Source organism: Terriglobus albidus, from assembly GCF_025685425.1.
GTDB classification, from domain to species: domain Bacteria; phylum Acidobacteriota; class Terriglobia; order Terriglobales; family Acidobacteriaceae; genus Terriglobus; species Terriglobus albidus.
The window spans coordinates 115,344-173,014 of the sequence record NZ_JAGTAS010000032.1; the positions used below are offsets into that span (position 1 = coordinate 115,344).

40 protein-coding genes (2 of these 40 cut by a window edge) are annotated in these 57,671 nt (G+C 57.5%); 7 read left to right on the top strand and 33 right to left on the bottom strand.

The features are described from left to right. Positions 1-4,087: the 5' portion of an NHL domain-containing protein gene (locus tag OHL21_RS06565; RefSeq protein ID WP_263416453.1), read on the bottom strand. The gene continues 749 nt to the left of window position 1, outside the view; only the first 4,087 of its 4,836 coding nucleotides appear in the window; its start codon is at positions 4,085-4,087; its stop codon lies beyond the left edge, outside the window. A gap of 482 nt (positions 4,088-4,569) precedes the next feature. Between OHL21_RS06565 and OHL21_RS06570 the strand changes: the two genes are divergently transcribed. Continuing rightward, entirely contained in the window at positions 4,570-7,227 is a 2,658-nt protein-coding gene (locus OHL21_RS06570) for a CHAT domain-containing tetratricopeptide repeat protein (RefSeq protein WP_263416454.1), read from the top strand. Positions 7,228-7,259: 32 nt separating this feature from the next. Here OHL21_RS06570 and OHL21_RS06575 read toward each other — a convergent pair whose 3' ends face one another. From OHL21_RS06575 to OHL21_RS06585, 3 genes are read right to left on the bottom strand one after another with little or no spacing between them, the layout of a single operon-like run. Continuing rightward, complete coding sequence (locus OHL21_RS06575; protein WP_263416455.1) at positions 7,260-7,700, bottom strand: VOC family protein; 441 nt, start codon at positions 7,698-7,700, stop codon at positions 7,260-7,262. Positions 7,701-7,719: 19 nt separating this feature from the next. Continuing rightward, positions 7,720-9,903, bottom strand: coding sequence for a glycoside hydrolase family 31 protein (locus OHL21_RS06580; protein WP_263416456.1), 2,184 nt, complete (start codon positions 9,901-9,903; stop codon positions 7,720-7,722). 58 nt (positions 9,904-9,961) lie between these two features. After that, the gene (locus tag OHL21_RS06585) at positions 9,962-13,351 is read right to left on the bottom strand and encodes a carboxypeptidase regulatory-like domain-containing protein (RefSeq protein WP_263416457.1); all 3,390 of its coding nucleotides are present in this window, start codon (positions 13,349-13,351) and stop codon (positions 9,962-9,964) included. Between the two features lie 262 nt (positions 13,352-13,613). Here OHL21_RS06585 and OHL21_RS06590 point away from each other — a divergent pair, with 262 nt between their 5' ends. From OHL21_RS06590 to OHL21_RS06600, 3 genes are all read left to right on the top strand, one after another. Then, complete coding sequence (locus OHL21_RS06590; RefSeq protein WP_263416458.1) at positions 13,614-14,303, top strand: GDSL-type esterase/lipase family protein; 690 nt, start codon at positions 13,614-13,616, stop codon at positions 14,301-14,303. Between the two features lie 201 nt (positions 14,304-14,504). Then, positions 14,505-16,733 carry an FAD-dependent oxidoreductase gene (locus OHL21_RS06595; RefSeq protein WP_263416459.1) on the top strand — a complete coding sequence of 743 codons (2,229 nt, stop codon included), beginning with the start codon at positions 14,505-14,507 and terminating at the stop codon, positions 16,731-16,733. Between the two features lie 7 nt (positions 16,734-16,740). Next, positions 16,741-17,985: an MFS transporter gene (locus OHL21_RS06600; RefSeq protein ID WP_263416460.1), complete on the top strand. Its 1,245-nt coding sequence runs from the start codon at positions 16,741-16,743 to the stop codon at positions 17,983-17,985. A gap of 701 nt (positions 17,986-18,686) precedes the next feature. Here OHL21_RS06600 and OHL21_RS06605 read toward each other — a convergent pair. The 5 genes from OHL21_RS06605 to OHL21_RS06625 all read right to left on the bottom strand — a co-directional run bounded on the left by OHL21_RS06605 (position 18,687) and on the right by OHL21_RS06625 (position 26,441). Further along, positions 18,687-20,399, bottom strand: a complete 1,713-nt coding sequence (locus OHL21_RS06605; RefSeq protein ID WP_263416461.1) for a glycoside hydrolase family 2 protein — start codon at positions 20,397-20,399, stop codon at positions 18,687-18,689. Positions 20,400-20,584: 185 nt separating this feature from the next. Further along, complete coding sequence (locus tag OHL21_RS06610; protein ID WP_263416462.1) at positions 20,585-21,619, bottom strand: LacI family DNA-binding transcriptional regulator; 1,035 nt, start codon at positions 21,617-21,619, stop codon at positions 20,585-20,587. 211 nt (positions 21,620-21,830) lie between these two features. Further along, positions 21,831-22,529, bottom strand: a complete 699-nt coding sequence (qhpE, locus tag OHL21_RS06615; RefSeq protein WP_263416463.1) for a subtilisin-like serine protease QhpE — start codon at positions 22,527-22,529, stop codon at positions 21,831-21,833. Between the two features lie 362 nt (positions 22,530-22,891). After that, on the bottom strand, positions 22,892-24,265 hold the full coding sequence (locus OHL21_RS06620) for a glycoside hydrolase family 27 protein (protein WP_263416464.1): 1,374 nt from the start codon (positions 24,263-24,265) through the stop codon (positions 22,892-22,894). A gap of 43 nt (positions 24,266-24,308) precedes the next feature. Further along, positions 24,309-26,441, bottom strand: coding sequence for an outer membrane protein assembly factor BamB family protein (locus tag OHL21_RS06625; protein WP_263416465.1), 2,133 nt, complete (start codon positions 26,439-26,441; stop codon positions 24,309-24,311). 372 nt (positions 26,442-26,813) lie between these two features. Between OHL21_RS06625 and OHL21_RS06630 the strand changes: the two genes are divergently transcribed. Further along, positions 26,814-28,319, top strand: a complete 1,506-nt coding sequence (locus tag OHL21_RS06630; protein WP_263416466.1) for a sialate O-acetylesterase — start codon at positions 26,814-26,816, stop codon at positions 28,317-28,319. Positions 28,320-28,639: 320 nt separating this feature from the next. On the opposite strand, the gene OHL21_RS06635 is transcribed toward OHL21_RS06630, so the two are convergent. From OHL21_RS06635 to nagA, 22 genes are all read right to left on the bottom strand, one after another. Further along, entirely contained in the window at positions 28,640-29,554 is a 915-nt protein-coding gene (locus tag OHL21_RS06635) for a dihydrodipicolinate synthase family protein (RefSeq protein ID WP_263416467.1), read from the bottom strand. Between the two features lie 324 nt (positions 29,555-29,878). Beyond that, the gene (locus OHL21_RS06640) at positions 29,879-30,595 is read right to left on the bottom strand and encodes a GntR family transcriptional regulator (RefSeq protein ID WP_263416468.1); all 717 of its coding nucleotides are present in this window, start codon (positions 30,593-30,595) and stop codon (positions 29,879-29,881) included. Beyond that, a complete protein-coding gene (locus OHL21_RS06645; protein WP_263416469.1) occupies positions 30,592-31,767 on the bottom strand; it encodes a sialidase family protein in 1,176 nt (391 codons plus the stop codon). Before OHL21_RS06645 ends, OHL21_RS06640 begins: the two co-directional genes overlap by 4 nt. Positions 31,768-31,932: 165 nt before the next feature. Then, positions 31,933-33,168: an MFS transporter gene (locus tag OHL21_RS06650; RefSeq protein ID WP_263416470.1), complete on the bottom strand. Its 1,236-nt coding sequence runs from the start codon at positions 33,166-33,168 to the stop codon at positions 31,933-31,935. A gap of 111 nt (positions 33,169-33,279) precedes the next feature. Further along, entirely contained in the window at positions 33,280-33,678 is a 399-nt protein-coding gene (locus OHL21_RS06655) for a (R)-mandelonitrile lyase (protein ID WP_263416471.1), read from the bottom strand. 53 nt (positions 33,679-33,731) lie between these two features. Further along, positions 33,732-34,103, bottom strand: coding sequence for a DUF2255 family protein (locus OHL21_RS06660; protein WP_263416472.1), 372 nt, complete (start codon positions 34,101-34,103; stop codon positions 33,732-33,734). 12 nt (positions 34,104-34,115) lie between these two features. Further along, positions 34,116-34,346 carry a tautomerase family protein gene (locus tag OHL21_RS06665; RefSeq protein WP_263416473.1) on the bottom strand — a complete coding sequence of 77 codons (231 nt, stop codon included), beginning with the start codon at positions 34,344-34,346 and terminating at the stop codon, positions 34,116-34,118. A gap of 357 nt (positions 34,347-34,703) precedes the next feature. Continuing rightward, positions 34,704-35,465, bottom strand: a complete 762-nt coding sequence (locus OHL21_RS06670; RefSeq protein WP_263416474.1) for an SDR family oxidoreductase — start codon at positions 35,463-35,465, stop codon at positions 34,704-34,706. Then, positions 35,462-36,481: an L-idonate 5-dehydrogenase gene (locus OHL21_RS06675; RefSeq protein WP_263416475.1), complete on the bottom strand. Its 1,020-nt coding sequence runs from the start codon at positions 36,479-36,481 to the stop codon at positions 35,462-35,464. Before OHL21_RS06675 ends, OHL21_RS06670 begins: the two co-directional genes overlap by 4 nt. Continuing rightward, positions 36,438-37,748, bottom strand: a complete 1,311-nt coding sequence (locus OHL21_RS06680) for an MFS transporter (RefSeq protein WP_263416476.1) — start codon at positions 37,746-37,748, stop codon at positions 36,438-36,440. Before OHL21_RS06680 ends, OHL21_RS06675 begins: the two co-directional genes overlap by 44 nt. A 69-nt stretch (positions 37,749-37,817) precedes the next feature. Further along, the gene (locus OHL21_RS06685; protein ID WP_263416477.1) at positions 37,818-38,498 is read right to left on the bottom strand and encodes a FadR/GntR family transcriptional regulator; all 681 of its coding nucleotides are present in this window, start codon (positions 38,496-38,498) and stop codon (positions 37,818-37,820) included. Between the two features lie 105 nt (positions 38,499-38,603). Beyond that, positions 38,604-39,227, bottom strand: a complete 624-nt coding sequence (locus OHL21_RS06690; RefSeq protein ID WP_263416478.1) for a response regulator — start codon at positions 39,225-39,227, stop codon at positions 38,604-38,606. A 116-nt stretch (positions 39,228-39,343) separates the two neighbouring features. Continuing rightward, complete coding sequence (locus tag OHL21_RS06695) at positions 39,344-40,720, bottom strand: FAD-containing oxidoreductase (RefSeq protein ID WP_263416479.1); 1,377 nt, start codon at positions 40,718-40,720, stop codon at positions 39,344-39,346. Next, on the bottom strand, positions 40,717-41,181 hold the full coding sequence (locus tag OHL21_RS06700) for a DUF4126 family protein (RefSeq protein ID WP_263416480.1): 465 nt from the start codon (positions 41,179-41,181) through the stop codon (positions 40,717-40,719). The genes OHL21_RS06695 and OHL21_RS06700 overlap by 4 nt, the downstream gene beginning before the upstream one ends. 355 nt (positions 41,182-41,536) lie before the next feature. Then, complete coding sequence (locus OHL21_RS06705; protein WP_263416481.1) at positions 41,537-42,064, bottom strand: hypothetical protein; 528 nt, start codon at positions 42,062-42,064, stop codon at positions 41,537-41,539. Between the two features lie 20 nt (positions 42,065-42,084). Beyond that, complete coding sequence (locus tag OHL21_RS06710) at positions 42,085-44,136, bottom strand: hypothetical protein (protein WP_263416482.1); 2,052 nt, start codon at positions 44,134-44,136, stop codon at positions 42,085-42,087. 182 nt (positions 44,137-44,318) lie between these two features. Continuing rightward, positions 44,319-44,918 (bottom strand): hypothetical protein, encoded by a 600-nt coding sequence (locus OHL21_RS06715; RefSeq protein WP_263416483.1) that lies wholly within the window; start codon positions 44,916-44,918, stop codon positions 44,319-44,321. Between the two features lie 64 nt (positions 44,919-44,982). Next, positions 44,983-45,651, bottom strand: coding sequence for an IPT/TIG domain-containing protein (locus OHL21_RS06720; RefSeq protein ID WP_263416484.1), 669 nt, complete (start codon positions 45,649-45,651; stop codon positions 44,983-44,985). A 26-nt stretch (positions 45,652-45,677) separates the two neighbouring features. Continuing rightward, entirely contained in the window at positions 45,678-47,303 is a 1,626-nt protein-coding gene (locus OHL21_RS06725; protein ID WP_263416485.1) for a hypothetical protein, read from the bottom strand. Between the two features lie 1,080 nt (positions 47,304-48,383). Continuing rightward, entirely contained in the window at positions 48,384-48,629 is a 246-nt protein-coding gene (locus tag OHL21_RS06730) for a hypothetical protein (RefSeq protein WP_263416486.1), read from the bottom strand. A gap of 152 nt (positions 48,630-48,781) precedes the next feature. Beyond that, positions 48,782-49,576, bottom strand: a complete 795-nt coding sequence (locus OHL21_RS06735) for a helix-turn-helix domain-containing protein (RefSeq protein WP_317889965.1) — start codon at positions 49,574-49,576, stop codon at positions 48,782-48,784. 169 nt (positions 49,577-49,745) lie between these two features. Continuing rightward, positions 49,746-50,918, bottom strand: coding sequence for an N-acetylglucosamine-6-phosphate deacetylase (gene nagA, locus OHL21_RS06740; RefSeq protein ID WP_263416488.1), 1,173 nt, complete (start codon positions 50,916-50,918; stop codon positions 49,746-49,748). Positions 50,919-51,105: 187 nt separating this feature from the next. Here nagA and OHL21_RS06745 point away from each other — a divergent pair, with 187 nt between their 5' ends. Continuing rightward, a complete protein-coding gene (locus OHL21_RS06745; RefSeq protein ID WP_263416489.1) occupies positions 51,106-51,570 on the top strand; it encodes a PepSY domain-containing protein in 465 nt (154 codons plus the stop codon). 67 nt (positions 51,571-51,637) lie between these two features. Here OHL21_RS06745 and OHL21_RS06750 read toward each other — a convergent pair whose 3' ends face one another. Further along, a complete protein-coding gene (locus tag OHL21_RS06750; protein WP_263416490.1) occupies positions 51,638-53,113 on the bottom strand; it encodes a M28 family metallopeptidase in 1,476 nt (491 codons plus the stop codon). An 87-nt stretch (positions 53,114-53,200) separates the two neighbouring features. After that, complete coding sequence (locus OHL21_RS06755) at positions 53,201-56,254, bottom strand: TonB-dependent receptor (protein ID WP_263416491.1); 3,054 nt, start codon at positions 56,252-56,254, stop codon at positions 53,201-53,203. 200 nt (positions 56,255-56,454) lie between these two features. Between OHL21_RS06755 and OHL21_RS06760 the strand changes: the two genes are divergently transcribed. After that, on the top strand, positions 56,455-57,671 hold the 5' portion of the coding sequence (locus tag OHL21_RS06760; protein ID WP_263416492.1) for a M20/M25/M40 family metallo-hydrolase. It continues 985 nt past the right edge of the window; 1,217 of the gene's 2,202 nt are visible here — the first part of the coding sequence; the start codon lies at positions 56,455-56,457; its stop codon lies off the right edge, out of view.

The following is a 57,671-nucleotide window of genomic DNA, read 5'->3' on the forward strand; positions in this document are numbered from 1 at the left end:
CATTGACCTGCGAGGTTGAGCTGGTAAGCGCTGTTGCCGTGTCCGCCTTCGTGACAGCGAGCACGCCTGGAGTGATCTGCAGTGTGTAGTTGGCGGCGGCAGCGCCACCCACCGTGGCGGTGATGGGATACGTTCCTATGGGCGAGGACGGTGTCGCAGTGGTGGTGTAGGTGACAGTGACCTGATCGCCGTTGCGAAGGCCGCTGACCTCTCCTGTAAAGGTTGGATTGGCCGCTCCATACGGACGCTGCGCACCTGTGACCCGCACCGACAAGGTCGCCGATGTGATGGTCAGAGATCCATTCACAAAGGTGAAGACATAATTCGAGGCAGCGAGTGTTCCCTGTGCAGGGATGATGGGATACGTGCCCGGTCCGCTTGAAGTTATAGCGGTTGTACTGATGGCGGGCGTACCGGACACCACGGTTGCGGTGTCGCTATAGACATATCCGCTAATCGTTGCGGTGAAGCTGGGGAGGGCTTGTCCGTAACTGCTGCTTGCGTTTTGCGCTGTGACCGTCAACGTTGCCGGAGCAACATTGAACGATTGGGAGACGGGAGAAGCGGCGCTGTAACTACCATTACCGGCCTGCGTGGCCTGGACGACAACCGTTCCCACACCTGTCAGCGAGACCGTGTTTCCATTGAGCGTCGCGGGACCCGAGAGGATTGAGAAGCTTACCGGCAGATTGGAGCTCGCAGTCGCACTCAACGCGAACGATGCATCGCCGTAGGTCCGATCGGGCAGGGGTTGGAAGTTGATAGTCTGACGCGCTTGGCCGATGACGTACGAGCCATTTACGAAATTGAAGCTGTAGTTCGTCGCCACCAGCGTGCCTGCCAAGATGGTGATGGGATAGGTGCCCGACGGCGACGAAGATGTCGCTGTCGTAGAGATCGCTGCTGATCCTGAAACAACACTCTGCGTATCGCTATAGACAAAGCCGGAGATGGAATACGTGAGCGGGACAATCGCCTGTCCGGCATTGCCCGACTGATTGTCCGCCTTCACCGTGAGCGTTGCCGGAGCGATGGTAAAGCTTTGCGTTACCTGCGAAGCAGCCGGCCATGTCGAGTCGCCTGCCTGGTTCGCTGCAATCGTGACCGGTCCAACGCCTGTAATCGTCACCATCGATCCGTTGACGATCGCATTGCCTGATACAACACTGAAGGTTACCGGAAGCCCCGACGTAGCTGTAGCCGTCAAGCCGAAGGTTGCATCACCGTAGGTGTGGTTAGCGATCGGCGAGAAGGTGATGGTCTGCGACGTCGGAGCGGTTCCGGTACCGGAGAGCGCCACATACTGCGGCGCGGTTACGCCGTCATTGAAGAAACCGAAGATGCCGGTACGAGGACCGGACGCAGTCGGCGTAAACGTGAGATTGACGGAGCAGCTCGCACCGACGGCCAGCGGGGCGCTGAAGTTGCAGTTGCCACCCGTGGTGACAGCGAAATCACCGGTAATGCCCGTGGGAAACTGGCTATCGAAGTTCAAGGGCATATTCCCGACGTTCTGCATCGTCACGGTTCTGGCGGTGCTGGTGGTGTTGACCTGCACTCCACCAAAGTCGAGCATGCCGTTCGGTGTAAGCTCGCGCACGACCTGATTGCTTTGGTCATTGATAAAGAGATACCCGGACGGGCTGACCGCGACGCCAGCCGGGAATGCAAGAGCAGTTGCTGTCGCTGGGAGATCGTCACCGTTGTATCCGTCGTAGATGAAGTTGTTGCCAGCGACGGTAGTGATGATGCCCGACGGATCGATCTTGCGGATAACCATGTTGTAGTAGTCGGCGACGAAGACATTCCCGGCCGCATCCACCGCAATGCCTTCCGGGTAGTTGAGCTTGGCGCTTGTGGCCAGTCCGCCATCTCCACCATAACCGGTAATACCAGGCTGTCCCGCAACCGTCGTAATAATGTTTGTGGTGTGGTCGATCTTGCGAATGACGTGATTATTGTGATCGGAGATAAAGATATCGCCGGCCGTATTGACCGCCACGCCCATGGGCGTATTGAAGTGGGCAGAGAGCGCAGGGCCGCCGTCGCCACTGTAGCTGCCCCCTCCCTGAACACCGGCAATGGTAGTAATGATGCCGGCGGTATCGATCTTGCGGATGACGTTATTGCCGCCGTCCGCGAAGTACATGTTGCCCAACGTGTCGAAAGCAATGCCGGAGGGCCCACAGATCGCGGCCTGCGTCGCCGGATGGCCATCACCGCTGTAACCGCACGAGGTATTCGCTCCGAGAGAGATCCCGACGCCGGCGACCGTGTTGATCGTGCCATCGGTCAATGAGATCTTGCGAATGCGGGAGTCAAAGCCATCGGAGATATAGAGATTGTTATGTGCATCGATGGCCATCGGCCCTGGACTCTGCAGAATTGCGCTCGTCGCCGGCCCCCCGTCACCGGAGATGCCGTAGTTGTCGCACTGTGCGGGGTTTGCGCCCGCAATGGTTGTAATGATGCCGGTGTTGCCATCCACCTTGCGAACCTGGCAGTAGGGATACTCCGCGAGATAGAGGTTCCCGGAGCTGTCTACGGCGATTCCGTTTACGCCGTTAAGCGATGCCTGCAATGCCGGCCCATTGTCTCCGCGATTCCCCGGGGTTCCGCCATGTTTGCCGGCGACGATGAACATCTGGCCCGACGAGAGCGCCAGCGCAGAACCAAGACCTGTACTGGTCAGCGTCTTTGAGATCGTCGAGGGCGTATCGCTGGTGTGAAGCGTCACGTCGAAGCTGCGGATACCCTCTGCCGTCGGCGTAAAGACAATATCCATCGTGCAGAAGCCGTTGAAGCCGCTATACACCGGCATCGTGGTGCGGCATGGGTATGCCTGCGCGCTGTAGGTCGGCGCCAGCGCAAAGTCGCCGGTGAAGCTGATCGAGGTGAGATTGATGTCGGTGTTGCCGTAGTTCTCCAGGATCAGGCGCTGGGGTTGTGATGTATTCCCCACACGGGTCATTGGGAATTTCTCGGGATGCAGCACCACCTGGTAGGCGAAGTTCCATGAGGAGACCGTGAAGTAGAGATAGTTGCCGGCCGGGTCGACCGCGAGACCACGGGGGGAGTCGATCATTGCTGCATCGGCCGGCAAGCCATCCAGTGGGTAGGGCGAGGCCACGCCAGTACCCACAACCGTAGAGATAATTCCGCTGGAGTTCACCATGCGGATCCTTCGTCCGCCGGCGTCTGCAATGTAGACATTTCCGGCGTTATCCGCAGCCAGACCTGCGGGAGAGATCAGTTGTGCCGATGTTGCCGGCCCGTTATCGCCCGAGCTGCCATAGACTCCTGTCCCCGCAAACGAGGAGATGGTGCCCTGCGGCGTGACCATGCGAACGTTATGGGCGGTTGAGTCGGAGATGTAGAGGTTCCCCAGCTTGTCCAGGGCAATGGCGGTGGGCGTGAACTTCGCTGAGGTGGCGGGGCCTCCATCGCCGTTGCCGCTGGCCGGGTTTCCGCCACCGGCATAGAGACTAATGATGTTGGTCGTCGTGTTCACCACGCGCACCGTGTTGGAGGAGGTGTCGGCGATGTAGACGTTGCCGGAGTTATCGACGGCAACATAGGCCGGAATCATCTTCGCCGCTGTCGCCGCTCCTCCGTTGCCGCTGGAGCCTGTACCATTGCCGCCGGCAAAGGTTGATATATTACCCGACGTGTCCACCTTGCGGACCACGAAGTTCGAGGTGTCGGCGATGTAAACATTCCCCGCCAGATCCACGGCAACGGCGTTCGGCGAGGTCATCTTCGCCGCGATCGCCGCACCGCCGTCACCGGTATTTCCCGATTGTCCGCTGGTTCCGGCAAAGATCGTCGCAGTCTCTGTCGGATCTACCTTACGAACGATACGATTGCCGCTATCCGCGATATAGAGATTGCCGGCGAAATCGACAGCAATTCCCTGCGGATTGGATAGAACCGTGTTCGCAACCGCATTTGTATTCACGGCTCCTACCCCGTACATCGGGGCGGCGAATCGAAGGTTCTGTCCATCCATCGGGGTGATTCCACCCAGAGAGAACAGCGTAAGCATGAGAACAACAAGGCGAGTAAGGACAAAACGCAAATACGACATGGCTGCTCCGGGGGAGGGCGATGGAGCATTCTCCTAAAGGAGTAGAGCGGAGTGTCGCGGTCCCGGGCGAACGAAGTTCGCTGGGGTGCCGTTCTGGCAGTTTGCGCCGTTTTCCTTCGAAGAAAACGGCATTCACAGATTTATCCAACGCTACAGTATTAGGAGAATTGCTCTAATGCCTCAATTGAGTGGAACTATCTTGCTCGTGGGCAGCCGAACGCAGATTATTACCACCCGTCACAAAAATTTCTTCACCTCCGGACAGCGGGCACTTGCCGATTGACAAAGCCTTTTTCCTGTAAGTGTCGCGTAGGGTTTCCGCATGGATGGGCGTTTTCCGCAATGAAAACGCCGCGGCACTCCTCTTCCGGGATACCCAGCAACAGGAAAAATGCTCTAGGATGGAACCGTTCCATACTTAGTCGAAACCGGGCGGGCCAATGCACAGCAGACTTCTGCGAACGATGTGTGTACTCGGATGTATGTTTCCGTGCGCTGAAGCAATGTATGCCCAGGGCGTCGTTCCTTCAGTCGAAGAGAAGTCGCTTGCCGAAGCCCTTGCAGCTCTGCCGCTGGATCAGGCGCTTCGTCAGATCCATGAGGCTCCGGTGTCGCAGATGACTCCAGGGGCGGCCATCGCTCTTCGAGATCTTGGCAACACCTATATCGATACGAAGCCGCCTCTTTCCCTGCCTCTCTATGTGGAAGCGCAGGCCATCGCAGTGCGCTCGGGAGACGATGCTGTCCGCGCGCCGATCGACTACAACGTGGGCACCGCGAATCGGCTTGCCGGAAACCTCGATGCAGCCAGAGCAGCCTTCGACGAGGCGCTGGAACTCTATACCAAGCTGCATCCGAAGCTTCCGGATGTCGCCAAGATCCACAGCGCCCGCTCGGTGGTACGCATGTATCTGGGCGATACCGAGGGAGCCATCGCCGACGGCGAGACCGCTTACAAGGAGAATCAGCAGGCAGGCGACGAGGTCGGCATGGCGCGCGCCCTGAACAGCCTGGGCAACACCGAGATGGTGTTGGGACGCTTCGGGCGGGCCCGCCAGCGCTTTGAAGAAGGCCTCATTCTTGCGCGCAAACACAATCAACGCCAAGGCGAAGCGTATCTGCTGAACAACATCGCCGACAGCTATCTGCAGGAAGATAACGCCGAGCTTGCGCTTCCCTATGCTCTGCAGGCGATCAAGATCAAAGAAGAGCTCGGCAATCGCGAGGACCTCTACAGCTCTTTGGTCAACCTCGCCCGCGTCTATGATTCCAGCGGCCGCAACAAGGAAGCGATTGAGACCATCACCCGCGCCTACGCTGTCGCCAAAGAGGTAAACAAGCCGGACGCCATGGCCCGATCGCTCGCTGAGTGGGGCGCGATCGAGGAGCACAACGGCCATTATGATGCTGCGCTGAAGTTATTGCAGGAGGGCATAGCATTCACGCTCCCGATCAGCGATCACCTTCATGAAAACGAGATGCTGGTGCAGATCGCGGAGGCGGAGTTCGATCTCGGCCGGTACGATGACGCTGCTCGCGATGGGCAGCAGGTTCTCGATTTTGCACGGCGCGCCAGCCTTCCGAAGATGATCGAGGCAGCGGCGCTGGTCATCGCCCGTGCACAGATGAATGCCGGCAACTACGACGGCGCCCACACCTCTCTGCAAACCGCGATCGCCGCCGTCGAACAGATGCGCGACGACACCGCCGGCGGCACATTGGCTGCATCAGAGTTCTTCTCTCATCACGCCGAGGACTACCAGGCGATGGTCGAAGTCGATGTCAAACAACAGCGCTGGCAGGAGGCTTTTCTTACCTCGGAACAGGAAAAAGGCCGTGCCCTGCTCGACCTGCTCTCTCAGGGACGTATCTCCTTCGGCAGCGTTCTTACTGCGGAGGAGCGCAAGGAAGAGGCTGCACTTCGCAGAAAACTGACGCAGCTTGGGGGCCAACGTACCAGCGCCGCCCTCGCCGCCAAACCGGACGCCCACAGGATTGCGGAGCTGGACACACAGCTGCAGGCGACGCGCACTGCCATGACAAGCTTCCGTGAACGCATGTTTGCCGCGCATCCTCAACTGGAGCGCAGGCAGGGCCGCGCCTCTCTTATCTCCATGGAACAGGCTGCGGAGCTGATGCCATCCGCTTCGACCGCGGTGATCGAGTTTGAGATGACGCCGCATGCGACGTATCTCTTCACGCTGACTCGCGGCAAATCGGGAGCGGAGCTGCACACCTACGTCATCGACATCACGTTGTCGGCACTGACCGCGCGCATCCGTCGGTTCGCAACCTCGCTGCAGACACGCGATCCTGGCTTTGCTGCCTCTTCCCGTTCGCTGTATCAGTTGCTGCTGGCTCCTGCGGCACATGATCTCGCTGGCAAGAGCAGCCTTGTCATTGTTCCCAGCGGCGATCTCTGGCGACTTCCCTTCCAGGCATTGCAGCGGAACGATGGAAAGTTTCTGGTCGAGACAGCATCCGTCTCCTACGCGCCTTCGCTCTCGGTCCTGCGCGCTTACGGAAAAACAAGCCGACGGCTCTCGTCGCTGGTTGCCTTCGGTGATCCTGCGGAAGATCTTCCCGAAGCCGCCCAGGAAGTGAAGGCGGTAAGCCGCATCTATGGCAAGACACATGCTTCATCCTTCCTGCGCAAAGAGGCTTCGCTGGAGAACTTCCGTACCGCGGCTTTGACTGAAGACGATCACGAGGTGTTGCTCGCCACCCACGGCGTCTACGACGATCGCACTCCGATGAGTTCGTACCTGCTGCTCGCCTCTGGAGATACGTCTGCACGAACTGTTCCACTTGAAGCCTCGCAGATTGCGGACATGCAGTTGAAGTCGCCGCTGGTGGTGCTCTCAGCGTGTGAGACAGCGAAGGGAAAATATCAGGCAGGTGAGGGATTGATCGGTCTGGGGTGGTCATTCCTCGCCGCCGGCAGTCAGTCAGCGGTCGCAAGTCTGTGGCGGGTTGATTCTGCCAGCACTACGGAGCTGATGATTGCGTTTCACCGCGCACTCAGGCAGGGCTCGTCTCCTGCAGTTGCGTTGCAGCATGCGGGGCGCATGTTGGTACGGGACCCGAAGTATCACCATCCGTTTTACTGGGCGGGGTTTGTGGTGCTGGGGAATAACTGAGACGAGTGCCCGGTAGGAATTTCCTTTGTTTGTCATTTCGTAGCGAATGAAAAGCGGCGAAGAATCTGCTCTAACCCTGCCTGTTCTGCAACTCCCAGGAGAAGTCGTAGAACACGCGCAGTTGAATTGCCATCGAGATCCGCAACTCTGAACTCGCGTAGATTCCACGGCTTGTCTTCCGGTTCGGCCAGGATCTTCGCTTCGGCATCCCTCCAGCGATGATAGAGCTCGTCGACCTCCTGCCGGCTTTCCAGGTTCAGCCAGACAACGACCTTCTCTCCATTGCCATAATGTTCTCGGAATGGCGCGTTCGTCAGGAACATGCGGCAGGCCCCCTGAGAAATGCCGCCGATGCCACCGTGATCGTTTCCCCAATCAAACTGGAACCCCAGCACGTTGACGTAGTACGCAGCAGCCGCGTCGACATTACTGACCGGGATCTCAGGAACCGCCATCGGAAAGTGCGTGAGCATAGTGCCAACCAGCTTACGCCTACTCGCCTCCGGTTAGGACATAGCTTGCGCCGGCGCGCGGAACGAAGGTGATGGCATGACCATCCGTTCGCGTCGCGACAGCAGTGCCGGAGTTCGTCACCTTCACCGTCGCGATCGAGCGGATTGCGGGCACCTTAACCGTGATGACCTGCGCGCTCTCGGGTAACGTGAGCTGTACCGTCGAAGCTTTCCCGATAGGGTAGACACAGATGCGCGTCTCGCCGTTGACCTTTTCCAGGGTGACTCCCGATCCTCCGATAAAGACCGGCGTCTTGCTTACCGGCATGGCAAAGTCCTTAAGAATCTGCTTCCCTTCATAGATTTTTCCGGTGTCGTAGTCCATCCAGCGGCCTTCCGGCAGATAGACGTCGCGGGTTGTAGCCGAGAGATAGTCATCGCCATAGAGAGGGACGGCCAGCATCGCGTCACCGATCAGCCACTCATACCCTCTCGTTGTGGAGTTCTCACGACCATGCACATTGGCGTCATCCGGGAAGGCGATGGGCAGCGGTGTCATTGTCCATGGGTAGCCATCCGCATTTGCCTTACGGGCGTTGCTGTAGAGATAAGGCGCGATTCTGGCGTGGAACTGTGCCGAGGCCAGCATCACATCCGACACTTCCTTGCGGAAGCTCCATGGCGGCTCGCCCATCCCCATGGAGGCGTGCAGCGAGGCCCAGCGCGCATTGCGCATCATGTAGGTCTCCATCTTCGGTGTGCGATTGGTACTGAAGTGGTTTTCGCCAAAGGTGCCGCCAACGATATCGGGATAGACATACGGGAAGCCGCTATACGCGAAGGCCAGCGCGTTGACAGGTCCACGGTCCTGTTGCTGGTTATAGTTGAAGTCGTTGATGCGGTGCAGGTCGCCATTGGATGAGAGATACCCATTGCGCTCGATGATTAACTGCTTCTGCGCGAACAGACGGTCATTGGTCGGATCGACCTTGTCGTCGCGTAGCTCGTAACCACCGTAACCGTAGAAATCCTCTTTCCATCCGTTGATACCGTAGTCCTGCCACTTCTTCACCAGGCTGATGTACCAATCCAGCGCTGCCGGGTTATGCGCGTCGAGCAGATAGTACGGCAGCTTCGGCCAGCCGCCCTTGTAGACCTTTGCTTGTCCATTCTCGGTAAGGAAGTAGCCATGCTTGACTCCTTCGTCGGAGTAAGGTCCACCAACGATGAAGGTGATACGCAGACCGAGCATGACGGCCAGCCCCTCATCACGAAAGTGCTGGATCAGCGACTTCGGATCGGGATACTTTGTCTTGTCCCAGTAGCCGAAGCTCGTGGTCTCGTGCATGGTATCTGGCTCAGCAGGCCAGAAGCCTGAACCGATCACCATCCAGGTCAGCGGGTAGCCGTCCTTCAGATAACGATCTACGCTGTCGCGGACAGTGTTCGTGTTGGTCTCCCAACCCAGAGCGCCAAAGGCTTCCCAGCCTACGCCGAAGGCCTGGTACTTCGGCATTTCTACCTTGTATCCGGCTGCTCTGCGGATGCGCAGGTACTCCGCATAGATGGCATGGGGATCGCCGAAGAAGTAGTAGAGGTGCACCTTCGCCGGTGCGTGCTTTACCCCCTGAACGATCTGCTGTGCCGAGGTATGGACAATCTTTGTCGTTGGATCGATCAGCAGCTCGGCGAATTGCTGCTTCGGATAGATCACAAAATTACTGACCAGCCGCGAGATTCCCTGTCCGGAGAGAAATGCGTCGTCCGAGAATCCAGTCACGTCTGTGGTGAACGACTGGCCACCGGCGTTCTCATACTTCGCTCGATACACGGCATGGTCCGCCAATCCATAGGCTGGACTGGCGCCGGCGGTTTGGAAGCGCAGCTCGGCGCCCGGCTCTGCCACATTGGCTTCAAGATCTGCACAGTGAGTGGAGAGCGTCACCTTCAGGGACATGCGCATCCCTGATGCAGTGCTTCCCTCGAGCGATACGGCGCTGGACGTAGCGCTGACCCGCTTGAACCGAACGGGCTCTCCGCCAAGCAGGACACCGGCGCTGGTGTCCGGAGTTACGATATCGCCGGCGCCCGAGGCAAAGCCGTAGCGGCCTGACGCCTCGTCGAGATGAAAGGTCAGGCCCTGATGCTGCAGACGGGTCTCCGCATAAAGGCACGACGCACACGAGATCGCGGAGACACAAAGAAGACCGGCCAGGCGTTGCATAACTCTCCCTGAAGCAAGACATTGCAGAGGCCCGGTCGAGCGGCCGGGTCTCTGCGGATTAGAAGTGGAACTTCGCACCCAACTGTAGCGTACGGGCCGCCAGCGATGTGGTGATGACACCCATATTGTTATTCGTGTTTACGCTGGTACCGGAGTAGGAGGTGTTCGGCGCGCCGAGGTTGACATGATTGAGGGCGTTATAAGCCTCAAGACGCAGCTCCAGCGAGGTTCCCTCGGTGATGCGGGTCGTCTTGAAGACCGACATATCGAAGTTCACGACGCCAGGCGCACGTAACTTCGAGTAGAAACGAGGCGCGTTGCCGTAGGTGTAGGCCGCCGGATTGGTGAAGGCAAGATAGTTGAAGCGACGATATTTGCCCAGCGTATAGCCGGTGGGATTCTGCATCAGCAGCGACTCATTCAGGTCCGGGCGCGTCGCCGCGGAGTTATTTGCGCCGCTGAAGTTCAACGGACGTCCTGATTCCAGCGTCATGGTCGTATTGAATTGCAGACCGCCTACCAGGCGATCCATCCATCCGCCTTTATTCAGATAACGGCGGTTGCGGCCAAAGGGAAGATCGTAGAGCACGGCCACGATACCGCGGTGGGTGACGTCGATGGCATCGACGCTGTAGTCGCCGTCCAGGTTCCGTGGATTCTGAATACCGTTACCGGTCTGGGTGATACCGGAGGTGGTTGCGATGTCCGTATAGATTGGCAAGCTCATCAGCTTGCCATATGTGTATGATCCCTGGAACTGTAGCCCCTCAGCCGCACGCCGTTGCAGGGTGACGTACATGAAGTTGCCGTCAAAGTGCGCCGCGCGCGGAAAGCTTTGCAGCACGGATGACATATACGGATACGGGCGCAGAAGGTTTGCACGAGAGATGGTGGCGCCGTTTAGAGCGGAGTTCTCAGGAATCTTCCCGGCGTAGGGATTTGGCACAAGGGCATTGAGGTACGCCGCACCTTGCGAGGCATAGCTGGGATCGAGCGTATTGATGTTCAGGGTTCCCAGGTTGAAGTAACGGCCATGGTTGCCCAGGTACGAGACATCCATCACCATCTTGAACGGCAACTGGCGCGACAAGGTCAGGGTGTACTGCATGCTCTGCGGTGTCCGTGCACGGGGCACGATGTAATAACCGGTCTGGCCGCGGAAGGAGATCTGTCCAAGGGATGCCCCCAGCGGTTGTAGTGGGGGCGAAGGGATACCGTTGTGGAACATGAAGGCCGTTCCGTAGGTCGTAGCAGCACTGTAGCTGGTAGTAATGCGGCCGAAACCATTCGAGCTGCCGGCAGCTTCGTCATACGATGCCTGAGCCGTGGTCGGATAGTACATTGCATAACCGCCACGCAGGACTGTCTTGTTGTCGTTTGTCAGTACAAGAGCAAAACCGAGACGCGGCCCCCAATCGTTCCAGTTCTGGTGCACGAAGTTGCGGCCTTCGCCGTTCAGTCCGGCGAACCGGACTGCGCCAAGATATCCCGTCACAGGATTAACCTGGGTGATGTCGAAGTCACCCATGCCGTTCTTCTTCTCGTATGGTTGCTGCTGGAAGTCCCAGCGAAGTCCGAGATTGAGCGTGAGGCGCTGGTTAGCGTGCCAATCGTCCTGCACATATCCGGCGATCTGGAACTGACGGAAGGCGATGCCGCGCGCCAATTGCGTGCTGGCCGAAGACACGTTGCCGGCAAGAAAGGTGGCGAAGCTGCTGCCCACGTTGCCATTGGTTGTGACCAGAACCGAATCGGATCCCTCTGCCGTATTGTTCGCGCTGAAGCCGTAGGAACCGGATGCATTGCCGGACTGAAGATTGAAGCCTTCAACCCAACGGCCGTCAAAGCCGAAGTGCATGGTGTGAGCGCCGAGGGTCTTTGTCAGATCGTCCAGCACTTCAAAGGTTGTGGAGGCGCGAAAACCGATGGTTCCATTCAGGGATGGAACACCGGAGACGCTCAGGATCGGCGCAACATCGGGACCGACACCAGGGAGGCCGATCTTCTGGGCGTAGTTCTGGTTCGCAGTTGCCGCCTGAAACGGGAAATCAGAACGCAGACCGGAGATACGGAGATCGTTCACCAGTGTCGGCGAGAAGATGTGAGTCTCCGCCAGCATCGCCGTATAGTTCGAGAGCGTGTCATTACGGTAGTACAGCGGACCGAAGCCCTGTGAACCATTGTTCGTGTAGTTCTGGTAGTACGCATACCGGGCGATGAGGCTATCTCTGTCGCTGAGCCGGTAATCCGCGCGCCCGAGGATGGTACGCTCCGTCGAGACCAGCTTCGGATTTGCCAGATAGTTGTTCGCATTGGTGCAGCTATCGTAGGACCCTATCGAGTTGTTTGGCGCGGGAATAAACAGATTCATCGCCGCGATGGAAACCTGGTCCTGACGCGACGCCGGAATCTGGTTATTCGCAAAGGCTTGGCGCTGCGTCGTCGCGGAACCAGTGTTGGGGTCGAAGATCTTGAAAGCTGTGCAGTTGCCACTCACAACACGCCGCAGATCGCTGAAATCTCCTCCACGCTCCCGTACTGTCGGGACCGAATAGTAGATCGCCGAACCGGTGACATACCGGTACTCTTCGTAGTTGCCGAAGAAGAAGGCCTTATCCCTGATGATGGGGCCACCAAAAGTGCCGCCATAGTTGTTGAAACGAAGCTCCGGCTTGGTGGTCTTGGGCAGCGCGAGAGTGGCGTCGAGATAGTCGTTCCGGAAGAACTCATAGATGGAACCGTGAAACTGATTCGCACCCGAACGGGTGACGACATTGATCACACCGCCCGAGGTGTATCCAAACTGAGCAGGGATAACACCCGTCATGATGCGGAACTCCTGCACTGAGTCAGCCTTGATGTTGATGGCTACCTCGCCCAGGTAGTTCTGCAGATTGCTTGTGCCGTCGAGCAGATTGTTATTGCCGCCCGGAACACCGCCCGAGATGCGGATCGCCGAAGCCTGTGTGCCGCGGTTGGTGAAGCCCTGGTTGGTCGCGCCTGCCGCCGACACCACACCGGGGCTCAGTGAGGCCAGAGCGAGCACACTGCGTCCGTTCACCGGAAGCTCCTGTACGGCGCGGGTATCAATCGTGTTGCTGATCTGGGCATCGACCGTGTTCAGCGCCGGCGGTGTTGACTCCACCACGATGCTGCTATCAACGGTGCCGACCTGGAGCTGCGCATTGGTCGTAACGTGCGCCGCAGCATCCACCACAACATTGCGTGTCGTCGTGGTGGAGAATCCGGCCAGGACAATGGTGACACTATATGTTCCCGGCGGCAGCGGCTGCGACTGGTAGAAGCCGTTCTCGTTGGTGGTGGCCTCGTACTTCAAGCCGGTGGCGTCGTTGGTGAGGGTGACTTTTGCATTCGGAACAACGCTTCCGGTCGGGTCGACCACCGTTCCTCCGATGGTTCCAACGTCCTGCTGTGCGCGGCTTGTCATGGGCAGCGCCATGAGGAGCAGGAAGGTTATCGCAATCCAGAAGCGCCTTGTAATTGTTCTCTGGCGGCGCGGGGAGAGTCGTATTTGTCTGGTCATATTGGTCAGGCCTCGTCACATCAAACGTTTAACTTCAAAGGTTCAGCGAATACCTGGGGAAGAGCTTTCGTCGGAACGCCAGAATCCTAAGTTCGTCAGAGAAATCTTGTCAACCGTTTAATCTTCAGGCAAGATTCATTTTGTTCGATTGAGAGGAGTCCCGTTCGTGCACCGTCTTTCCCTGCTTTGCCTGTTTCTGGGCATAACGTGCATCGCGCAAACCACCCCAGCCCCGGCGCCGTCGAACTCGGCCGAAGCAGACTTTGCGCAGGCAGCCCGCTATCGCCGGGCCAATGAGAACCTGTCGGCCGAGGTGGTCTTTCTTGGCGATTCCATCCTGGACTACTGGGGATCTCGCGAAGGAACCTGGTTCACCTATCCCGGCTGGATTAATCGTGGCATTGGTGGCCAGACAACCCAACAGATGCTGCTGCGCGAGCGGCACGATGCGCTGGACCTGCATCCCAAGGCAATCGTGCTCGAAGGCGGCGGGAACGATATGCGCCTTGGTTTTTCTCCGGTTGAGATCCGGGATAACTTCCTGACGATGGGGGAGTTAGCAGCGTCGCACGGCATCCGCGTCTACGTTGCGGAGATGACGCCTGTCTGCGACTGCGTACGCCCGCTGACCGGACCGCGGACGGTCGCACGGATCCGGGAGTTGAACGATCTGCTGGCCGCCATGTGCAAGGAAAAGCATTGGGAGCTGCTTCGTTTCAACGCGCCGCTGGCTGATGCCAATGGCCTGATGCGGGCGGAGCTGACAGTAGATGGCGTACATCCGAAGTCCGCCGGCTATGCGCTGCTGGCGCCCATTGTGGAACGGGCCCTGGCCGGCTACCGCAAGAGCCGCTAGAGCATTTTCCCTGTGGGCGTAGTGTGGGCTTCTGCATCTATGGGCGTTTTCCGCAATGAAAACGCCGCTCCACTCCTCTTTCGGGATACCCAGCAACAGGGAAAATGCGACTAGACAACTTAAACGATTAACCTATAGTGTTTCTCAGGCAAAGATTCATTCCGATGAGGGCAGGGTGAAGTGGTGAGAAGTCTTACGCACGTGGAAGAACGTGGCGATCTGGTCGTTGTTGGCGGCGGCCTCTCCGGCGTCTGCTGCGCTGTTACCGCGGCGCGCAAAGGAATCAATGTCCTGCTGGTGCAGGATCGCCCTGTTCTGGGCGGCAATGCCTCAAGCGAAGTGCGGCTGTGGGTGCTGGGCGCGACCTCACACATGGGCAACAACAATCGCTGGGCTCGCGAGGGCGGCGTCATTGACGAACTGCTCGTAGAGAACATGTGGCGCAACCCAGAGGGAAACCCGATCCTCTTCGACTCCATCCTGCTGGAGACGGTGCGGCGCGAACCGAAGATCACCCTGCTTTTGAACACGGCTATCCATGAGCTCGATATGGATGGCGGGTCCATTGCACGGGTGCGCGGTTATAACAGCCAGAACCAAACGGCGTACACGCTGGAGGCGCCACTCTTCGTCGATGCTTCCGGCGATGGCATTCTGGGCTTTCTTGCAGGGGCCGAGTTCCGCATGGGCGCCGAAGCCCGCTCGGAGTTCAACGAAGGCATGGCTCCGGAGACCGAAGAGCACACGCTGCTTGGGCACTCACTCTACTTCTACAGCCGCGATACCGGGCAGCCGGTAAAGTATGTGCCGCCGGCCTTTGCACTGCAGGACATCACGCGTATTCCACGTTTCCGCGATATCCGTGTCTCCGATAGCGGCTGCCGTCTGTGGTGGCTGGAATACGGCGGAGCTTTGGACACAGTCGGCCAGACCGAAGAGATCAAGTGGGAGCTGTGGGCTGTAGCGTACGGTGTGTGGAACTACATCAAGAACTCCGGCGAGTTTCCGGACGCCGAGAATCTCACGTTGGAGTGGATGGGAACCATCCCCGGCAAACGCGAGAGCCGGCGCTTTATCGGCGATGTCATCCTGACGCAAAACGATCTCGTGCAGCAGAGGAGCTTTCCCGATGCGGTCTCGTTCGGTGGGTGGGCAATCGATCTGCATCCTTCGGACGGCGTCTTCAGTTCGAAGCCCGGATGCACGCAATATCACGCGAAGGGTGTTTACCAGATTCCGTTCCGCAGCATGTACAGCCGCAATGTCCCGAACCTGCTGCTGACAGGCCGGCTGATCAGCACAACACATATTGCGTTCGGTTCTACGCGGGTGATGGCGACCTGCGCCAGCAACGGCCAGGCTGCCGGCATGGCTGCCGTCCTCTGCGCAGAAGAGGGCTTACGGCCACGTGACCTGCTTGAACCTGCACGTATGCATCGGCTGCAGCAGAATCTGCTCGCGGCAGGACAGCATATTCCCGGCGTTGCGTTCCAGGCGGAAGGTGACCTCTCTCGCCAAGCGACAGTCTCCGCCTCCAGTGAACTTCTGTTGCAGGAACTGCCGTCCTGCGGTGAGCTTGCGGAGGAGCGCTCCTATGCTCTTCTGATTCCATTCCAGGATGGTCCCAGCCCAGCGCTGTCACTCTATGCTGACGTAGCTCATCCCGGGACCTTGCGCGCAGAGTTGTGGACATCAGCGCATTGCGGAAATACCACGCCGGACGTCCTTGTAGCTACGCTCAACCTTTCGCTAGATGCCGGGAATGGGGTGGAGATTCCGGTCGACTTCAAGACACATCTGTCATCCGCGGCGCATTACTTCGTCATGGTTCCGGCGCAGCCTGGTGTTCGCCTTCATCTCAGCACGGCGCAGATGCCGGGAGTCGTTACTGTCTCGCAGAAGATGAATGCTGCTGTCGCGAAGAACCTGGTCCAGACTCCGCCTGAGGGCTCCGGCATCGATACCTTTGCCTTCTGGTTACCGGAACGGCGGCCGAAGGCACGCAACCTGGCGGTGAAGTTCCATCAGCCTCTTGCTCTCTATCATCCGGCCAATGTGATTAATGGCCTCAACCGGCCATGGTGTGGAACCAATGCATGGGCTCCTGCTGCGGACGACAATGCACCGGCACTCACGCTGCACTGGGAAGAGCCTGTCGAAGTACAGAAGGTATCCATCACCTTCGATACCGACTTCGACCATCCCATGGAGTCTGTGCTGATGACGCATCCGGAGCGGGTCATGCCGGGATGTATTCGCGCCTTCCGCGTTTCTACCGCCGAGGGTGTAAGGTTGGCAGAGGTAACCGAGAATCACCAGACACAGTGGGCTCTGGATCTGCCGGAGCCAGTGACCACGACCGGCCTGCGCATCGATGTTCTGGAACATGGAGAGGCTCCGCCGGCAATCTTCAACGTGTCCTGCTTCTGAGAGCGATATGACCAAACGTGCGAATCCGTGGAGTATCGTTGCCCTGCTCTTCGTGGTAGCGGTGCTGAACTACTTTGACCGCCAGAGCCTTTCGGTTGTCGCTCCACGCATGCAGGCGGAGCTGCACCTTTCCGACGTCGGCTACGGACATGTTGTCAGCCTGTTTCTTCTGGCCTCGGCGTTTGCCTACGCGCTCTCAGGGTTTGTTTGCGATGCACTCGGCACGCGCCGCTCGATGGCGTTGTTTGTCGCCTTCTGGTCTGCGGCGGAAGCCGCGACGGCATTTGCCTCTTCTGTTCTTCTACTCGGAATCGCACGCTTCTGCCTGGGGCTCGGAGAACCTGGCCTGTGGGTGGCTGCGCCCAAAGCCGTGGGCGAGGTTCTGGATAAGGCCCGGCGCAGTCTTGCGGTAGGCATCTATACCGCCGGCGCGACGATGGGCGCGATTGTTGCCATCCCGGTCATCCTGGCCATCACAACTCATCTTCCCTGGCGCAGCATCTTTCTGATCGACGGCGCCATGGGGCTGCTGTGGGTTCCTGTCTGGTTGTGGATCTATCGTGAGCAACCGCGCAGCGAGGCTGCAACTCCAGTCGCGACGAATGTCTTTCGCGATGTGATTGCGCAGCCGCATATGTGGCAGCTTTTGATCGCTCGCGGCATGACCGATCCGGTCTGGTACTTCTACCTCTTCTGGTTTCCTAAGTACCTGCTGAGCGACCGTCATCTCTCCTCAAGCCAGATGGCTCACTTCGGATGGATGGTCTATCTCGCAGGCGGCATCGGCACCATCGTTGGCGGCTCGCTGTCCGGTGCGTTCATCCGCCGTGGCCTCGATCCAGGCATTGCCTATCGCCGCACCATGCTCTTCTCCGCGTTCGCTGTACTGGTGAGCCCACTTGCTTATCTGAGCCCCGGCATTGGTATGACGATGCTGTTCGCCTCTGTCGTCGCGATGGCGCATATGTCATGGCTCACGAACCTTACCTCAACGCTGCTGGAGGTCTTCTCACCGCAGCAGTTGGGCCGTGCCGCGGGATTGATCGCCGCCGGCAGCGCCTTTGGCGGCATGCTTTCGAGTGAGATCATCGCTTACTGCCTGACGCATGGCGGATATCGCCCGGTGTTTATTGCAATGGGGCTGATGCATCCGATTGCGATTGTGCTGTTGTGGACGGCGTTTCGCGCTAAGCCTCGAGGTGAGGCGCAGGTGATGACTGCGGAAGCATTGACGGCAAACACTTCAAGCTAAGAACGGGTGGGAGCAGCGAGCTTCAGCCCGCTGTGGTAGACACAAGAAGAAAGGGCTTACAGGCTGTCGGTCGCATCAGAATGCCCTATAAGCGATCGGTGGAGCTTCGCTCGAATGCCAGATGCTAAGGAACACCACTCACGCAGTATTTCGCTTCCAAAACTCCGGGAGTATGTCGACTTTACCCAGAACGTGCGTCAGTCTCCGAAGTTCTCATACAGCTGAAGGGTTCTCTTGTCTGAGCTGAGAACGCCCAATACATATCCGTACACTCCGTGGCCTTGGCCCTCGTAATAAGACCAACACGCCGTACAGGCTTTGATGTCAGGACTTGGAATCTTCGGCAGCGATATATGGGGATCATAGCCTTGCCGAAATGGGTGTTGTCGAAGTAGAGCATCGCCTTGACTGGATGGGATCTCTACTTCCACATACCAGTCATACTCCGAATGCCTTTTCGCTACAGTTCGATGTTCCCGGGTTCCCATAAAGGCTGTGACAGCATGCTCTGGATAGAACACGAAAAGATAGTGCCAGTAGAGCGCAAGTCCGATACAGAACCCTACGACTGCGACCGCGACAACTATCTTCATCTTTCGAGTACGTAGTCCAAGCATGGGATCACGATATCAGGACAAGCAGGTAACAAATGCCGGGCCCATGTCCCTAAAAGGACATGGCCCCCCGGTGCATGGGCTCTCTTACGGCAGTTCTGTCTCAAAGAGCTTTTGAACCACCTTCCAGCTATCGCGGCGCTCACGCTCGGTATTCACTACACCCCAGCGGCGAATGCCGTCAGCCGGTGTTCCACGGATGAACGAACGATAGTCGTTCCAGGTCCACAGCGAGGCGCCAATCATGTAGGGCCTCTGCTTCACTGCCGTCATCGCCTCAGTGATATCCGCAATGCGCTGCGGGTCGTGGATACCTGGTTCGCCCATCTTGCCGAACTCTGTCACGAAAATGGGTTTGTCCGGAAAGAGCTGATGGACGCGATCGAAGCGCCTGGCATAGTCGCCATAGACATTGATAGAGACAAAGTCGCAGTACTGGCTTGCTTCATCGACGCCTGTCTTCACTGCAGCGTCTCCGGTGTAGCGTGAGGCGAAGGTGATCAAACGTGTTGCATCCAGACCGAGCGTGAAGGCGCGCATGTCGCGGGTCCAGTCACGGCCTTCCTGCGTATACGACTCGTACTCGTTACCGACGCTCCAGGCGATGACCGAGGGATGGTTCCAGTCCTGCTCCATCATTTCCTGCATCTGCTGCTTCCAGCGCGCACGGATTCCAGGATCGGCCATCTGCCATGCGCTGAAGTTCCAGTTTCCTGCCTCGGGGATCAATAACATGCCGTGCCGGTCGGCAAAGTCGAGTACGGCCTGCGCCTGCGGATAGTGAGCGATGCGCATCATGCGCATGTTGTCCGCCAGCATATCGCTCAGGTCACGCTCCACAATCGCATCCGATTCGCGCAGACCTTCCTTCATGTCCTCCGAGACGCGATTGGCGCCGTTCAGATGCACCTCTTTTCCATTCAGCAGCAGACGCGTGCCGCTGACCTGGATCTTGCGGACGCCAACATGCGCAGTGAACTCATCATCGGCTACCTGCAGCTTCGCGTCATACAGGAATGGATCGCGCACGCTCCACAGATGAGCGCTGTTGAGCGTACCTTTCCAGCTAACGCTGGCATCGCTATTCGCCGGGACATTCACGGCGCGAAGAGTCACGGTCAGGCCGGCAATCTCTCCCTTGACGGTTGCGGAGGCGGCCCGCTCTCCGGCATTGTGCAAGATTGCCCGAACCGTGACGGTCGCCACACCGGTCTTCAGATCAGGATCGCCATCGATCTTCACATTGCGGAAGTACACCGGATCGCCGATCTCGATGTGAACCGGACGAACGATACCGCCATACGGCAGCCAGCCCACGATCGTTGCCTTACCTACACCGTCCGGCGTGAACTTGTCTGTCGACGGATGACCGGTTGCCAACGCCGGAATAGAAGTAAACGTAGGCGTGTTGTCGACGTCGACAACGACGTAATTGTTACCGGGATGCACCAGACGCGTGATGTCGAGGTCGAAGGCGGTGTACCCACCCTCGTGCGTGCCCGCGAGCTTGCCGTTCACCCAGACCTGGGCGACATCGTAGACCGCATCGAAGTGCAGCCGCGCGATCTTTCCTGCAGGCATCACCGGCATCTCGAAGTCACGGTGATACAGGGCATGGCCAATGTACTTCTCGTGCCCCTCATCGACCAGCCAGGAGTGCGGCACACTCACCGGCTTCCATTGCTCCTCCAGGGTGGTGCGAAAGCTCCAGCCGGCGCCATCCAAATCGATCTTCGTTGTGGCATGTACAAGACGGCAGGAAAGGAACAGGGTCAAGGCAAGCAGGGCGATACGCTTCACGAAAAACCTCCCAATGAATAAGGTTAACCGTTTAATTTCTGGAAGGAACGATTGTCAAGCGTCTTTATTTCCCTCGCTCGGGTGGGTTAAGGAATACCTGGGAATCTATACGGATGTGCTTCCTTTCCCACCCTTAACGTTGTAAGGGTGAGACCCTGCCAGGTAAACGACGTATCCGTTCTACCTCAGGCGGTGCTGCCAGGGATGAGCTCGTAGGGAAGAAAGACCCGCTGTGGCAACACCCCAGCGTTTTCGATCGTGTCAATCAGCAGATCTGCTGCCAGTTCGCCCATGCGGAAGGTGGGAATGGTGAAGGTCGTCGGCCGCGGGCGGAGATGGTCGCTCGAGCCGGTGTTGCCGCGGTTCAGCACCGCGATATCACCGGGGATCGAGATGCCGCGCATCTCGGCGTAGTCATAGAAGTCCAGCAGAAGCTGATCATCGGCGGTAAAGATCGCCGTCGGGCGTTTGCGCTTGTTGGCGAACCACCGGTCCAGAATCCGGATCCCCTCGGCCCGTTCATAACCGGTGCAGCCGATCCTATCCTGCGGCAGGTCCAGACCGTAGCCTGCAAGTCCCTTGCGCAGTCCGGCGACCAGCCGTTGATGCCCGGGCAGCGTCGACGACCCACTGAAGAACGCAACCTGCTTGTGTCCATGTTCCGCGAGATATTCAGCAGCCGCCTGGCCAATGGCAGCATCATCCACACCGACATAGTTGATGGGCGCCTTGCCGTAATAGGAGTTGATCATCGAGAACTTGATCTGGGCACGTTGCAGCTCATCGATGGTCTTGTTCACGTCCTGAGACGTACAAGAACGGGTGTTGATAAAGATAATGCCGTCGGTAAAGCGGCTCTCCAGCATCTGGTCGCGGGTCTCGCGCCCCGGTTTGCCGGTCGGCGAAAAGATCAGCAGATTATACCCCCGGCGCATGAGAGCGCTCTGAATGCCGGAGAGCGCCTGCGCGATGAACTGGTTAAAGAAGATGGGGTCGCGCATGGGCACAACCAGCCCAAGCAGCCTGGTTCGCTTTTCCGCAAGCGCCCGAGCCAGCTCATTGGGCTTATAGCCCATCTCACGAGCGATCTGAATGATACGCTCACGCAATTGGGCACTTACGCGGGGTGAGCCGGTCTTATTGAGCGCGATGGAAACAGCAGCAATAGAGACACCTGCAGCCTTGGCAATATCTGCAAGCTTTGGGGCCGACGATCTCATTCAGAAATTGTATGGTCTGCTTTCTGTTTTAGGCCAGAAAGAGTTAGAGCATTTTCCCTGTAGGCGTAGAGTAGGGCTTCCGCATCTATGGGCGTTTCCGCAATGAAGACGCCGCTGCACTTATTTCCGGGATACCCAGCAACAGGGAAAATGCTCTAAGGGCGCCAGATACGTATGGTGCGGGAATCACCCTCCGGTACTGCCGCCTGTTTTATGTTTCGTCAGGACGCTGCGTTCTGGCGTTTTGGATGGCAGGGCGGAAAAACAGGTTCTCTTCCCAGCGCTCGCCAACTCTTCGGCTGGGCCAGATACGTGCGAAATAGGCCGAGACACGCGCCACAGAGAAGCTGACGCCAACAAGATTCAACTCTCGAGAAGCATCGGGAATTTCACGAGGGTAGGGTTGTGCGCCGAAGACAATCTTGCCGCTCACCTGCTTCACCGTACATGCAGCATCGCCGCAGGTGGTGTCGGAGACCACACCGATAACGCCCGGCAGAGAGCCCGGCAGCAGCAGCTTCTCCTCCATCGCGTATGGCGCTACCAGCACCGCGCCGGCAGCGGCGATGTGCGCAGCGGCTTTCTCGAAAGATTCCTGGTAACTTTCATCGGTTGTGCCAAGACTCAGGTTGACGATCTGGATCGAGTTGGCCGCACACCATTCCAGAGCACGCACCAGCGATGGCAGAGTGGTCGAGAGGGTTTTATCGAAGATACGCACCGGCACAATTGTTGCTTCGGGAGCCAGTGCGTGGATCAGCGCCGCTACGGCTGTTCCATATCCAAGGCGATCGAGCGTGTCCTCACCTCTGCCTTCAGCAGTGACGCACACACCTGCCGCAAGGCGACCAACGTGAGGATGTAATGGGTTGACACCGCTATCAAGAACTGCGATCCGGAGACTGCTCATACCATCAACGCCTCATCGGCGGGTGTGAGCACGGGTTCGGTTTGCCGACCTTGCATGTGCACGACGCACGTTGCACCAGGTCGTCAGGCGTTCCCTACTCGACGATTCGACCGCCTGCATCACAATAACCCCATCTTCTCGTTTCAGCAATGCCTGGCGCCGCGTATTCACGTACTAATCAAAGACAAAGCCGGACTGTGAGCATTTCTCTCACTGTCCGGCCTTGCCTTAGAGCATTCCCTGTTGCTGGGTATCCCGGAAGAGGAGTGCAGCTGCGTTTTCATTGCGGAAAACGCCCATAGACGCGCAAGCCTTACACGAGATCTACAGGGAAATGCTCGCTAAGACGGCAAAGAGGTGTTTCAATTCCGCTGCAGCACAAATACCGCTGTGGCGTGCGGCTCGAGCTTTACATCGATCTTTGAGGCTCCGCGTTCTTCGGTTCCCTCCCAGGCGTTGCGCAGATGGAACTTGCCTGCGGGTAGCTGCAGTCCGGTTAGCTCTCGCTGGAAGGTTGTGGCTGAATCACCGACGTTGAAGATGCCGACTGCGTACTGTCTGCCCGGAAGGTCTGCAGTCCATACGATTGTGTCGCCTTCATGCAGCACCTGCCTGCTTGCCGTCGCCATCTGATCGATGCGGAGGATCTCCTTGTTCGTCAGGAGACTCACCGTCGCATCATCGAGCAGTGTGAGGTTTGCACCGACGATGAGCGGACTGCGGGCAAAGGCCCAGAGACTCAGCTGTGTTCTCTGCTCAGCTGGAGTGAGGCGCGTGTGACGTGGACCGGGGCCGACATCCGGAGACGGACGCAGCTCTCCCACCGGCAACATATCGGCATCGGGCCAGTGACCCGGCCCGGCGAACCTGCTCCACTGAGCCGCAACAGCGAACTGACTTTTGACTGTTCGGGGAAACTTTGCATTTGTCTCCCATACATCCCAAATGTCATCCGAAATGCGCCACATCTGCGAGAGCGAGATCACCTCTTCGGCGTGCTCCAGCGCTGTAGGTCCTGGCGAAAGGCTCAGCACGATGGGACGCCCGCTGCGTTGGATCGCGAGCTTGATCTGCTTGATCTCGCTGACCTTGTAGGGATGATCGGAGATGCAGTCGACCTTGAGAAAATCGACGCCCCATGAGGCGTATTGCTTCAGCAACGCGTCATACCATGCCTGACCGGCAGGTGTATCTTTCACGCCCCAGTTGGTTGGATCCCAGGGGCAGGCATCTGTCTGGTCGGCAGCGTCGGTTACTGTAAACTTCGAGCCCTCGATGGGAAGGTTCTGTTTCACGCTCTCGCGCGGAATGCCACGGACGATGTGGATGCCGAACTTCAGACCCTGGCTATGAACCCACTGGCCCACGGGCGTGAAGCCAACGTTCTTTCCGTTGACCAGCGCGGAGGGAAAGCGCGCCGGCACCGGGATATAGCGGCCGTTGGCGTCCAGTTCATACTGCAGCAGCTCAGGGTGCGGGCGCGATTCCGGATTCTTCAGGAACCAGCCTTCGTCGATGACGGCGTAGTTGTATCCGGCAGGTTTGAGCTTGCTGACCAGCGAGGAAACGTTTTCTCGAAACTGCTGCTCATTGACACGCAGACCGTAGGAGTCCCAACTGTTCCAACCCATCGGCGGACGCGGCGCAAGCTTTGGCGCTGGGGCCGCATGCTGGGCCTGCGACAACGGCGCCAGAGCGAGGCTGACGCCAAACACAATCATCTTTGTGAGTTTCAAAATCAACTTCCTCCAGAGAACGTTTACAACGGACACAACCAGCTTACGGCAAAGCAAAGGCAATGTATGCCGCACCCTGTGGACCCGATTTGTCACGGACACCGCTTGCCGCGATCACCACATACTGCTTGCCATTCACCGAGTAGGTTGCCGGAGTCGCGGCGCCGGCGTATGGCAGATCCGCGGACCAGAGAAGCTTACCGGTTTTCGCATCGAAGGCCCGGAACTTGCGGTCGTAGAGCGTCGCCCCGATAAAGACAACACCCCCGGCCGTGACTACCGGCCCGCCATATCCTTCCGATCCTGTATTCGGCATGCCCTGCTTCACCAGTTCGGGATACTCGCCGAGCGGCACCCGCCAGAGATACATCCCCGTATTCAAATCGATGGCATTCAGGGTTCCCCATGGCGGCTGTACCGCCGGATAGCCGTCCTTATCCTGGAACTTTCGGTAGCCGGTGAACTGGTATGGTGCGTCGTCCACGCCTTTGCTTGCCAACTCTCGCCCGCCTCCAGGAGATTTCGTATCCTCCGTTCCGGTCAGGTAACCGAGCAGTGCATGGAGCTTCTCTCCAGTCAGCCCAGGGAATGATGGCATGCGTCCGGAGCCGCCATGAATCCGCTGCTCGATCTCGGGCACCGACATGCGGCTGCCAATATCGACCAGCGATGGAAACTCCGGCGGATTTCCCTTCCGTTCTTTACCGTGACAGAACGCGCACTGCCCCTGATAGACCGCCTCGCCCGGGCTCGCGTTGGCTTTGGCCTTGGTCAGGCCTCCCGTCCAGGGGATATCGTTGGCGTTCAGAATGAGCACACCCGCCGGAGTCACCGCCGAACCGCCCCACTCCGCGCCGCCATCGAAGCCGGGAAACACGATCGTCTGCTTGTCCAAACTCATCGGAACAAAGAGGCTGCCACCCTTCATGGCACGGAACTCTTTCAACACCTGCTCGTGTACTTCGGGGGTGCGCGTGCTGAGTATCGACTCCGTCAGCTCCTGGCGGGCATAGGGCGCAGGCATCGTCGGTACAGGCTGCGTTGGCGAAGTGGTCTCCCCCTCAATGTCAGAGGCTGGAAAACGACGCTCTTCCACAGGGAAGAGCGGCTTGCCGGTAACGCGGTCCAGTACGAATAGAAAGCCTTGCTTCGTCGGCTGGGCGATAGCGTCGATCTTCTTTCCCCCCTGAGCGACGGTCAGCAGCGTGGGTGGCGACGGGAAATCACGATCCCAGATGTCGTGATGTACTCCCTGGAAGTGCCACAGTAGTTTGCCGGTCCCCGCATCCAGCGCGAGCAACGTATTCGCGTACAGGTTATTGCCGGTACGATCAGCTCCGTAGAAGTCCGACGCGGCGGATCCGGTAGGCACATAAACGATGCCCCGCTTCTCATCGAGAGCCATGCCGCTCCAGTTATTCGCCGCTCCTGCTTTCTGCCATGCTCCCACGGGCCAAGTGTCGTAACCGGGCTCTCCGGAATGAGGAATCGTGTGGAAGCTCCATTGCAGCTTTCCTGTCCTCACGTCATAGGCACGGATATCGCCACGCGCCGCAGGCTTTGTCTCAGCAGTACGGAAGCCGACGATCAACAGATCGTGGAAGATCACTCCAGGGGTCGTTGCCGCTACCGGCAATCCCTGAAAATCATCCGCTCCTAGTTCTTTGCGCAGATCGATTCTTCCATGCTCTCCGAAAGAAGAGATCGGCTTCCCGTCCTCCGGATTCAGTGCATACACATAACTCATGATGAAGGCATAGAGACGCTTCTCGCGGCCATCGCTCCACCAGGAAAAACCCCGGCTCGGCTGCCCCGCCGTAATGCCGGAATCGAAGCTCCATTGCTTCTCTCCTGTGGCAGCATTCAAAGCTACCACCTGAAGCGTGGGTGTGTAGGCATACAACGTGCCGTCCACTACTAAGGGGTTTGTCTGTAGCCCACCGCTGGTACCAACATCGAAGCGCCACACCTGCTTCAATTGCGAAACGTTCTCCGGCGTAATCTGTGTCAGGGGAGAGTAGTGTGCATTGTCTTTTCCGCCGTTGTAGGCAAGCCAGCCAACCTGTTTTTGCGGCGTCCCGGCTGCTGAAACCGTATGGAGCTCAGGGACCCGTAATAAGAGGAAGCCTGCGCCTGCCACAGCGAACAGGACACCCAGCCGGCTGGTTCGTTGCACGATACTTCACCCCCAATAAATTGACACAGAGATTGTCTACTGGGCCTGGCTCTTTTGGGAATGGAGAAGTCTTCCTTGTCATCGGTGGGAACGAACACCGAGACTCGCCTTTCACTGAAGAACTATAGAGCCTTATACCTGGGGCGTTGCCCCAGGCTGGTATAGAGCGCGACTTTAGCGCTTATTCTCATCCGGCCCGGGTGCCCCACCCTCGGGGTCCCTAACGAACTTTGCTCGTTGGGGTGAATGCTCGCATCGCTAGGGTGGGTTAGGAATACCTAAATTGCTAACAAGCCACAGAACATGACGCTCACTCCGCTTATGCTTATCCTGCTGTCTTAATCCCCATCCGACACCCCTTGTGGAGCTTTGATGAATCGCAACGCCCTTCTCTCCTTTGCGCTGTTCTCGATCGGCAGCCTCTCTGCGGCTGCGGAAGTTCGCCTTCCCAACGTGCTCTCTGACCATGCTGTGCTGCAACGCAGCCGACCGATCCACGTCTGGGGAACGAGCGCCGCGCAGGAGACCGTCACCGTCACCTTTCATGCACAGACGGCAACTGCGACAGCAAACGGCGATGGAGACTGGGAACTTTGGCTGCGTCCTGAGGAAGCAGGAGGCCCTTATGAGCTGACAGTAACCGGTTCACAGAGCAGCGCTCCGTTGAAGAGAAGTGACCTGCTGGTCGGCGACGTTTGGTTCGCCTCCGGTCAGTCCAATATGGAGTTCCCGCTGAAGGGCTTTACCGGCGCTCCACTCCTGAATGGCGATCAGGAGATCGCCGCATCCACGCAGCCGAAGATCCGTCTTCTGCGCGAGAGGCACCGCACCTCTCCTGTCGTTCAGAGCGATGCGCAGGATACATGGACCTTGTGCACACCGGAGACAGCAAAAGACTTTTCGGCCGTGGGTTATTTCTTCAGCCGCGAGCTCATGCAGGAAGAACACATCCCCATCGGCGTGATCGATTCCACCTGGGGCGGCACGCCGGCACATGCCTGGATCAGCGGCGAAGGAATCGCCTATGCAGACCTGCCATCGGTCGCTAAGGACGCGGCGCGGATCGCAATCGATCAGGGACGTGCCGATGCATTGAAGGCGCGATACGCCCTCGACGATGCGGCTCTCAAGGAAGCAGGCAAGGAGGTCCCTACGCATGGCCGCATCTCGTATGACCACTACGGCAGCTGGACTCCGTCCACTCTATACAACGGTATGGTCGCACCGTTCACGAAGTTCGGGATCAAAGGCGTGATCTGGTACCAGGGCGAAACAGATACCGCGCCGGAACGTGCACCGTACTATGCGCGTGTCTTCCCAGCCCTTATCCAGGACTGGCGTCGCCAGTGGGGCCAGGGAATCTTCCCATTTCTCTATGTCCAGATCTCGAACTTTGGCCATGTTAACGATGGATGGGGACTGGTGCGGGATGCACAACGGAGGACGTTGGAGTTGGGACAGACCGGCATGGCCGTCACACTCGATGTCGGCAATCACAACAACGTACATCCATCCGACAAACAGACCGTGGCACACCGCCTGGCGCTGGTCGCTCGAGAGTCGGTCTATGGCGAGAAGGTGCAGGGTGAGTCTCCCACCTTCATGCAGGCGACGCAGGAAGGCGAAGCGATGCGGGTATGGCTCACCCATGCAACCGGCCTTCACAGCGACATGAATCCCATGACCGAATTCGAAGTTGCAGGAGACGATCACAAGTTCTCTCCTGCGGAAGCGACGATTGATGGCGAAACCATCGTGGTGAGGGCGGTAGCGGTAAAGATGCCCCGCTACGTTCGATATGCCTGGAATGGCGGCGTAGATTGCTACGTCTACAACGGAAAGGGATTGCCACTGGGGACATTTACTTCGGAACGATGAGGCATATCGACATTTCGTAGTCCTGGTTACGAGGGCGTGTTTCACACGTTCCTACTTGGATTGGGTGGGAGCAGCGGGCTTCAGCCCGCTGATAACAAGCCACAAAACATGATGGGCTTTAGCCCTGGGCTTGTGTCTAAATAACCGAAAAGCCCAGGGCTAAAGCCCATTCCTTAACAATACTGGTGACCGTGGGCTGAAGCCCACGGCTCCCACCGTTTCGAGCTATGCTCGAATGGTTCACCCCGGATTTGTGGCTGAATAAAAGCGGGTTCTTCGCTCGTGCTCAGGATGACAAACCTGGATATCCATCGTCACGATCATCGTCCGCTCGCGACTGGCCACTGGATCCGATGCAAGATCCGCTTCGGCAGATTGGCATCCATGTCCTGGATGAAAGCCTTACGTTGTACATCCGAGGCGAAGTCCTCGCCGCTGGCCATCGGTCCGCAATCGATGCCCATGTGTCGGACAGCTTCGCGTACCGCGGGAAAGAATGGATAACGGAAGAGGATGTCGAGCACCGCGTTCGCGTCATATTGCAGGCTGCGTGCCGTCTCCCAGTCCCCTTGTTGTACAGCCTGGTAAATATCGAGATAAACCGGCCCCAGCAGGTTGTAGGTGGTTCCGATACCTCCCTGAGCGCCCATCAGCAAGCCTGCCGCCAGAGCTTCGTCATAACCGTTGAAGACCAGTTTGCCCCGTTTCGCCAGCGAGTTCAGCAGGTACATATTGAAGTCCGTGAACTTGACGCCGAGCACATTCGGAAGATCGCAGATCTCCAGCAGCTCCTGCGGCTTCTGAAATGCGAGCGGAGCAGCCTTAGGGAAGTAGTAGACAAGCAGTGGCAGTGGAGAGTGCTGTGCCAGCTCTTTATAAAAGGCCATCACCTGCTGAGAATCCAGCGCGGGGGGCAGACTGCTGATGGCATCCGCTCCCTTGGCGGCGGCATGCTCCGCGAGCTTGATGGCGTCGCGCACATCGGGAGTGCCCACATGCACAAAGATCCGCTTCCCTGCCGGTAGAACCTCCAGCACTGCCTCCACCAGCGATTTGCGGATCTCCATTGAGAGACGCATGCCCTCGCCGGTGGTTCCCGCAACATAAGCTCCATCCAATCCCTGCGAAGTGAGTTCGAGTAGAAGCTTCTGCGCAGCGGGAGCGTTCAGCTGTCCATCGGGAGTCAATGGCGTGAGCAATGCGGCGTAGATACCGGCGAACGGATGTAGGGACAAAGGGAGCCTCCGGGATATTAGCGATTATTGATAATGTATCACTCGGAGAGCCCGAAAGCGGGTCCCTCGCTCCGCTCAGGACGACATGAGAGTTCACCCAGTAAGCCAAGATATGGGCTCCAGAATCTTTCGATATGCCCTAGTTATTCGAGCGAAGCTCGAACCGGGTGGGAGCCGTGGGCTTTTAGCCCACGGTCCCTCGGCCAATATAGAAATGGGCTTCAGCCCTGGGCTTTTCCCTGAAAAGACAAAGAAGGCCCAGGGCTCAAGCCCATCTACTTTTACGCCTTTGTCAGCGGGCTGAAGCCCGCTGCTCCCACCAGGCTAGTCCGTGACTGAATCTGGAATCGTAGTGGACACGATATGTTCCCGCACGCCCGCGGTAATGCGCTTCTCATCAAGAGAGAGCAAATCTTCCAGCAGCTTGCGGTGTGACTTCACCGTCGATTTCAGGGTTTCCCCCGCTGCCGCGCGCTTCAAGCTGACGAAGGCATAGGCCGCGGCGCAGAGGCGCTCAAGAGTCTGCTCCAGCACTTCATTGCCGGAGGCGTGCCACACGGTACGGTGAAAGGCGAAATCCTCCTCAGCCACAGCGACGTGATCCCCGTCAGCAACCATATCCTGCATGCGGCGGAGATGCCGCTTCAGTTCGAGAACGACATCATCGGTCAGGTGCTTCGCTGCCAGGTGGAAAGCCATCACCTCCAGGTGACAGCGAACTTCCATCATCTGCAGAATTTCATGCCGCGTGAGTTTGGTGACGGTGGTGCCACGATCCTGAACCCGAACCACAAGCCCCAGGTGCTCAAGCTGCAGGAGAGCCTCACGCACTGGAACCTGACTGACATGGAGTTGCTTCGCGATATGTGCTTCGCGTAAAGGCGTTCCCGGAGCCAGGTCGCCGGAGCAGATTGCCTGCCTCAACTCCTCAAACACTCCGCGTGATTTGCTGAGCGTCCGGATTGGCTTCAGTTGCTTGGTAGGCACAGCGATGATGCTACTAGATGCTGAAGCAGCGCCGCAATTTGAGGTACGGCTCATTCCGGCGCGCTCCACGGCTTGGGTTGTGGCCCCTGCATCAACCATGACTTTGTCACCCGGGCTACAGAAATATGAGCCGGCTTCGCTTGGGAGCCCTGGAGCGAGCCGCTCTCATAGATGACATAGAGCTCCTCTTTTCCCGAGGCAATATCGCTGTATCCAGCCACGCCGGGATCGAGGACGCGTTCATGCGACCATGTCCGTCCGTCGTCCTCGCTCACCTTGAGGGTCAGGTTCTCCCGAGCGCGCCACTTACGGTCTTTTACCCCGGACACGTCGCGAGAGTCGGGGTTCGAGAAGTACACAAGCTTCTCCGCCGCATCGACCACCAGACCTGCATCGCATGTCGGGTCGAAGAGCTGTGGATCGAAGTGCGGCTTCGACCATCCGGAGATACCGTCCTTACTCGTTGCAACAGCGCGGAGATGTTCTGCGCCTCCGGTGCGGATGTTCACCATGACTCTGCCATCCGGAAGCTGGGCAGCCACTGTCTCATTCGGGCTGACGATCTCGGCGGAATCTCGCGCCACCAGTGCGCCGCGCTTCCATGTGCGGCCGCGGTCGTCGCTATAGATGGTGCCGACTGCCGCAGGAGCGTGCGCTCGCGTCCCGTCAGGATTCAGCTTGCCGTTCGCAATCCAGATGGATGCCAGCAGCCGTCCATTTCGCAGTTGAATGCCGTGCCCAACTCCCGGCGTGACCACGTTCCAGTCGTAGTCGGGCTTGAACTGATCGAAGACATCCGTGATCTCGCGCTCCTGCGAGAAGGTTTTACCGTCGTCACTGCTATTCCGGATGAAGACCTTCGCATAGTTCTTCTGGTAGAGAAGGTGCACCTCGCCTGTTTTGCCCTCAGCAATCATCACCGCGTTGTCGGTGAGGTCCTGCCCATTGCCCGCGATCAGCCGCGATGGCTCCCAAGTATGGCCACCATCGATACTGCGGCGTAACAGGATGTCGGTCGGCGACCAGTCTCCTTTTGACAGATCCTTGCGGCCCCCACAATAAGCAAGCAACGTTCCCCGCCTGGTCTTCACGATGCCGGGTACACGATACGTCGCATAGCCGCCGATGCCCGCGTTCCACAGGTTGACGCTTTCCACCTGTGCCCAAGCCATGGCTGCGGCAAAGGCGAAGATCAAAGCAATGCAAAATCGAAGTCTCTGCTGCATTCCTCCTCCTGTTATAGAGCGCGCCTCCAGTAACCCTGCCGGGGTGCCCCACCCCCTCGGGGTCCCCAACGAACTTTGTTCGTTGGGGTGAACGTTCGCAACGCTAGGGTGGTAAGGGAAAGCCCAAATTCCTGACAAAACAAGAAATCAATTTGTCGATCCCCTTTAAACCCTTGCCACATTCACGGCACTTAGAGAGCGCATACGAATCCGCGCCGTAATCGCTGCCGCAACCAGCATCAGCATGCCGCAGCCAAGAAATGTTCCATTCAGCCCAATCGATGCCTTCAGAATGCCGGCGGCGAGCGCCACCGCTCCGCCCAGGATGGTGCCCGCAAAGTTCAGGAAGCCGAACGCAGTGGCCCGCATCCCGGCAGGTATGCCCTCACACAGGACCGGCATCGTGTTGCCGTCGTACATTCCCTTTCCTAACCCGAACAACAGCATGGCGACGCACAACAGAGTTACCTGGCCGGTCACGCTGCTAACGATCAGGCACGGCGCCGCCAGGCCCAGACCTACGGTCTGCGTCCAGACGCGGCCACGTGGAGAGCTGCGAGCCCAGCGATCTGCGAGCAGGCCACCACAGAGCAGGCCGAGGAAGCCGCCCGCGCGAATCCAGAAGGTCGCAGTGAAGCCTGCGGCCGCGAGCGAGAAGTGGAAGCGCTCATATAGGTACAGCGGAAACCACGTGTAGATCGCCCAGTCGCAGATGGATGCAATGCCGAAGACACTCAACAATGACTTGTAACCCGGCGTGCGCAGAATCACCGAGGCTGATTCATTCAATCCCGTTCCTCGTGCCGGAGGCTCTTCCGCATATGTCTCCGCGGAAGGATTCCGCAGCAGACTCATCAGCACAAGGGCGTAGAGCACGCCCACCCCGCCAAGGATGTTGAAGACGCTGCGCCATCCCTGATGCGAACCGATCCAGCCGCCCAGCGTTCCTCCCAGTACGGTGCCCAGATAGGTTCCGCTGTAGTGCAGGCTCACAGCCCGCGACCGTGTCCGTGTACCGTGGTACGCTGCGATCATGGCCAGGCCCGCCGGCAGATAACAGGCCTCACTGATGCCCATCAGCGATCGCATCGCGACCAGTTGTCTGTATCCCCGTATATGGCCGGTCAGCAGTGTGATCAGCGACCATACCAGCAGGCTGAGACAGATCATCCGCTTGCTGCCGAAACGATCAGCAAGATGCCCTGCCAACGGACTGCTGAAGGCATACACCCACAGGAACGAGGTCCCCAGCAACCCGAGCTGCACCGTGGAGATATGAAGTTCTGCCTGCAATAACGGAAAGATGGAGAAGATGACCTGCCGGTCCAGATAGTTGAGCATCCAGACAAACAGCAGCAGGACAACGACGAGCCACGGGTATGCGGTCTTCCAAACCTTCACGGGAACCTTTCGCCCCGTCAGATTATTGATAATCAATCAGAACGGTCAAGCCGAGAGTACGGTCACGGAAGGTACACGAAGTCCCGCCGGTTTCCGGCAGGACCTTCTCTTTTAAGCCTTGCGGTACTGTTCGTCCGTGACATGTTCGAACCAATCCACAACTTTATCGCCCTGGCGCTCGTGAACAGCGATATGGGTCATGGCGGTTGTCGGGGACGCTCCGTGCCAGTGCTTCTCGCCCGGTTCAATCCAGACCACATCCCCTGGATAAATCTCCTGCACAGGCCCGCCGTCGCGCTGTACCCATCCACAGCCTGCGGTTACGATCAACGTCTGGCCCAGCGGATGACTATGCCAGGCGGTCCGCGCTCCGGGCTCGAAGGTGACACTCGCACCATTCACACGCGCCGGCTCCGGAGCCTGAAAGAGTGGATCGATACGGACGGTGCCGGTAAACCACTCTGCTGGTCCCTTCGTCGATGACTGCGTCCCTACTTTCTTGATCTCCATCTCTGCTTTGCTCCTTTGATTCAGCTACGGTATCGACATCTATCTTCGCTAGTCTACCGGGGAACGATCTTTATCGTTGCCGAGCGCGCACGATCGCCGATCATCGGCTTCAGATAAGGGCTGGTGGCGTACTTCTTCTTGTATGCTTCATCAATTTGCTCCTGAATCGGCCCCTCTACCGGCTCGAACATAACCTCCTTCGTGATGCCTGCCGCTCGAATACGCCCTGCTTTCTGGCGCACAGCAGCCTGATACCACGTGGACGCCGGGCCGTTGTATCCACGAACATACAGTCCCTGATCGACGACGACTGACCAGATCCATGTTGGCGTGCCGTACGTGACTCCGTCCTCGCGGAACGGCGAGATATGCAGATCGTCGGTTGCGGCAATACTATCCAGTTCGCTCTTCAGCCATTGGCTCATGCCTTAACCTCTCTACTCCATCGTGTATTCGGGCTTTTTATAGAGCTGATCCCACTTCTGCTCAATCTCGGGGCGATAGACCTTGCCCGCCCAGTCGCGCGGCGCGATCTCTTCGACAGCAACCGAGACCGACTCTGCTCCGTAGTCGAGCACAGACATAACACTATCGGTGATCTCCATTGCCAAGTGCTCTTTCTGTTTTTCGGACTTACCGGGCCATAGCTTCACGACAACATGCGGCATAGAAGTTTCCTTTCCGATGCTTTTGGTACGCGAGTTTTAAGAGCATTTTCCCTGTTGCTGGGTATCCCGGAAGATGGAGTGCAGCGGCGTTTTCATTGCGGAAAACGCCCATAGATGCCGAAGCCCTACTCTACACCTGCAGGGAAAATGCTCCAGGTGGACTGAGAGTCGTGCACCGGCAAACAGATCATGCCTCGTGGGCAACGGCGGTCATGCGCAGAGCGTATGCAACGACCTCATCGTCAAGACTACGCGGAGAGGCTTCCTCCGCGTTCTCCTATTCCTGCGGACTCTTTGCCTGATTGTGTCTACTTTCCGATTTGTGACCGATTCCGTTGCCGCAAAGGGGGCCTCCCGTCAGAGAACAGCGCTCACGCCGCCATCGACATAGAATACTTGCCCATTCACGAAAGATGATGCCTCGGAAGCAAGGAACAAAGTAGCTCCAATCAATTCCTCTGGCCGGCCCCAGCGACGAGATGGTGTTCGTTGCAATAGCCAGTTGTTGAATACTTCGTCATCTTTGAGCGCCTGCGTCATCTCGGTGAGAAAGTAGCCCGGCGCGATCCCATTAATCTGGATATCGAATCGTGCCCAGTCGGCGCACATGGCCTGTGTGAGCATCTTCAGGCCTCCCTTGGAGGCGGTATAGGGGCCTGTCGTCGGGCGGCCAAAACCACTCATCAGCGAACAAATGTTGATGATCTTTCCACCACGCCCACGCGACAACATACTCTGGACGACCTCGCGGGCGACCAGAAAAGCACTCGTCAGATTAGTGTGGAGGACGTCGTTCCACAATTCCAGAGGTGTCTCGTGCAAGGCAGCACGGCGCTGAATGCCTGCGTTGTTGATGAGCACATCGATGGATTGAATCTTGTCGATAGCCTTCTGGACCGCGCTCTCATCCAACACGTCAAACGCTGCAATCTCGGGATGGAATCCGGAATGGATGAACTCCTGCTGCACTTTACGCAGGGAGGATTCCGAACGGCCATTCAGAATCACGACCGCGCCCGCCCGCAGAAAGCCCTCGGCTAATGTCTTGCCGATGCCTCGGCTGGAGCCGGTAATCAAAATGCGTTTTCCGGCGACGTTGAATAGATCCATCTTGTTCATGGAACCAGACTCACCTTAATCGCACGTCTGCGATCAGACGCCAGGTTGAATGCTTCAATGGAGCGCTCAAGCGGAACTTCGGCAGTAAGAATGGGCGATAGATCGATGCTGCGCGATTCGAGTAGCGCAACAGCCATTCGATACTCCTCGTAGAACCGGAAGCTTCCGACAAGTTCAATCTCCCGCGTAACAAGTGTCGGCAACCGAAGCGACTCCGTCGTGGTTAACGGCAAAGATCCGAGTTGGACCACCCGGCCGCCGGGACGGACATGCTGCAAGCATGTTGTGAGAGCGGCAATAGCTCCGGCAGCTTCGATCGCAACATCAAAACCATCCTCCACCAACCGCTCCCGGGTGATGTTGACGACTCTGGAGGCGCCGAACAGTTGTGCCTTCGAGAGAGGCTCGTCCAATTGATCGGTAACGGTCACCTCAAACGCGCCGGCAAGCTTTGCGCATAGGATTGTCAATAAACCGATCGGACCAGACCCCGTGATCAGGACCCGCTTGCCGAGCAGATTGCCCGCACGGCGAACAGCATGAAGCGCAACCGCGAGTGGTTCCGCGCAGGCCGCTACAGAGAATGGGAGTTGGTCACTGATCGCCACGCACTGTGATTCTTCGGCAATAAAGACCTCAGAGAATGCTCCATCCACATGGGGGAAACGAGCGGCACTTCCATAAAATCTGACATCGGTACATAGATTCGCCCGGCCGGAAAGACATTCACGACATGCGAGACAAGGACGTGCCGGGTTCACGGCTACGCGCGTCCCTGCTTGCAGCTCCGTCACGCTTTCGCCAACAGCAACGACAGTTCCTGCGACTTCGTGGCCTAACACCATCGGCTGCCGAACCTCGAAGCTGCCGACTCTGCCGTCGTGGAAATAGTGAAGATCCGAACCGCAGATGCCGCCTGCTCCCAGCCGCACGGCCACCTGCGCCTTCCCTACCTCTGGAACTGCTCGTTCCTCAACTCTCAAGTCGAGCGGACCGTGTATCACGCAAGCACGCATCACTCACCTCTCCTATACACTCTTGTTCCCAGACCACCGGCCCGCGATCGTCGATACCGAACCAATATGCCGCTGCCCCGATCAAAAGCACTGTGCTGGCAATCAGAAAAGCGGCGGAAAAACTCGAGGTGCGCGACAGGACAACACCGGTAATCCAGGCCGCCAGCGTGGCTGAAGCGTTCGCAAAAAGATTCTGCAGACTCGTCCACTTTGCGGCTGCCTCTTCGCCAGAGAGAGCCTGCGCCAGGGCCCAGTTATTTGACGAAAACAGACCCAGGCAAAAGCTGGCTCCGAGAACAAGCACAAGCCGCAGAACAATGGAAGACACCTGAGAAGCAGCCAATAAACAGGCAGCGCAACCGATCGATCCAATGCATACCGTCGCTTTTCTTACACGGATCGGCAGCGACCCCAGGCGTATGAGGCGATCTGAAAGGTACCCGCTTCCAACAGATGCGACGGTGAGAAGCCAGAATGGCATGGAACTCATCCACACCAGTCGCTTACCTGAGAAGCCCGCATGTTCAACGTAATATGGCAGCCACACGACGAAAAGACTCCATGCGTAGTTGCCGCCGATATGGCCAACCGTAGCTCCCCAGAATGAACCCTGAGATGCGATCTGCCGATACCCCAGGGAGCGGGAAAAGGTGCTCGGAGCAACAACAACATCAAGCGAACGCGTACTCATAAGCCAGACAGGAAGCCATAGCAGGCTCAGCAATCCGAGCCATAAGAACATCCCTCTCCAGCCGATTACCAATAGGACTGTCGTGCCGAGCATGATGCCGAGCGCCGGTCCGATCTTTGATCCCGCGTCAATCAGGCTGTTCGCCGTACCCCGCAGCCCTTCCGGGAATAGACCTGTAATCAAAACCGCCGTCGCAGGATATGAGATTGACTCGCCGCAGCCGAGTAAAAGCCTGAGGCCGAACAGGACATAGAAGCTGCTGATCGATACCCCGAAGACATGAACGTCACGCGTGAAACCAGTAAACGCAGTCGCACAAGACCACACCAGGAATGCTGCCGCATAGAGAGTGATGGCGTTCATACGTGCCAGCAGCTTGCCGGCAACGAGCTGCATGACCGTATAGGTCATGAAAAAAGCCGAACCAAGAACCCCCAACTGGGACTCGTCCAGATGCAGTTCGCGTTTGATGCTCACCAGTGCGATCGATAATGTGCCTCGATCGACAAAGCTGATCCCCATTGCGAACGTCAGCAGGTACAGAACCCGCCAACAGGTTTTCGAGGGTGCGCTCATTGCAGGAATAATTGGTTCATCCAATTGTCCCGAAGTCTATCCACGCATTTGCAGCAGTGTCAAATGATTTTATTTCCGTGGCGCCCGGCTGCGCCGCTTGCGAAGCGACACGTACCGGGCGTTTGCGTCCTCAAGATGCTCGCGCATAATCCTGCGCGCTGCCTCCGGGTCGTGCGCACGAATCGCGCTCGCAATTCGTTCATGAAAATGGAGAGGACGCTCAAGCTCGATGCCGGAGAGGCTCATCATGGAATCCATGGTGACCCGATGCAGGCGCTTGAAGAGGATCTGACAGATCCTGTCGCCACTTGCTCTGTAAACCGCATCGTGAAAACTGAGGTCCGCCAGGACTCGCTCCGTGGAGGAGGTACTGGAGCGTAGATCTTCGATGGCCCGCGCCAGAGCTCCGATATCTCCGGAATCCGCACGCTCCGCGGCACGAGCCGCAAGCTCCGGCTCCATCAGGATCCGGGTCTGGAAGAGCTCCTCGCCGCGAATATCCTCCAGCAGCAAGAGGAACTCTATTGGTTCATCCAATATGTTTTCAGCGGTCAGACTCAAGTACGTACCATCGCCAACACGCTGGGTAAGGACACCCATCGTTTCGAGAACCTTCAATACCTGTCGTACCGAAGCGCGATTGACCCCGAACTCCTCGGCCAGCTCCCGTTCGGTTGCGAGCCGTTCCCCGGGACGTAATCTCCCATCGGCGATCCGTGACTTGAGATCGGTAATGATTCTTGAAGTCACGCGATCGTCTTTTACCGCGGGCCCCGGCTTATCTCTCATGTCAAGCAGTATGACCGATGGATCAGCCGCTTTCCAAGCCGAGGTCTCTGCCGGTACCTGCGCGGATCAGGCTTCCAGTATGCCCCGCTTCAGCGCAATCAGAACTGCATGAGTACGGTCGTTGGCCTGCAGCTTCGCGAGCACATTTTTCATGTGGCCCTTCACCGTATCTTCTGAAATGCTGAGGCGGTCGGCGACGATCTTGTTCGAGCAGCCCGAGGCAACCGCCTGCAGCACCTGGAGCTCGCGCGTGGAGAGCGACTCCGAGCCGAGATGCTCTGCCATGCCATGAGCGATCTCATCCGAGATGCGCTTGCGTCCCTGATGCGCCGCACGGATGGTATCAATCAGCTCGGTACCGAGCATGCTCTTCAGGATGAAGCCCATCGCTCCGGCCTGCAGCGCGCGGGTTGCGTGCACATCGCCGGAGTAGGTCGTCAGCACGACGATGCGCGCTTTGGGAAACTCTTCCCGGATCGCCTGAATCGCTTCGATACCGTTCATGACGGGCATCTGCAGATCCATCAGCGTGACATCCGGACGGTACTTGCGGTACGCGGTTACAGCCTCGGCTCCGTTCGTCGCTTCAGCCACAAGCTCCATGTCTGGCGCCTTCTGCATGATGAAAGCAATGCCATCCCTCATCAAAGGATGGTCGTCGACAGTGAGTACACGGATCGGGGAGTTCATAAGCAGCCCTCCCTGGGGGGATATAGCAGTAGAGAAACAATATCACCCGCTGCAATGCAGTGCACCACACCCGAAAGGGTTGGTGAAGCGGGAAAATGTGCGGCGACCAGGCATAGCTACGCCAGAGGCTTGAGCTCCTGCAGGATGGTGGGGAGCAGTTCCGCGACCGTAGGATGAATATGCACCGCCGTGGCGACAAGATCGTAGGTCTGCCGCGAGTACATGCAGGTCAACAGGGAGTGAATTGCCTCATCGCCGCCGACGCCGAGAATCGTCGCTCCCAGAATGCGGCGCGATTCGGCGTCAACCAGCACCTTCATGAAGCCGGAGGACTCACCCTTTTCCACCGCGCGTCCTACACGCGACATCGGGCGATTGCCGATCAGTGCGGGTTTCCCGCTCTGCCGCACCTCGCTTTCGGTCATTCCAATATGCGCCAGCGGAGGATCGCTGAAGAGCGCATAGGCCGGAATACGATCCGCCGCAGATCGAGTGCCGCCGTCGAGCAGGTTATCGGCGACAATCTCGTAGTCGTTCCAGGACGTATGGGTGAACGCGCCGCGTCCGTTACAGTCTCCCATTGCCCACACGGTTGGGCTGGTGGTGCGGAGATGCTCATCGGTGACTACAAAGCCGTGAGCGTCCATCTGCACGCCTGCCGCCCGCAGATTGAGATCGTCCGTATTGGGCTTGCGTCCAGTGGCCAGCAGGACGTGCGATGCCTCCACCTCCGGCTCTCCCTGCTCGCAGTCGAGCGAGACCCTGATGCCGCGCTCGCTGTTGTGTAACTGAATGCAGTTGGCGTGTGTCCGGAACTTCACACCCTCCGCCTCCATAATGGCCTGAAGCTCGGAGCTGGCATCCTCATCCTGGCGGGAGATGATGCGCGGATTCCGTTCGACAACCGTCACCTCGCTGCCGAAGCGGCGGAACATCTGCGCGAATTCCAGGCCGATAAAGCTGCCGCCGACAACCGCCAGATGCTGAGGGAGCTCGCGCAGCTGCAGGATGGTCGTGCTGGTCAGCGCGGGTACGCCTTCATGGCCCTCTACGGTGGACATGGGCCGTGCCCCTACATTCAGAAAGATGCGGGCTCCCTCCAGGAGACGATCCCCCACCCGGACGGTCGTCGGTGATTCAAAGGCCGCCTGCCCCTGGATCAGGGTGCAGTGCTCCATGCTACCGATCCAGGAAAGGAGTCCCTTGCGCGAGGCTTCGACGATACCGTTTTTCCTGGCCATTACGGCTTCCAGATCAACACACACTGTGCCTTTGAGTCTGACGCCATAGTCGTTCCCGCGGCGGGCGATATGGGCTGCGTGAGCCGAGGCCACCATCGCCTTGGTGGGCGTACAGCCTACGTTGACGCAGGTTCCGCCTACGAGCTTGCGCTCGACCAGCGCCACGGTTTGTCCCGCGGCGTTCAGACGTGCCGCGAGAGCCGGGCCGGCCTGGCCGGCCCCGATGATAATGGCGTCATAGCGTTCGGTCATGCAGCCCCCCGGATTGCGGTAATCACCAGCACAATAGCCAAAGCGTCTTCCAGCAGCGCCGCACCGATCGCAGACTTCGTCGCCTCGGTCAGCTTTGCCCGCAGCCAGGCGCCGCCATAGGTTCCGGAAACAGCTCCAAGGATACCCAGAACCACACCGTAACCGAGCACACTGTGTGCCGCACCGGCGGTTCCTCCGGCCAGCGCGCCCATCAGGATACGGGCAATGAACTGCGGCGGCACCTTGCGGCTCGGCGTCTTCGGCAGCTTATCGTTAATCAACTCGCCGATGGCAAGCACCGTGAAAATCAACGCAGTCCATTTCGATCCCATGAAGGCAAGCGATGTTCCGGTTACGGTAAGCATCCCAAGATGCGCCGCCCAGCTTGCACCTGCCGGAGACGTCAAAGCACGCAGGCCAGCGACAAAACCAAATAAAAAAAGGACGAAGACGATCAGCATCGGCACACCCTCCAGATTCGTTCAATTTCACGATGAGAGACAAGGAGCCCAGCGCCTTCCAAGCTACTGCGGCGGAAGGGCTCCGGGAAAGCCCCTTTAGGACAGGAAGGAATGCCACACTTTCGAGTCGGCGGGATACGTACCGTTCATTGGTTAATGGCGATTCAGCAGAGAAGGCTCCGCTTAAAAGACAAAAGCGGCGAGTTCCTCTCCGAAGTCACCGCTTCCCGGAACCCGCCGTGTTCCCAAGAACAACTACTGTAGGTTAATGACGCCAACATTCCTGCAAGCTGATAAGGGTAATTGGCTAATCCTGAAGCAGCGGAGACTTTCTACAGGCTTATGTAAATGCGCGCTACTGACTAGGTGCCTTCATTTCAAAGTTTACAGTGTTTGTCCGCAGCCAGTGCCCAGATCCGTCCTGTGGTCCGGCAGGATCATATATCTCCAGGTAAATACTGTAGTCTCCAGGCTGACTAACATCGTAAAAGTAAGTTAAATCATATTTTTGCGTAGCCACCGTGCCCGGCGCGATGGGCCGAGCAATAGTGTCTGACCTAAGGTCTGGTCCATCGCCAGGTCGAAAGTCCCCGAGCATGTGGCGATATACTTCGTTCTTTGGCGCCTCACTATCTTTGCGTCTGACGTGAATCCGACGATGATATGAAGCGTTCGAAAACCATACCTCCTTCGAACTTATGTTTTTGATGGTCATCACAGCGATTGGCGTTTCACCAATGACATAGCTACTTTTTTCGAGGGAGAGATGAATTGAGACCGAATCTGGCTGCTTGGCTTGAGCAGATTGAGCTCCAGACGGAATTGGGCTTTCGAGCGTCGCTATTGTCGCTACAAACATCACAAGAATACGAAATCTCTGCATATCGATTCCTCAATCCAGGTTTATTGACAGTTTGCGTGGTCGGATGTGGCACAGCCCCCTGGCCCGGTACCGCTTAACCATTGAGGATAACCGCTACCGGCGCCAGCGGTATTTCCACTCCCCGTTCCACACTGCAAGAACCAGGATGGCGTAGTCCCGCCCCCAGGAGCCGGAGCTAACGCATTGATAGCGCATGCAGACCAACTCCACTGCACCGATCCGAGCGGAATCGGGATAGAGGTACACCCTTGACTAGCATGGGGCTTGTACGGGTCGATAGTCGTATCGACCCAGGCTGGAATGCAACCTGCTGGCAGTGCGGGGTCCCAAAGTACATACATCGTGGCCCTAAATGGCTCCGCTGCCTCTCCCCAAGAATGCAGCAGCCCCCTGCCCGGAGAATCCCAGGTAGCATTCGAGGAATATGTACCATTGGGATTTATACCACTAGCATAAGGATACGTCCCGTCAAGTTGATTGGAGGCGTTGTTTGGATCAAATGGCTCTCCTACCGGGATAATCTGTGATCTGATAACTGAATTAAGAATCTGAACCCAGATAAACTGCCCACAGCCCGCCGCTGGCGCCGCACCTGGGTGTGCCGGACACTGTGTCCCATCGGAGACGGGCTGAGCATTATCGTTTATGAAGACACCCACCCCGGGCTTCGCTGGAGAATTAGCCATTGCCATGGTTGCGACTTGAGCCTGGGGATTCGCTAGTGATGTGCCTGTGATATTGCTCTGAGCAAAGGCGTTGGGCAAAAGATTACCGGTTGGACCGGATATATTGAACGTTGCAGTAGCGTTAGCTGACTGCCCATTGTCCAGCGTATAAGTATAAGTGACGGTTTCTCCGTTGTCTCCTGGATTAACCCAGTAGAAGGTCAAAGCATTCTGATTAAGCGGCGGATCGGCAGCTTCCTGACCGCCTCCACTCGCCGAGGGCTGGTCGCTGCCAGCTTGGTTTGTGAAGCCCCCGGTAATCGCTGATTGGTTGGAGAACGACCACGACTGGCTCTGGATGTTGTATCCATTTGGGGTAGGAACGGACAACGCGATCTTCTGGCCGGCCCAGACCGCCTGGGTAGTCCCAGATATGTTTGCGCCGTTGAACGTAATCTGCGGTATGGGTGTCGCAGCCTCGACAGAAACGGCGCTTGAGCCGGTCCCTGAGCCCCCATTGCAATTACCGCAAATATAGTTGCTGCCGGAGTAACCCGGAACAACAATTATCTGAACCGGTTCATTTGGTGCATTCGGGGCCACATGCACGTGAAAGTAAGTTGTAGTTCCGTCCGGTGAGGAATTATGGGCTACGCCAGAGGAGACTCCCGAAGCAACTGCGGACACGGTAGGATTTGTGCCGAAGCCCGTTCCTGTCACAGTCACATCGTAGTCATTGCCTGCAACCCAGACATTGGGACTTACGCCTGTGACGACGGCTGGTGGATAGCCAACCGTCAGATTGGCCGGCTCGCTTTCTCCCCAGGTATTCGACACCGTGAATTGATGTGTGCCCACAGAAGCGGTTCCTGAAACGCTGTAGTTGAGTGATGCAGATGCTGCATCCCCACTCGCCACGCTGACTGACAGGTCACCGTCACGGGACGAGGCGGTTAGCCTTCCAAGATCGTCTCGAAGGTTCTGCCCCTGAACCTGAATTGTTCCAGAGGTTCCCCGCACAACCGAGGATGGATTGATGCTCGAGATCGACGGCGGCGCGGTACCAAACTGAAAATATGTGTACCCAAGATAAATGATCTCCTGGTCGACATATACCTGGCCGCCTCCAGAGTCGTAGCCAGTTCCAGTGGGATCTCCGCCGCCGGGTGATGTGAAAGATGCCCCTGGTGGATATTGGTAAGGATTGTAGTAGTCCCCCTCTTCGTAATCGAAGTAGGTTTCCAGGTAGTGCTCGCTGTAGATGGTGTAGACACTTCCCTGGTGCACTGGCGATGTGGTTTCTACGCCAGCCCATACGATCGGAGGATCGACAGAATTATCCACATAGTCCGTATCGGAAGCTTTAACATCCTGCTGTGCCTGATCCTGGTAGAGATAACCGATCACGGCCGCGTTGTAATAGTACGCGGTTTCGTAATCTATATCAGTTTCGGACCAACCATCTATTTCGTTAGCATTTGTGGATTCCAGTACTCCAGAGATACCGGTAACTTGCTGAGCGACAATAGTCTTTGCAAAGAAAAAACAAAAGCAAATTGCAATCAGAGAAGCTCGCCGTATCGATGTCATCATTTCCCCCTCCGGGACAGCATGGAAGGTTGGGATATGTGATCAGGTAAAGTACCTACCGTTACGGCGGATGCTAAATCCTTTTTCAAAAACGTCTCAAGCTTCTCCACATCGTCAGGGGTGAGATTTTTGTGAAGGGTCTCGATTTCTGAGCTGATTGCAGCATCGCGTTCAGCCTGAAGTTCCTTTAAGCGAGGCGGTGGAGGTGGTATTACAAAACCTTTCGGCAGAGGCCTTTTGGGAATGGCTGCATGGGCGTCTTTGATAATCTTCCGCGCTTCAGCATCTTTGTCCTGGAGAGCCTTTTCGAGATGCAAAGCAGATGTGTGAATTTTCGTGAATTCTCCATTTGAGAAACCCAATCGTTTTTGGAAGTGGGTCCGCAAATCTTCACCATCCTTGCCAGCCTGCTTAAGTGCATCGGCTCTTCTCTCAAGATGCAATTGATAAGCGAGGAAATGACGGTAAAGAACTGGTAGAGTCGGTGGCGTCTTTGTTGGCTGAACCTTTACTACGCCAGGGTCCTGGCTAAATAACGAGCCGCCAGTCATGGTTAGCATTACCAACATGATGCTCGTGATTGGATTTTTGCAACGCATTGAAACCTTCCTGAAAAACACGCCCTAAGCAGTTTGGATGACTACTACTATTTCTTGAATGACTTCAATTGCATGCAAATGGATTGTCTACTTGAAACTTGGCTCCGCCATTGATCGCCCATGTTGCGGTCGTGACCCCAACGTCATAAAGGCCAACGGCCAGACCATTTGGCACCTGTACGGTAATAGAGTTTGGGCTCCAGCTTAAAATTGTGACTGGGATACCACCAATCGTCACTCTTCCCGCCGCAGCGCCGAAATCTCCACCAGTAATAGTGACTCCCATCTGCGGCGGCCCCTCCGGCAGCGAGAGACTAATCTGTGCAAGCAACCACGCACCACCTCCACCGACCTGGAAGGAATTACTAGGAAAGAGCGACGGATTATTGGACACACTCGTGATGCTCGCGGAAGTCATCGTGTTCCCTCCCTTCTGATAGAAGGTGAGCGTGGTTCCGTTCGCCTGAGCATAGATCGGCATGTTGCAATTGTTAGTAATCAGCGCCCCAAGTGCCGATGCTATGCCCGCCGGCGTCGTGAACTGGCCGTAGGTCAAGGACACTGAGATACCATTGATGGTCGCCGTCACGGTACCGGTATCGTAAGTGCTTCCTGAGGACTGTTCCCCTCCGCCGATGGTGACCGAGCCGAGAGCCGTAGCGGCGACGCCGCGGCCGACTAAGCAGGCGAAAACCGAGAGCAGCAGAATTATCCTGCGAGGCTTACGTGACATTTTCGTTCCCTCAGAGTTCTGCTTTGTTATTGCAAGGTAATAAGCACCATGATGGTTCCGGTGCCGGAGTCGAGCGAGCCGAGAGCCTTGCCGATCACCGCACCGACCAAACGGCTGCGATCCGTGCCTTTCATGGCATAGCCCATGGTGGATGAGGTCACGAGTAGATCACCCACTTGAATGGGGCCGTTCTCCGCCGTTACCTTGGTAGGGACGCGGCCGAGCATCGCCATCGGGATCTCGTCTGCGCTGGCGGGATCGCTGGCCTCATGGAATCTGCCCACGAAGCCCGGCTTCGTCGAATAGACACCGGATGCCATGGTTGAATACGCTTCATTCGACTTGAGGAACTTTCCCGGAGCCTTCGGATCGATCACAAGCACATCGCCCGGTTCATACTTGGTGCGGTCTCCGGTCACATCGACAGACTCTGCGTAATCCGCACCGCAGCCTGCATACGGAGCACTCTGGCCTTGCGCAATGCCGCCGAAGAAGAGTTGCCCATCGATCTCCACGTCGCCCGCGATATGAAGCTTCTTTTGAGGGTTCGTCGTGCCGATACCCACGTTGCCGTTGCTTACAATTCGCACTCTCTCTGTACCACCGCCACCAGTACCAGTTAAGAACTGGATATCCGTCGGAATGCTTCCAGTCGAAACGGCACCATTCGATACAAATCGAATTCGGGCAGCATTAATGTACTGGGTACCGTCGAATGCCTGCGTGGCTAAGCTTCCTAAATTGTCGCCATTCTGGATAGCAGCGCCAGATCGAGACTTAAGAAGGTTGAAGAACCCGCCATTACTATCATTACTGGTTTGGCCGCTGAGGATTCCGCGGATACCTGCAGTTGATGGTGTCTCTACGTCCAAGAGAGCACTCGGATTCGTTGTGCCGATACCAACGTTGCCGTTTGTGTAGTAGGTATTGGAACCGTACAATCCCCAGGGACTCGCGCCTGCTGGGCCTGTGGCACCCGCAGGGCCTTGTGGACCAACCAGACCTGTCGAAGGGCCGACCCAAACGCCGCTGGGGCTGATTACCTGGTTTCCGCCGACCGATAATCCGCCGGTAGTCGAGATCGCACCGGCTGAGTTTACCTGGAACTGAGAAGTTGAGCCGACTGAAAGCAACGCACTTGGAGAGGTAGTGCCGATACCAACATTACCCGCGAAGTAGTTCCGGTTTAAGCTGTTTTCCTGATAAATCCCGTATCGATTTGTGATCCCAGTTGTGGACGGATCCGCGAGATAGAGCCCGTAGTAAGTTCCGATCGTTCCGCTGGCTGTAAGGCCAGTCGTGGCATAGAATCCGTACCCCGTTCCCACATTTGAGTTATTCGAACCGATCCAGGAATATACGCCATACGCATTTGTTGTGGTTGCATTTGCGGAAGTATTGAAGGATTGCCCGTACACTCCATAGGAGTTTGAGATCGTGCCGCTGTAGTTGTATGCACTACCCTGGACACCAAAAACCGACGTTGTTGTCGGCATAGCAGTAGATGTCGTATCCGAGTGGCCGGCGTTAAAATTGCCGCCTACGAGCCCGCTCATCGTAGAAAGATCGTTCAAGTTGAACCGATAGGCGGCGCCTTTAACAGCGTTGATCTTCAGGAAGCCAGAAGTAGAAGAATTCAGAATAGATGGCATAAATAGAGCGCCAGTCACTGTTCTATTTGCGTTGTCGGAGAACGTGAGATTGGGGGACAGATTGAACACACCCGTGCTAGTGAGAGGGCCACCAGGCACCGACGGAATGTTAGCGCTGGGATTTGTAAGGGAAGGAGAAACATCAAGAGCTGCAGCTGGTGTTGTCGTGCCAACCCCAACGTTTCCACTGGCAGGAAATGTGTTTTGCGCGTGCGCACTTACCGCGAACAATGTCACCAGAGCGGCGAACCACAGCCTATTCCTTTGCATATCCTGTCATCCTCTTCCTGTGTCGCTTTCAATTCCGTGATGCTTTAGGCGCACGACCGCTTCGCCCGCGTGAAGCGGTGTCCTTCGCCACCACATAACTTCAATAGCCTTCTGAACCACTCCCAACAACATCAAAGGGGAGTTAGATAGAAGAAGGCTGACAGTTCACCTAATGAACGGCGTTGCGTGTGGGTTGGGTTGGTTGTAATAGAGAGGAACTGCTGTAACCAAGATTGTTACGATTCAGCAAGGCCAGAACAAACATCGATCCCCTTCCGTTAGTGGGGACCTGAAATATTTTCAGGTCAATCAAATCTCTAAGCTGTGATTGCAGAAGCAAACGTACGTGGTGCCACAAGCCCCGTCAAGAATTATTTTATTAATTCTGCAACGCGATCATAACTGGTATCCGAGCGGCCTACGGAGTGCCGACATATTCATGATGACCTACGCACTAGATGCCCAGGATTCTCAACGAGTGATCTCCTTGCGGGCATCGGCTAGACGGACTCCTTCAGCTACTTTCGCATCAGAGTTATGGAGCGGGCCTTCAGCCCTTTAAACATTCTTGGATACCGAAACCTGGGGCGTTACCCCAGGCTGGTATAGAGCGCGCCTTCAGCGCTTGTAGTGCCAGTATCCGCTTTGTTAGTTGATGAACGTTCATAACGCTAGATTCGCAAAGGAATACAGGTGCGACGATCATCATCCGAAGACAACGAGCTGCGGCAATCAAAAGCCCCGGGGTTCATTGTCCCGGAGCTTCGAGTTCACCTCATAAATAAATCCGTATTGCTGTGCCTCCGGGCTTCAGCTACGTGGTGCGGGTGGTAGCCAGTGACGCAGCTCGATCATTGCACCGTAGTGCAGACCCGGATGAGCTCGGGCGATCTCACTGGCGGTCTCATCGTCGGCGGCTTCGAATGATACGACCGCAGTAAGAGCGGGCTCGCTCGCTCCAACATCGGAGGTCACTGCTCCGTTCTTCTGCACGTAGCTCCCCACCACCTGGTCCAGGATTCGCGGGTCAAGGCTGATTCCCTTCTGACGAACCATTGCGACCCACTCCTGAATCGCAACACCTCTCTGCTCTAACTCTGATTTAGTTAATGCTCTGGTTCCGCGAAACAACATCATGTAACGGTTCATTGCATCCCTCGCCGGCGTAACAGCCGTATGTCCTCAAGCTATCGGGCGGGATGGACTGCTTACTTGTAAAAAACCGGCAGGTTTCGTGGCTGACCGCTGCTGAAGAGGCGGCGAGGGCTCGCTCCCGTCAGATCGCGGAAATCGCGCACCATGTGCGGCTGGTCCGCGTATCCGGCGTGCTGTGCCACATCCGTCAGAGAATGCCCGCGATCCCACAGCTCGCAGACATGCTCCAGCCGTGCCAGCCGGCTCAGCATTTTGGGCCTGACTCCGACCTCACGCAGGAACGTGCGCTCCAGAGCACGCTCACTCATACCGACTGCGCGAGCCAGATGGTCGCTTCGCAGCTTCCCACCATGCCGCCGGATCATCGCCGTGGCTGCTGCAATCGGCGGCGATATCTGCGCGGCCATGCGGAGATGGTCCGCGAGATGACGCTCTACGGTGTCGAGATACTCCGCCGAAGTAGCATGACTTTCCGGAAGATTCTGAAAGCGAGATTGCGTTTTCTTCGGCAGTACATCGAGAAGATCAATGGTTTGATTGGAGAACTGCCCTGCGTTCTCGCGCAGAAATGCGGCGGCGCCGGCTTCGGTAAAGCGCACGATGATTGTCTCAGTCCCGCGTGCATGAGTAAGACTTCGGGCGTGGCCCTGTATCCCAGAAATCACCATGCCGGGCAGACATTCCGTCCCTCGCGTGACGGCTCCTGCAACACGTAATGCCAGCGTCATGCCTGATTCCGGCAGAAGAGTCTGCACACGGTCTTCCTCGGACCGGACCCAGAGCATCTCCCTTATGTAGGGACGCAGCGGCTCAGAGGGTCTACGAACAGCATGACGCGTGGCACTCATCAAAGGATGGGATGATGCTGTTGGCAGTGCCGATGCAAAGGAAATGATACTTGAATCTAAAATTCGCGATTTAAATCCTAAGAAGTATCTCCGCCCGGAACATCGAAAAGCAGGTCCTTCACTACGTTCAGGATGACAACACTTTTGATAGAGTCTTCAGACACACCGGCTAAAGCAATTCGCCGCGCAGCATTGTGCCTCGCCGTTCTCCCTGCGTCCCGTAGAGATTGAAGTCGGCCCAGGCTCCCGGAATGAGTTCCTCAGGCAGCCCCAGCATTCGCGCGGGGTTGCTTGCTGCCAGGCGCGCAGCCACCGGCAGCGGAGCGCCGGTCATTCGCAGGAAGTTCTCCACCGCTCGATCCAGAGTAATGATGCTTCCCGCCAGCGTGCCCTCATCCGTGACGCAGGCCGAGCCCTTGATGCGCACCACTGTACCGCCTGCCTTATAGGTTCCATCCGGCATACCTGCCGCCGCCAGACAGTCGGTAATCAGAATGGCGCGGTCCGGCCCTTTGGCCTTGAGCCATAGCCGCACCATCTCCGGCGCGACATGCATGCCATCGCAGATCAGCTCCGCATAGAGATCGTCGCGATCGAGAACCACGCCCAGGATGCCCGGCTCGCGATGGTCCAGGGGACGCATGGCATTGAAGGTGTGGGTCGCTGTCACCGCTCCTGCCTCTATGCCCGCCAGCGTCTCGGACTTTGTCGCCATGGAGTGTCCTACGGAGCAACGAATTCCCAGACTGACGGCATAGCGGATCGTCTCCAGTGCGCCCGGAAGCTCCGGCGCGATGGTCATCAGCCCGAGGTTTCCGCGTGATGCCTCCCACAGGCGCTTCAATAGCTCTGGAGAAGGCGGCAGCAGAAATTCGGCTGGATGCATGCCTCGCTTGCCATGCGAAAGAAATGGGCCTTCGATATGGATGCCCGCGGCCTGCGCTCCTCCATCAAGCATTCCGGCCTCAATGAAGGTGGCCATATTCTCAAGCGCGGTGAGCGTGTCATCGAGAGCAGCCGTCACCGTTGTGGGCAGAAAGCGGCTGATACCGGCATGGGCAAGGTGACGTGCGACCTCGCCCAGTCCTTCCGTCGAGGCGTTCATCACATCGTGGCCGGCGATGCCGTGAAAGTGAATGTCGAGATATCCAGCCGTCAGCGTGCAATCCGGAAATTCGTAATCGACCGAATCGACCGCTTCCTCGTCGCGGGTCGCGATGCGCACAATCCGGTCGGCATCAATGGTGATGATCGGATCGGACAAAACACCAGAGGAGGTAACAAGCGCCTTTGCACTCAGCCTTTTCATCACACCGATGGTAACAGCGGAGGCAGACTCCATGAATCCCCTGGGGAACACCGTAAAAATCTGCTGACATCTGATCAATTCTTCGTAACGACTCAGTATTCCTAAGGTTGCCTTAAGACAATAGCGCTTCAATCGAGTCATCCAACAGCCGTAGGAAATGAAGAGACAGGTGTTCGTCTGCCTCTGTCTACTATCTGTTCCCACTACACCGGAAGATTCAATGACCAGATCTCACCTCATCGTGAAGGCATCACGAGCCATACATCTGTACATGGGGGTTTTCCTGACACCCGCGATCCTCTTCTTTGCCGTGACCGGCGCGTGGCAGACGTTCTCTCTGCAGTCGGCATCAAAAGATGGGTCCTATGTACCCTCACGTTGGGTTCAGCAGTTCTCGCAGCTGCATAAGAACCAAACGTTTACGGTGCCGCCGCCGAAGAAGAAATCCGTCGAGAGCAGCGAAAACAAACGTGCGGAAGACGGACGCGATAAGACAGCAAAAAAGATGGAGACGATACGGTCCCCATTACCGATGAAGATCTTCTTCATGCTGGTCTCGATTGGTCTATTGATCTCGACACTGACGGGGTTATACATGTCGTATCGGTACGCAAGAAACAAGGTGGTCGTAAGTGGAGCGCTCGTGGCGGGAGTTGTAGTTCCCCTGCTGTTGGAGCTGCTCTAAATCTTTCCCCATCCATCCTGCATCGGTGGAAGCAGGATGGATGGAGTACCGACTTGAATGGGAAAATCTACTCGCGGCTTGGAACAGGCCCAACAGCCTGGCTGCAGATTCGCTTTGCAGTGCAGGCACGCACACCAAAAAATACATTGTCTTTCGAAACAGGAAGACGCACGCTATTCGCGTCCTTGCCTGGGAACTGCTTGGCGTCCACGGCATATTGCCAATCATTCGCCGCGGTCTCACGCCAAACGACCTGGTAGGTCACCGGCTGTGTGTAGCTCTGCGGAGCATCCCACTTCAGAATCGTGTCATTGTCGAGGTTCGACGTAGTGACGCGAACGTTCTGCGGAATGCCCGGCGAATTGGCCAACGTTGCCAGCGTTGCGATATTCAACCTTGCCACCCTGGCGATGTAGTCGAAGTCGTCATACTTCAGCAGGTCGCCATACTGTTTGCCGTTCTCCACACGGACATGCTGATGCTGGTGGTCGAAGTTTTCGCGCCACTCGGTAAAGCGAACTGACGCAAAACCTGCCTCACTGAACGACCGGTGATCGCCGCCGCGCAGGAAGCGGTCCAGGCGGAGCTCCATCACTGGATGAAAGCTTCCAGGGAAGTACGTTCTTCCCACGGCAAGCACCTGGCGTGCAAGCTGACGCGAGGGCGTCTCGTTTTCTGCTCCAATGTTCAGTGTCTGGCGGATCTGCTCGATTGGAGCCGAGGGCAGAATGCCCTGCGAGAAGACGCGGATGCGCTGCTTGGACTGCAGCTTGTCTCCAGGCGTGGTGTCGCCGCCGACGATGTCGTTGTTCAATACACCTTCGAGCTCCCAGCCTTCTTTGCGGGCACGCTCTGCGAGATGATGCGATCCGTTAAGTCCCTGTTCTTCACCGGCAACCGTGACGAAGACGAGTGTCGCCGGAAACTTGAGCTTGCTGAGCACGCGCGCTGCCTCCATCGAAACCGCTGTACCGCTGGAGTCGTCATTGGCTCCCGGAGCGAAGTCATGCGTGTTCATCACGTCGGTCTCGCGTGTGTCATAGTGGCCGGTCACCAGATACATGCGCTTTGACGCGACCGGATCGGTTCCCTTCAGCACAGCGACGACGTTACGCAGCGGCGTGGGCTTGATGATGCGAGGGCGGCTGTTATTGAAACCGGCCTGCGGCTGCTCGATGGACTCATCGAAAGAGACCTCGAGGCATCCGCCGCACTCTTTGCTATAGCTCTCGAACTGCGACTTGATCCAGTCGGCAGCCGCCAGCACGCCGGTGCCGGGCTTCAGATCGGTTTCAGTGGAGGAGATCGTCGAGCGGTTGTTGAACTCCACCAGACGGGTGATGTTGGCTTTGATGCGCTCGGCAGAGACCTGCTTCAGCGCCGCCACAATCTGGGCATCGACAGGGTCAGCCTTGATGGGCGCACCTACGGCCTCAAAGTCCAGCTTCACAGCGGCTGCGAGATGCGGCTTCTGTTGTGCAACGAGCAGGCAAGGCAGAGAGAACACCGTCACCGCCGCAAAGATACTGCGAACCTTCATCATCGAAACGCTCCGTCAAAGAAAATTGAATTGGCGTGAAAAGCGGCGCCTCGCACCAGGCGAAGCGCCGCACCTGGAAAGAAGCGGGAATTAGAAGATGATCTTACCGACGATCTGCAACTGGCGCGAAGAGCCTAGGTCGCCGACCGGGAAACGTGTGGACGAGATAATGCCGAAGGTTGAGGAGTTCGCCGAAGTCGTCGGATTTCCGAAGCTCGGGTGGTTGAAGATATCGAACGCGTCGACACGAAGCTGGAACTTCAGTGCCTCGTAGATCGCCGTGTTCTTCTCGATGGAGAAGTCGGTATCCGCAAACCCAGGTCCGCGGAGTGCATTGCGAGCAAGGTTACCGAATCCGGTGGAAGGAATCTGGAAGATGCAACCCGCTGTCGCCGTGGTGCATGTTGCCGGGTTGAACCACTGCACGGTTGTCTGACTGGGGCGAGTGAGACCGTACTGCACCGGAGCCAGCAGGTTGGGATGCAGGACGTTTGCCGTCCCAGTGAAGGTTGAGGTCGTAGTGACATTCAGCGGATTGCCCGTCTGCCACTGCGAGATGCCCGAAAGCTGCCAGCCCTCGACAAGACGATTGCCCTTGAACGGTAATGCGTAGATGGCGTTCATGGAGATGCGGTGCGCCGTGTCATAGTCCGACGGACCATAGTTCAGGTAAGGCCGCGTTGCATCCTGCAGCACCGTTCCGCTCAGAGATCCCGTATCCAGAGACTTCGAGTAGTTGTAATTGAAGTTAAAGTTCAGGCCGTTGCGGAAGTTCTTTCGCATGGTCAACCACATGGCGTTGTAGTTCGACATTCCGATCGATGACACCTGGGTGATGTTCACACCGCTGATATTTGCATTTCCGGAGATCGGACTGTTTGCCGAGACCGTCTGAAATGGGCGTACACCCGAGGCATTCGGCTGGTTCACATTCAGCGGAGTGCGCAGATGCTTGCCCACGGAGCCGTAGTAGCCGATCGATCCGACCAGTCCCCATGGAAGTTCCTGCTGCACATTCAAGTTGAAGGTTTCAGTATAAGCGTTGCGCAAGTTGCGCTGTACACCGTTAATGCCGATACCGGCCGCGCCCGCGGAGGCGTACAGACTCGACAGAGGAATCGTGGTGGTTGCGTTACTGTAGGTCACACGTTTGGCGAACGGTGGATTTCCGTTCAGTCCGCTTACGACATTGGTCTCCGGCTGGTCAGCCATGTAACCATAGGCCGCGCGCAGCACAGTCTTGTTGTTGCCGAAGACGTCATACGAGAAACCAAGACGGGGCTCATAGTTGTAATTCTGGGTGTAGGGGCTGTTGCCGATGCCATTGGTGCCCACCTGGTAAAGCGAGGCGCTTGGCAGATCGAAGAGCACCAGCCGGTTAGCGCCGTCCACGGGTGAGCCATTCCATTCAAACCGCAGGCCGAGCTCAGCCGTAAGGGTAGGTGTGATCTTCCACGAGTCCTGAAGGAACCCACCGACCGCATTGACGTAGATACGGCTTGTAGTCTGCGTCGGTGTAATGGTGAAGCTGTTTGCACGGCCGGCCTGGAAGTTCGCCACAGTATTGAAGCCGATGGTGCCCGTGTCTCCGGAGAAGTTTGCATTGAGGAAGCGGCGGAACTCGCCACCGAACTTAAGCGAATGTTTGCCAACGGTATACGTCGCCGTGTCGGAAATGATACCCAGGGTGTCAAAGCGTCCCTGCGGGAATCCGGATGGTCCACCAAAGTTGAGGTTCGGGCCAGTGATCGTGATCTGCGGAATTCCAATCGGACCGCTGGTGCCGGTCCCCAGCCCCAGCGTTGTTGGGTCCGTTGTCACATTCGGATTGAACGAGATCGAGATGCGGTTGAAGCCCAGACGGAACTCATTCACCAGCCTCGGGCTGAAGATGTGCGTCTCATTGAGTGTGAGAATCTGACGTGTAGCTGCGCGGTTGTCACCGAAGCCCGAGATTGTGTTGTTCTGCAGGGTGGGCTCGGTACGCTTGTCCTTCTGAATGGCATAGAACCCGTGCAAGGTATCGGTGGCGCTGAAGATCTGGTTGATATCCAACGTCCCTTGGTCAGTTGTGACAGGTCCGGCGGCGATACCGAGATAACGGCTGCCGGTGCTGTCATTCGCCCTCGGGATCAGAGCCAGCAGCTTCTGCGCCACGGGATCAGTGACACCGGCGCGCTGTGAATCGGTCAGCACACCGCTGTTGATGGTCAAACCCTGTGCCTGGCGCAGGCCCTCGTAGCTGGCGAAGAAGAAGGTGTGCTCTTTCCAGATGGGGCCGCCCAAGGCGCCGCCGAAGTTGTGGCGCTTGAGAGGAGCGATCCGTTGTCCCTTCGGATTGAAATAATTGCGTGCATCCAGCGCTTCATTGCGCAGATACTCGAAGACTTCGCCATGGAACTGATTCGTTCCCGAACGCGTGCTGACGTTGACGACGGAGCCGGACGAGCGGCCGTACTCCGCCGAAAAGGTCTGGTTATTGATCTTGAACTCTGAGGTCGTGTTGATCGACGGCTGGAAGGTGATCTGGTTCTGCACCATGTCGTTCAGATTGACGCCATTGATCTGGAAGTTGACCGAATCTTCGCGATTGCCGGCGGTGACGAACGAGTTGGCACCCAAGCCGCGGCTCGGCGCTGTAAGGCTGCCGGCCGCCGGAGCGGTTACGCCACCAGGCGTTAGCACCGTCAGATCGAGGAAGTGACGGCCATTGAGCGGCACCTCCTGCACTGTCTGGCGATCGATGACCTGGCCGACCGTGATCGATTCCGAGTCGATGAGTGGAGCGCTGGAGTCCACCTGCACGCTCTCGCCGGTCGATGCCACCGACATGGGCACATCGATATTGGTCTTCGCATCGACCTGCAGTGTCAGCTTCTCAACCGTGTAGGAGCCAAAGCCGCTTGCCGTTACCTTGACGGTGTAGTCCCCTGGAGGCAAGGAAGGAACAACAAACTGGCCTGCGCTGTCAGAGGCGATGCTGCGCTCGGCGCCCGTGCCAAGATTACGAACGGAGATCTGTGCTCCCTGCAGTACGGCGCCGGACGAGTCCTTCACCGTACCTGAAAGTGTTGCGGTGGATTGCGCCCTTGCGGCAGTCACCGCCAGCATAACGGCGATGACCATGGTCAATAGCTTTCTCATGAACGACCTCCAAACGAACTACCTGGACCTCCGGCAGATAGGGCTATGCATTGCAGCCTTTCTTTCCAGAGACCGTGCCTCCGGGATTCGCGCCTCTGGCAAGGCGTCCTCTCCGGGTCATAAATTTTGGGTAAATAATGGGACCGCTTAGCGACGTAATATATCAGATACCAAACGAAATCCCATAGCTTAAGGACGATATGCGCCTTCGATTCTTGTCATTTGTTTGTCTCCTCGGCGGTACGGCGGCGATCTCTGCACAAAATGCGGTGCCAGTCGGCACCCTCAAGTCACTGACGGATACCGTCGCTGTTAGCGGCTATGAGACAGAGCTCTCCCGCCAAATCGAACAGCGCCTTGCCGCGTTTCGTCCGCAGCGGGACAACATGGGGAATGTGCTCGTCACGTTTGGCTCCGGAGCTCCACGTCGGCTTTTGGTTGCTCCGCTGGACGAGCCGGGATATGTTGTCAGCCACATTGAAGACGACGGCTATCTGCGAGTCACTCGCCTTCCTCAGACAGGGCTTCCGCCGCACTACAACGAGATGCACAACGCACAGCCGATGGTCATCACCACGCGCAAGGGCGAGCAGCGTCCGGCCATCGTCGCCGGACTCTCCATCCACCTCACGCCCGGACGCGCCTCTGTTCCTGACCCGGACGATATCGACAACTTCTACGTCGATCTGGGTGCTAGCTCTCGCACAGAAGTCCTGGCCCGTGGAGTCGATCTGCTAAGTCCGATCGCTGCCGAGCGCTCGCTTGCAGTCGTAGGAACTCATCTCTACTCCGGCACGGCGGTTGGCGATCGCTTCGGCGCTTCCTTATTGCTGGCTGCGGCCGAAGCACTGGGCCATGGCGCTCCCAGCGGCACCGTCACCATTGCCTTCGTGACGCAACAGTGGACCGGCTCGCGTGGCCTGGCTCGCGTCCTGCAACAGACTCACCCGGACGAATTGCTCTATCTCGGCCGTACACTACGGCCGGTGCGTACCGCCGCAGAGCGAAACGAGCCTCTGCCTCCGTCTCCGAAACCAGGCACCGGAGCAGTGCTAACACTCTCCGGCTCCTCGAGATCAGCCGACTGGCTTAACGGCGCATCGCTGCAGCAGGCACAGAGTGCTCCCTTTGTCACACGCGGCTATGGCCCTGCTCCCACGCTACCGGAGAAGACCGCCCACCTGAGTGTGCCGATCCTTTATCCGCTCACTGCGGGCGAGATGATCGATGCCCATGATCTCGATGCTCTCGGCACAGTGGTCGGGAAGTATCTTGGCGTTTCCATGCCGACGTTCGTTCCTGCCCCGCCGCCGCCCGCTGCCTATGCCGCGATCTCGCGGCCAAATGCGGCGCCCGCAAACGATGCGCTGCTCAAGACGCTCACGCTGGCTTACGGGGTCAGCGAGGTCGAGACGAT

Coding starts and splice junctions, on each gene's coding strand:
- OHL21_RS06600 (WP_263416460.1), top strand. CDS start 16,741: ATGACCAAACGTGCGAATCCGTGGAGTATCGTTGCCCTGCTCTTCGTG.
- OHL21_RS06720 (WP_263416484.1), bottom strand. CDS start 45,651: ATGTCACGTAAGCCTCGCAGGATAATTCTGCTGCTCTCGGTTTTCGCC.
- OHL21_RS06580 (WP_263416456.1), bottom strand. CDS start 9,903: ATGCAACGCCTGGCCGGTCTTCTTTGTGTCTCCGCGATCTCGTGTGCG.
- OHL21_RS06575 (WP_263416455.1), bottom strand. CDS start 7,700: ATGCTCACGCACTTTCCGATGGCGGTTCCTGAGATCCCGGTCAGTAAT.
- OHL21_RS06705 (WP_263416481.1), bottom strand. CDS start 42,064: ATGCAGAGATTTCGTATTCTTGTGATGTTTGTAGCGACAATAGCGACG.
- OHL21_RS06610 (WP_263416462.1), bottom strand. CDS start 21,619: ATGAGATCGTCGGCCCCAAAGCTTGCAGATATTGCCAAGGCTGCAGGT.
- OHL21_RS06755 (WP_263416491.1), bottom strand. CDS start 56,254: ATGAGAAAGCTATTGACCATGGTCATCGCCGTTATGCTGGCGGTGACT.
- OHL21_RS06570 (WP_263416454.1), top strand. CDS start 4,570: ATGTTTCCGTGCGCTGAAGCAATGTATGCCCAGGGCGTCGTTCCTTCA.
- OHL21_RS06630 (WP_263416466.1), top strand. CDS start 26,814: ATGAATCGCAACGCCCTTCTCTCCTTTGCGCTGTTCTCGATCGGCAGC.
- OHL21_RS06585 (WP_263416457.1), bottom strand. CDS start 13,351: ATGACAAGCCGCGCACAGCAGGACGTTGGAACCATCGGAGGAACGGTG.
- OHL21_RS06640 (WP_263416468.1), bottom strand. CDS start 30,595: ATGAGCCGTACCTCAAATTGCGGCGCTGCTTCAGCATCTAGTAGCATC.
- OHL21_RS06670 (WP_263416474.1), bottom strand. CDS start 35,465: ATGAACAAGATGGATCTATTCAACGTCGCCGGAAAACGCATTTTGATT.
- OHL21_RS06675 (WP_263416475.1), bottom strand. CDS start 36,481: ATGCGTGCTTGCGTGATACACGGTCCGCTCGACTTGAGAGTTGAGGAA.
- OHL21_RS06690 (WP_263416478.1), bottom strand. CDS start 39,227: ATGAACTCCCCGATCCGTGTACTCACTGTCGACGACCATCCTTTGATG.
- OHL21_RS06655 (WP_263416471.1), bottom strand. CDS start 33,678: ATGGAGATCAAGAAAGTAGGGACGCAGTCATCGACGAAGGGACCAGCA.
- OHL21_RS06750 (WP_263416490.1), bottom strand. CDS start 53,113: ATGATGAAGGTTCGCAGTATCTTTGCGGCGGTGACGGTGTTCTCTCTG.
- nagA (WP_263416488.1), bottom strand. CDS start 50,918: ATGGAGTCTGCCTCCGCTGTTACCATCGGTGTGATGAAAAGGCTGAGT.
- OHL21_RS06695 (WP_263416479.1), bottom strand. CDS start 40,720: ATGACCGAACGCTATGACGCCATTATCATCGGGGCCGGCCAGGCCGGC.
- OHL21_RS06645 (WP_263416469.1), bottom strand. CDS start 31,767: ATGCAGCAGAGACTTCGATTTTGCATTGCTTTGATCTTCGCCTTTGCC.
- OHL21_RS06660 (WP_263416472.1), bottom strand. CDS start 34,103: ATGAGCCAATGGCTGAAGAGCGAACTGGATAGTATTGCCGCAACCGAC.
- OHL21_RS06680 (WP_263416476.1), bottom strand. CDS start 37,748: ATGAGCGCACCCTCGAAAACCTGTTGGCGGGTTCTGTACCTGCTGACG.
- OHL21_RS06715 (WP_263416483.1), bottom strand. CDS start 44,918: ATGCGTTGCAAAAATCCAATCACGAGCATCATGTTGGTAATGCTAACC.
- OHL21_RS06745 (WP_263416489.1), top strand. CDS start 51,106: ATGACCAGATCTCACCTCATCGTGAAGGCATCACGAGCCATACATCTG.
- OHL21_RS06735 (WP_317889965.1), bottom strand. CDS start 49,576: ATGAGTGCCACGCGTCATGCTGTTCGTAGACCCTCTGAGCCGCTGCGT.
- OHL21_RS06700 (WP_263416480.1), bottom strand. CDS start 41,181: ATGCTGATCGTCTTCGTCCTTTTTTTATTTGGTTTTGTCGCTGGCCTG.
- OHL21_RS06725 (WP_263416485.1), bottom strand. CDS start 47,303: ATGCCATCTATTCTGAATTCTTCTACTTCTGGCTTCCTGAAGATCAAC.
- OHL21_RS06730 (WP_263416486.1), bottom strand. CDS start 48,629: ATGGTTCGTCAGAAGGGAATCAGCCTTGACCCGCGAATCCTGGACCAG.
- qhpE (WP_263416463.1), bottom strand. CDS start 22,529: ATGAGCAGTCTCCGGATCGCAGTTCTTGATAGCGGTGTCAACCCATTA.
- OHL21_RS06665 (WP_263416473.1), bottom strand. CDS start 34,346: ATGCCGCATGTTGTCGTGAAGCTATGGCCCGGTAAGTCCGAAAAACAG.